The organism is Streptomyces sp. NPDC048671 (assembly GCF_055587045.1).
The window spans coordinates 1-57,671 of sequence record NZ_JBVJHB010000030.1; the positions used below are offsets into that span (position 1 = coordinate 1).

At 71.9% G+C, this 57,671-nt stretch carries 43 protein-coding genes and 1 riboswitch (1 of these 44 running past the window's edge); of the genes, 16 read left to right on the top strand and 27 right to left on the bottom strand.

Translation table 11 applies throughout. The annotated features are described in order from the left end of the window. Positions 1 to 160: 160 nt before the first annotated feature. From sucD to ACZ6S6_RS36905, 5 genes are all read right to left on the bottom strand, one after another. The gene (sucD, locus tag ACZ6S6_RS36885; RefSeq protein WP_362954121.1) at positions 161 to 1,045 is read right to left on the bottom strand and encodes a succinate--CoA ligase subunit alpha; all 885 of its coding nucleotides are present in this window, start codon (positions 1,043 to 1,045) and stop codon (positions 161 to 163) included. 21 nt (positions 1,046 to 1,066) lie between these two features. Further along, positions 1,067 to 2,248 carry an ADP-forming succinate--CoA ligase subunit beta gene (gene sucC, locus ACZ6S6_RS36890; protein WP_362954123.1) on the bottom strand — a complete coding sequence of 394 codons (1,182 nt, stop codon included), beginning with the start codon at positions 2,246 to 2,248 and terminating at the stop codon, positions 1,067 to 1,069. Positions 2,249 to 2,510: 262 nt separating this feature from the next. Next, complete coding sequence (locus ACZ6S6_RS36895) at positions 2,511 to 3,668, bottom strand: vWA domain-containing protein (RefSeq protein WP_362954219.1); 1,158 nt, start codon at positions 3,666 to 3,668, stop codon at positions 2,511 to 2,513. Between the two features lie 119 nt (positions 3,669 to 3,787). Further along, positions 3,788 to 6,199 (bottom strand): DUF5682 family protein, encoded by a 2,412-nt coding sequence (locus ACZ6S6_RS36900; protein ID WP_469709384.1) that lies wholly within the window; start codon positions 6,197 to 6,199, stop codon positions 3,788 to 3,790. Then, positions 6,196 to 7,308 carry an ATP-binding protein gene (locus ACZ6S6_RS36905; RefSeq protein WP_362954126.1) on the bottom strand — a complete coding sequence of 371 codons (1,113 nt, stop codon included), beginning with the start codon at positions 7,306 to 7,308 and terminating at the stop codon, positions 6,196 to 6,198. Before ACZ6S6_RS36905 ends, ACZ6S6_RS36900 begins: the two co-directional genes overlap by 4 nt. Positions 7,309 to 7,424: 116 nt before the next feature. On the opposite strand from ACZ6S6_RS36905, the gene ACZ6S6_RS36910 reads away from it, so the two are divergent. Together ACZ6S6_RS36910 and ACZ6S6_RS36915 are read left to right on the top strand one after the other, a co-directional pair. Next, positions 7,425 to 8,873 carry an SWIM zinc finger family protein gene (locus ACZ6S6_RS36910; RefSeq protein ID WP_469709387.1) on the top strand — a complete coding sequence of 483 codons (1,449 nt, stop codon included), beginning with the start codon at positions 7,425 to 7,427 and terminating at the stop codon, positions 8,871 to 8,873. 17 nt (positions 8,874 to 8,890) lie between these two features. Further along, positions 8,891 to 10,681 (top strand): DUF5691 domain-containing protein, encoded by a 1,791-nt coding sequence (locus tag ACZ6S6_RS36915; RefSeq protein WP_469709388.1) that lies wholly within the window; start codon positions 8,891 to 8,893, stop codon positions 10,679 to 10,681. A gap of 107 nt (positions 10,682 to 10,788) precedes the next feature. Here the strand turns inward: ACZ6S6_RS36915 and ACZ6S6_RS36920 are convergent, their stop codons facing one another. Beyond that, positions 10,789 to 11,202, bottom strand: a complete 414-nt coding sequence (locus ACZ6S6_RS36920; RefSeq protein WP_362954132.1) for a cobalamin B12-binding domain-containing protein — start codon at positions 11,200 to 11,202, stop codon at positions 10,789 to 10,791. A gap of 405 nt (positions 11,203 to 11,607) precedes the next feature. Here ACZ6S6_RS36920 and ACZ6S6_RS36925 point away from each other — a divergent pair, with 405 nt between their 5' ends. Beyond that, a complete protein-coding gene (locus ACZ6S6_RS36925; protein WP_469709390.1) occupies positions 11,608 to 12,555 on the top strand; it encodes an esterase/lipase family protein in 948 nt (315 codons plus the stop codon). 271 nt (positions 12,556 to 12,826) lie between these two features. Next, positions 12,827 to 14,374 carry a M23 family metallopeptidase gene (locus ACZ6S6_RS36930; RefSeq protein WP_469709392.1) on the top strand — a complete coding sequence of 516 codons (1,548 nt, stop codon included), beginning with the start codon at positions 12,827 to 12,829 and terminating at the stop codon, positions 14,372 to 14,374. 103 nt (positions 14,375 to 14,477) lie between these two features. Here the strand turns inward: ACZ6S6_RS36930 and pcrA are convergent, their stop codons facing one another. Beyond that, positions 14,478 to 16,916 carry a DNA helicase PcrA gene (gene pcrA / locus ACZ6S6_RS36935; protein WP_362954138.1) on the bottom strand — a complete coding sequence of 813 codons (2,439 nt, stop codon included), beginning with the start codon at positions 16,914 to 16,916 and terminating at the stop codon, positions 14,478 to 14,480. 269 nt (positions 16,917 to 17,185) lie between these two features. Further along, a riboswitch (cyclic di-AMP (ydaO/yuaA leader) is annotated at positions 17,186 to 17,351 on the top strand. Between pcrA and ACZ6S6_RS36940 the strand changes: the two genes are divergently transcribed. Next, complete coding sequence (locus tag ACZ6S6_RS36940; protein WP_469709394.1) at positions 17,350 to 18,519, top strand: C40 family peptidase; 1,170 nt, start codon at positions 17,350 to 17,352, stop codon at positions 18,517 to 18,519. Its footprint overlaps the riboswitch before it by 2 nt. 110 nt (positions 18,520 to 18,629) lie before the next feature. On the opposite strand, the gene ACZ6S6_RS36945 is transcribed toward ACZ6S6_RS36940, so the two are convergent. After that, positions 18,630 to 18,983 carry a hypothetical protein gene (locus tag ACZ6S6_RS36945; RefSeq protein ID WP_362954142.1) on the bottom strand — a complete coding sequence of 118 codons (354 nt, stop codon included), beginning with the start codon at positions 18,981 to 18,983 and terminating at the stop codon, positions 18,630 to 18,632. Positions 18,984 to 19,340: 357 nt separating this feature from the next. Between ACZ6S6_RS36945 and ACZ6S6_RS36950 the strand changes: the two genes are divergently transcribed. Then, positions 19,341 to 20,387, top strand: a complete 1,047-nt coding sequence (locus tag ACZ6S6_RS36950; RefSeq protein WP_362954144.1) for a C40 family peptidase — start codon at positions 19,341 to 19,343, stop codon at positions 20,385 to 20,387. Positions 20,388 to 20,521: 134 nt separating this feature from the next. Here the strand turns inward: ACZ6S6_RS36950 and ACZ6S6_RS36955 are convergent, their stop codons facing one another. Continuing rightward, positions 20,522 to 21,202 carry an HAD family hydrolase gene (locus ACZ6S6_RS36955; RefSeq protein WP_362954146.1) on the bottom strand — a complete coding sequence of 227 codons (681 nt, stop codon included), beginning with the start codon at positions 21,200 to 21,202 and terminating at the stop codon, positions 20,522 to 20,524. A 551-nt stretch (positions 21,203 to 21,753) separates the two neighbouring features. Here ACZ6S6_RS36955 and ACZ6S6_RS36960 point away from each other — a divergent pair. Beyond that, positions 21,754 to 22,389 (top strand): ScbR family autoregulator-binding transcription factor, encoded by a 636-nt coding sequence (locus tag ACZ6S6_RS36960; RefSeq protein WP_362954220.1) that lies wholly within the window; start codon positions 21,754 to 21,756, stop codon positions 22,387 to 22,389. 163 nt (positions 22,390 to 22,552) lie between these two features. Here the strand turns inward: ACZ6S6_RS36960 and ACZ6S6_RS36965 are convergent, their stop codons facing one another. Next, positions 22,553 to 23,257 (bottom strand): response regulator transcription factor, encoded by a 705-nt coding sequence (locus ACZ6S6_RS36965; protein ID WP_362954148.1) that lies wholly within the window; start codon positions 23,255 to 23,257, stop codon positions 22,553 to 22,555. Further along, on the bottom strand, positions 23,241 to 24,539 hold the full coding sequence (locus tag ACZ6S6_RS36970; RefSeq protein WP_362954150.1) for a PspC domain-containing protein: 1,299 nt from the start codon (positions 24,537 to 24,539) through the stop codon (positions 23,241 to 23,243). The genes ACZ6S6_RS36965 and ACZ6S6_RS36970 overlap by 17 nt, the downstream gene beginning before the upstream one ends. Before the next feature lie 195 nt (positions 24,540 to 24,734). On the opposite strand from ACZ6S6_RS36970, the gene ACZ6S6_RS36975 reads away from it, so the two are divergent. Both ACZ6S6_RS36975 and ACZ6S6_RS36980 read left to right on the top strand, forming a co-directional pair. Further along, complete coding sequence (locus ACZ6S6_RS36975; RefSeq protein WP_469709398.1) at positions 24,735 to 26,051, top strand: PspC domain-containing protein; 1,317 nt, start codon at positions 24,735 to 24,737, stop codon at positions 26,049 to 26,051. Beyond that, entirely contained in the window at positions 26,038 to 26,301 is a 264-nt protein-coding gene (locus tag ACZ6S6_RS36980) for a hypothetical protein (protein WP_362954153.1), read from the top strand. Before ACZ6S6_RS36975 ends, ACZ6S6_RS36980 begins: the two co-directional genes overlap by 14 nt. Here the strand turns inward: ACZ6S6_RS36980 and ACZ6S6_RS36985 are convergent. The 4 genes from ACZ6S6_RS36985 to guaA form a co-directional block, all read right to left on the bottom strand. Beyond that, positions 26,208 to 26,714, bottom strand: a complete 507-nt coding sequence (locus ACZ6S6_RS36985) for a DoxX family protein (RefSeq protein ID WP_469709399.1) — start codon at positions 26,712 to 26,714, stop codon at positions 26,208 to 26,210. The two genes, ACZ6S6_RS36980 and ACZ6S6_RS36985, sit on opposite strands and share 94 nt — an antisense overlap. A 195-nt stretch (positions 26,715 to 26,909) precedes the next feature. Continuing rightward, a complete protein-coding gene (locus ACZ6S6_RS36990; protein WP_362954157.1) occupies positions 26,910 to 28,175 on the bottom strand; it encodes a hypothetical protein in 1,266 nt (421 codons plus the stop codon). 126 nt (positions 28,176 to 28,301) lie between these two features. Beyond that, entirely contained in the window at positions 28,302 to 29,072 is a 771-nt protein-coding gene (locus ACZ6S6_RS36995) for a class II aldolase/adducin family protein (RefSeq protein WP_362954159.1), read from the bottom strand. Between the two features lie 241 nt (positions 29,073 to 29,313). Further along, positions 29,314 to 30,900, bottom strand: coding sequence for a glutamine-hydrolyzing GMP synthase (gene guaA, locus ACZ6S6_RS37000; protein ID WP_362954161.1), 1,587 nt, complete (start codon positions 30,898 to 30,900; stop codon positions 29,314 to 29,316). A gap of 410 nt (positions 30,901 to 31,310) precedes the next feature. On the opposite strand from guaA, the gene ACZ6S6_RS37005 reads away from it, so the two are divergent. Next, positions 31,311 to 31,646, top strand: coding sequence for a chorismate mutase (locus ACZ6S6_RS37005; RefSeq protein ID WP_469709402.1), 336 nt, complete (start codon positions 31,311 to 31,313; stop codon positions 31,644 to 31,646). A 359-nt stretch (positions 31,647 to 32,005) separates the two neighbouring features. On the opposite strand, the gene ACZ6S6_RS37010 is transcribed toward ACZ6S6_RS37005, so the two are convergent. The 6 genes from ACZ6S6_RS37010 to ACZ6S6_RS37035 form a co-directional block, all read right to left on the bottom strand. Further along, positions 32,006 to 33,736: a peptidase gene (locus ACZ6S6_RS37010; protein WP_469709404.1), complete on the bottom strand. Its 1,731-nt coding sequence runs from the start codon at positions 33,734 to 33,736 to the stop codon at positions 32,006 to 32,008. Positions 33,737 to 34,040: 304 nt separating this feature from the next. Further along, positions 34,041 to 35,936, bottom strand: coding sequence for a GMC family oxidoreductase N-terminal domain-containing protein (locus ACZ6S6_RS37015; RefSeq protein ID WP_469709406.1), 1,896 nt, complete (start codon positions 35,934 to 35,936; stop codon positions 34,041 to 34,043). 49 nt (positions 35,937 to 35,985) lie between these two features. After that, positions 35,986 to 37,614: a succinic semialdehyde dehydrogenase gene (locus tag ACZ6S6_RS37020; protein ID WP_362954167.1), complete on the bottom strand. Its 1,629-nt coding sequence runs from the start codon at positions 37,612 to 37,614 to the stop codon at positions 35,986 to 35,988. A 171-nt stretch (positions 37,615 to 37,785) separates the two neighbouring features. Next, positions 37,786 to 39,453 carry a protein kinase domain-containing protein gene (locus ACZ6S6_RS37025; protein WP_469709408.1) on the bottom strand — a complete coding sequence of 556 codons (1,668 nt, stop codon included), beginning with the start codon at positions 39,451 to 39,453 and terminating at the stop codon, positions 37,786 to 37,788. A gap of 130 nt (positions 39,454 to 39,583) precedes the next feature. Continuing rightward, on the bottom strand, positions 39,584 to 42,577 hold the full coding sequence (locus ACZ6S6_RS37030) for a protein kinase (RefSeq protein WP_469709410.1): 2,994 nt from the start codon (positions 42,575 to 42,577) through the stop codon (positions 39,584 to 39,586). 181 nt (positions 42,578 to 42,758) lie between these two features. Further along, on the bottom strand, positions 42,759 to 44,717 hold the full coding sequence (locus ACZ6S6_RS37035; protein WP_469709412.1) for a serine/threonine-protein kinase: 1,959 nt from the start codon (positions 44,715 to 44,717) through the stop codon (positions 42,759 to 42,761). A gap of 120 nt (positions 44,718 to 44,837) precedes the next feature. On the opposite strand from ACZ6S6_RS37035, the gene ACZ6S6_RS37040 reads away from it, so the two are divergent. Beyond that, positions 44,838 to 45,956, top strand: coding sequence for a serine hydrolase domain-containing protein (locus ACZ6S6_RS37040; RefSeq protein WP_469709414.1), 1,119 nt, complete (start codon positions 44,838 to 44,840; stop codon positions 45,954 to 45,956). Here ACZ6S6_RS37040 and ACZ6S6_RS37045 read toward each other — a convergent pair. Further along, complete coding sequence (locus ACZ6S6_RS37045; protein ID WP_362954175.1) at positions 45,953 to 47,659, bottom strand: glycerol-3-phosphate dehydrogenase/oxidase; 1,707 nt, start codon at positions 47,657 to 47,659, stop codon at positions 45,953 to 45,955. The two genes, ACZ6S6_RS37040 and ACZ6S6_RS37045, sit on opposite strands and share 4 nt — an antisense overlap. Positions 47,660 to 47,908: 249 nt before the next feature. Between ACZ6S6_RS37045 and ACZ6S6_RS37050 the strand changes: the two genes are divergently transcribed. Together ACZ6S6_RS37050 and ACZ6S6_RS37055 are read left to right on the top strand one after the other, a co-directional pair. Beyond that, entirely contained in the window at positions 47,909 to 49,171 is a 1,263-nt protein-coding gene (locus ACZ6S6_RS37050) for a nucleotide sugar dehydrogenase (RefSeq protein WP_362954176.1), read from the top strand. Positions 49,172 to 49,277: 106 nt separating this feature from the next. Continuing rightward, positions 49,278 to 49,931, top strand: coding sequence for a hypothetical protein (locus ACZ6S6_RS37055; protein WP_362954177.1), 654 nt, complete (start codon positions 49,278 to 49,280; stop codon positions 49,929 to 49,931). 67 nt (positions 49,932 to 49,998) lie between these two features. On the opposite strand, the gene ACZ6S6_RS37060 is transcribed toward ACZ6S6_RS37055, so the two are convergent. The 4 genes from ACZ6S6_RS37060 to ACZ6S6_RS37075 all read right to left on the bottom strand — a co-directional run bounded on the left by ACZ6S6_RS37060 (position 49,999) and on the right by ACZ6S6_RS37075 (position 54,373). After that, on the bottom strand, positions 49,999 to 51,123 hold the full coding sequence (locus tag ACZ6S6_RS37060) for a GuaB3 family IMP dehydrogenase-related protein (RefSeq protein ID WP_362954179.1): 1,125 nt from the start codon (positions 51,121 to 51,123) through the stop codon (positions 49,999 to 50,001). 105 nt (positions 51,124 to 51,228) lie between these two features. Continuing rightward, entirely contained in the window at positions 51,229 to 52,731 is a 1,503-nt protein-coding gene (gene guaB / locus ACZ6S6_RS37065; RefSeq protein ID WP_469709417.1) for an IMP dehydrogenase, read from the bottom strand. A 128-nt stretch (positions 52,732 to 52,859) separates the two neighbouring features. Next, the gene (locus tag ACZ6S6_RS37070) at positions 52,860 to 53,435 is read right to left on the bottom strand and encodes a sigma-70 family RNA polymerase sigma factor (protein ID WP_362954183.1); all 576 of its coding nucleotides are present in this window, start codon (positions 53,433 to 53,435) and stop codon (positions 52,860 to 52,862) included. Between the two features lie 326 nt (positions 53,436 to 53,761). After that, complete coding sequence (locus tag ACZ6S6_RS37075; RefSeq protein WP_003948568.1) at positions 53,762 to 54,373, bottom strand: response regulator transcription factor; 612 nt, start codon at positions 54,371 to 54,373, stop codon at positions 53,762 to 53,764. 412 nt (positions 54,374 to 54,785) lie between these two features. Here ACZ6S6_RS37075 and ACZ6S6_RS37080 point away from each other — a divergent pair, with 412 nt between their 5' ends. Next, positions 54,786 to 55,121, top strand: a complete 336-nt coding sequence (locus ACZ6S6_RS37080; RefSeq protein ID WP_362954185.1) for a WhiB family transcriptional regulator — start codon at positions 54,786 to 54,788, stop codon at positions 55,119 to 55,121. 132 nt (positions 55,122 to 55,253) lie between these two features. Here ACZ6S6_RS37080 and ACZ6S6_RS37085 read toward each other — a convergent pair whose 3' ends face one another. Further along, the gene (locus ACZ6S6_RS37085) at positions 55,254 to 56,144 is read right to left on the bottom strand and encodes a LysR family transcriptional regulator (protein ID WP_362954187.1); all 891 of its coding nucleotides are present in this window, start codon (positions 56,142 to 56,144) and stop codon (positions 55,254 to 55,256) included. An 89-nt stretch (positions 56,145 to 56,233) separates the two neighbouring features. On the opposite strand from ACZ6S6_RS37085, the gene ACZ6S6_RS37090 reads away from it, so the two are divergent. Both ACZ6S6_RS37090 and ACZ6S6_RS37095 read left to right on the top strand, forming a co-directional pair. Beyond that, complete coding sequence (locus ACZ6S6_RS37090) at positions 56,234 to 56,899, top strand: MOSC domain-containing protein (protein WP_469709424.1); 666 nt, start codon at positions 56,234 to 56,236, stop codon at positions 56,897 to 56,899. A gap of 57 nt (positions 56,900 to 56,956) precedes the next feature. Next, positions 56,957 to 57,671, top strand: the 5' portion of a protein-coding gene (locus ACZ6S6_RS37095) for an SDR family NAD(P)-dependent oxidoreductase (RefSeq protein WP_362954189.1). It continues 59 nt past the right edge of the window; the window shows 715 of its 774 coding nt (coding positions 1-715); the start codon lies at positions 56,957 to 56,959; its stop codon lies beyond the right edge, outside the window.

Consider the following 57,671-nt stretch of genomic DNA (forward strand, 5'->3'; position numbering starts at 1 on the left):
GGCCCCGGCGCGCCCGGGCCGGGCGGGTGGGCTGCGCTTGTGGGGCGGCCGGGGGGCCCGGGGGGGCCGGGCGCCCCCCCCCCGCGGGGGGGGGCCCCCCCCCCCGCTTCTCTGCTTACGGTGACGCGAACCTGCGGTGGTGCTCTGACGCGGTGAGGCGTCAGGCGCCGAGGATCTCGCGCGCCAGCTTGGCGGTCTCGGTCGGCGTCTTGCCGACCTTGACGCCGGCGGCCTCAAGGGCCTCCTTCTTCGCCTGCGCGGTGCCGGAGGAGCCGGAGACGATGGCGCCGGCGTGGCCCATGGTCTTGCCCTCGGGGGCGGTGAAGCCCGCGACGTAACCGACGACCGGCTTGGTGACGTTCTTCGCGATGAAGTCGGCCGCACGCTCCTCGGCGTCGCCGCCGATCTCGCCGATCATGACGATGAGGTCGGTCTCGGGGTCGGCCTCGAACGCCGCGAGGGCGTCGATGTGCGTCGTGCCGATGACCGGGTCGCCACCGATGCCGACGGCGGACGAGAAGCCGATGTCACGGAGCTCGTACATCATCTGGTAGGTCAGCGTGCCCGACTTCGACACGAGACCGATGCGGCCGGGCTTGGTGATGTCGCCCGGGATGATGCCGGCGTTGGACTGGCCGGGGGTGATCAGGCCGGGGCAGTTCGGACCGATGATCCGGGTCTTGTTGCCCTTCGCGCCGGCGTACGCCCAGAAGGCGGCCGAGTCGTGAACGGCGATGCCCTCGGTGATCACGACAGCGAGGGGGATCTCGGCGTCGATCGCCTCGATGACGGCGGCCTTCGAGAAGGCCGGCGGCACGAAGAGGACGGACACGTTCGCGCCGGTCTTCTCCATCGCTTCCTTGACGGAACCGAAGACCGGGATCTCGCTGCCGTCGAAGTCGACGGAGGTGCCGGCCTTGCGCGGGTTCACGCCGCCGACGATGTTGGTGCCGTCGGCGAGCATGAGCTTGGTGTGCTTCATGCCCGTCGCGCCGGTCATCCCCTGGACGATGACCTTGCTGTCCTTGGTGAGGAAGATAGCCATGGTGGTCTGAGTCCCTCTTCCTTACTTCGCAGCCGCGGCGAGCTCGGCGGCCTTGTCGGCCGCGCCGTCCATGGTGTCCACGCGCTGAACCAGCGGGTGGTTGGCGTCGGAAAGGATCTTGCGACCCAGCTCCGCGTTGTTGCCGTCGAGGCGCACGACGAGCGGCTTGGTGACCGCCTCGCCCTTGGTCTTGAGCAGCTCAAGCGCCTGGACGATGCCGTTGGCGACCTCGTCACAGGCGGTGATGCCGCCGAAGACGTTGACGAAGACGGACTTGACGTCCGGGTCGCCGAGGATGATCTCAAGGCCGTTCGCCATGACCTCTGCGGAGGCGCCGCCACCGATGTCGAGGAAGTTGGCGGGCTTCACGTTGCCGTGGTTCTCACCGGCGTACGCGACGACGTCCAGGGTCGACATGACCAGACCGGCACCGTTACCGATGATGCCGACCTCGCCGTCGAGCTTGACGTAGTTGAGGTTCTTGGCCTTGGCGGCAGCCTCGAGCGGGTTGGCTGCGTCCTTGTCCTCAAGTGCCTCGTGGCCGGGCTGGCGGAAGTCGGCGTTCTCGTCGAGAGACACCTTTCCGTCCAGGGCCAGGATGCGGCCGTCCTTGGTCTTCACCAGCGGGTTGACCTCGACGAGGAGGGCGTCCTCGGCGACGAAGGTGTCCCACAGGGTCACCAGGGCCTCGGCGACACCCTCGGCCACGTCGGCCGGGAACTTCGCCTGGGCCACGATCTCGCGGGCCTTGGCGATGTCGACCCCGTCGACGGCGTTGACCGGGACCTTCGCGAGGGCCTCGGGGGACTTCTCCGCGACCTCCTCGATGTCCATGCCGCCCTGCACCGAGGCCATGGCCAGGAAGGTGCGGTTGGTGCGGTCGAGGAGGTACGAGACGTAGTACTCCGCCTCGATCTCCGGGGACAGCTCGGCGATCATCACCTTGTGGACCGTGTGGCCCTTGATGTCCATGCCGAGGATGTCGGTCGCGCGAGCGACCGCCTCGTCGGGGTTGGCGGCCAGCTTGACGCCGCCGGCCTTGCCTCGGCCACCGACCTTCACCTGTGCCTTGACGACCGACTTGCCGCCCAGCCGCTCGGTCGCCTCGCGGGCTGCCTCAGGCGTGTCGATCACTTCACCGGCCAGCACCGGTACACCGTGCTTGGCGAAGAGGTCCCTCGCCTGGTACTCGAACAGGTCCACGCGCGTCCGTCCCTTATCAAATGGTCTCGCGGTTGGTTTTCTGCGTGGGCGTGCCGCGAGGGGCAACGTGACTGCTCTGTCACAAGGAAGGCGCACACGGTGACCGAATACGCGGCATGTCCATCTCGCAGGTTATCCCCGCGCCCCGCAGGACCCTAAATCGCAGATGACACCTGGGCGGTGATTACGGTCACAGATCGCCCTGGTGGCCGGGTCGCAGTGGACAAAACGGCGCGGGCACAGCGGCCTGGGCGGCGGCCCGTCACCCGTGGGCCTCCCGGTCCGGCACGGGCAGTGGCCGCTTCTCGATCGCCGCGGCCATCACCTCCGGAAAGAGGTCCGGCGTGCACGCGAAGGCCGGGGCGCCCAGCGCGGAGAGTGCCGTCGCGTGGTCGCGGTCGTAGGCGGGTGCGCCCTCGTCGGAGAGGGCGAGCAGGGTCACGAACTGCACCCCGGACGCCTTCATCGCGGCGACCCGCTTCAGCATCTCGTTGCGGATTCCGCCCTCGTACAGATCGCTGATGAGCACGACGACGGTGTCCGCGGGGCGGGTGATCCTGGACTGGCAGTAGGCGAGCGCCCGGTTGATGTCGGTGCCGCCGCCGAGCTGGGTGCCGAAGAGCACGTCCACCGGGTCGTCGAGCTGGTCGGTGAGGTCGACGACCGCCGTGTCGAAGACGACGAGTCTGGTCCGCAGGGCGCGCATGGAGGCGAGTACGGCGCCGAAGACCGAGGCGTACACCACGGAGGCCGCCATCGAACCGGACTGGTCGATGCAGAGGATGACGTCCTTCTTCACGGACTGCGCCGCGCGCCCGTAGCCGATGAGCCGCTCCGGCACGATCGTGCCGGCCCCGTCCCCGGCCCCGTCCTCGCCGGGGAGGGTCAGATAGTTCTTGAGGTTGGCCCGGATGGTCCGGTTCCAGTCGATGTCGTGGTGACGCGGCCGGCTGACCTTCGCCGAGCGGTCCAGCGCACCCGTGAGCGCCGCGCGGGTGCGGGTGGTGAGCCGGCTCTCCAGCTTCTCGACGACCTTGCGCACGACGGCTCTCGCGGTCTCCTTCGTCGTCTCCGGCATGACCTTGTTGAGCGAGAGCAGGGTGCCGACGAGATGGACGTCCGCCTCGACGGCCTCCAGCATCTCCGGTTCGAGCAGGAGCGCGGAGAGGCCGAGCCGGTCGATGGCGTCGCGCTGCATGACCTGGACGACGGAGCTGGGGAAGTACGTACGGATGTCCCCGAGCCAGCGGGCCACGGAGGGCGCGGAGGCGCCGAGGCCGGCCGAACGGCCGCTGCCACCCCGGCCGCCGGGCTGCCGGCGCCCGCCCTCGTACAGCGCGGTCAGCGCGCCGTCCATCGCGGCGTCGCGTCCGGTGAGGGTGTGGCCCGTGCTCTGCGCGCTGTCCGCGCCCAGCACCATGCGCCAGCGCCGCAGCCGTTCACTGTTGTCGGCGCCGTGCACCCGAGCGGTCTCGTCCGTCCCGGAGGGCTTGTCCGTCACCGTCGCCGTCCCTGTCGGGTTGGCAGCCCTGTCCGTCGTCATCCCGTTGCCCCCAGTGGTTCCTCGGTGTTGTCGTGTCTCTCTGCGGACGCGTCCGCGGATACATCCGCATCGGCATCCGCGTCCGCGTCCAGGCCCAGCAGCAGGCGCAGCACCGGCAGTACCGCGTCCGCCCGCGGCCCGTCGAGTACGGGGCCGAATCCGGGTGCCGTCGCCCCGGCGCCCGGTATCCCGCCCGTGCCCGCGGCCGTTCTCCCGGCGGCCGGGCCGCGCCGGACGAGCTCGCCCAGCGTGCGCCGCACGCCGGACTCGTACGCCGAGAAGGTGCGGCGCAGCAGCGGCAGCACGTCGGTGAAGGTGTCCGGGGGGACCCCGGTCAGCCAGGAGTCGACCAGGGCGAGCAGCCTCTCGTCGTGGACCAGGAGCATTCCGCCGCCGGCCGCCCCGCCGACGAAGCCCTCGATCCACGCGGCGGCGTCGGCGGGCGGCGTGCCGGGCGACAGGGCCAGGCCCATCAGCCGGGCCGCGTCATCCTGTTCGAGGTGGCCGTCGTCGAGCAGCAGCCGGGCGGCGCGGCCCCGGATGACGCCTGCGACCGTGTCCCGGGCGGCGAGCTTGTGCAGCACCGCTCTCCAGCGTTCGCGCAGCCCGTCCGCGGTCTCCGGTACGGCGCCGGCGAGCAGGCCGATCGCCGTGTGGACGCCGTCGACCTGGCGGCGCAGCGCGGCGGCCCCGTCGGCGTCGAGTCCGGTGCAGGCGGGGGGCAGTCCGACGCAGATCCGCTCCGCGAGCCCGGCCGCGACCTCCCCGAGCGCCGCGGTGTCCGTGGACCGGACGTCCCCGTAGCGCAGCGTCCGGGCCAGGGACGGCAGGGCGTCGGCGAGGTGGCCGACGTCCGTGTCGAGGGCGGCGCGGTCGGCGAGCACGCGCATCACGACGGGCAGCGCCTCGGGCAGTTCGGCCAGCAGGCACCGTTCCGCGAGCGCGGTGACCTCGGCGAGGGTGGTCGCCGCCAGGGCGTCCGACTCGGCGCGGGCCGTCGCGGCGGAGAGCACGGTGGTGCCCCATACGCCCGCCTCCGCGACGCGTACGTACAACTCCGGCTCCCAGCGCAGCCGCCAGCTCTCCCGGAAGGTGCCGGTGCTCCCCCTGCTGTGGGCGGGTTCGCCCCAGCCGACGCCGAGGATCCGCAGCCGGTGCAGCAGTCGGCTGCGCGCGGCGTCGGTGTCCTTGCGGAGGTCGAGCTCCATGTCCCGCTCGGATGCCTCCGGTTTGAGCCGCAGGGTGCGCTGCCGGCGGGTGAGGTCGCGCTGGAGCGGCACGGCGGGGGCGGTGTCGGGTACCTCGCCGAGTGTCCCGCCGACGATCAGCCGGTCCCGTACGAGGGCCAGCGGTACGTCGGAGCCCTCGCACATCACGGCCCGGACGGCGTCGGTCACCTCGCTCAGGCCGGCGAGCGGCCGGCCGCGCATGGCGGCGAGGGCCGCGGCGAGCCGGACGGCCTCGATGACATGGGCCGGGGAGACGAACCGGTCCTCGTCGCGCAGGAGTCCGGCGACCTTGGTCATCCACCGTTCGACCGGGCGGTCCGGGGAAGCGAAGAGGTGCGCGTACCAGCCGGGTGAGTCGATCCCGGCCCCGTATCCGCTGTGCCGGGCGAGCCGGTGGTGGGTCCAGGGCACCCAGGTCAGCTCGGCCCTGACCTTGGGCAGTCCCTTGAGGAGTGCCCGGTCGGCGGCGAGGGTGGTCCTCGCTTCGAGCGCGGGCACGTGCCAGGCACCGCAGACGACGGCGAAGTCGTCACCGAACTCCTTGCGCGCCGTGCGCAACCGGATCCGCATGTACGCCTCGCGGACCACGTCCCTGGGGTGGCCGCCGTCCCCGTACACCTCGCGCAACGCGGTCATCGCCTCGCCCAGCGCGGCGAAGGCCGCCAACGGGTCGCCGGGGCCGCCGTCGTGGGCGCGGTGTTCGACGACGTCCTCCCACCAGCGCTCGGGGTCGTCGTAGCCCGCGGTCTCGGCCAGCACCCCGATGGGGTCGACCGGGACGGGCGCGGGGTCCGCCTCCCCGGCCCGTTCCGCCGGGTCCCGGCGCTCCTCTTCCTCCGCCATGGCCAGCGAGTGGGCGGCCGGGAGGTCGATGAAGCGGACCGGGACGCCGTGCGCGAGGGCCCAGCGGATCGCGACCCACTCGGGCGAGAACTCCGCGAGCGGCCAGAACGCGGCCCGTCCGGGATCGCCCACCGCGTGGGCGAGGAGCGCGACGGGTGGCCGCATCTGCTCGTCGGCGGCGAGCGGCAGCAGCGCGTCGCCCTCGGGCGGGCCCTCGATGAGCACCGCCCGCGGACGGGCGGCCTCCAGCGCGGCGCCGACGGCGCGGGCCGAGCCGGGGCCGTGGTGCCGCACCCCCAGCAGCAGCGGCCCGCCGGGGCGCGGGGCGGCGGTCATACGGAGGCCTCACGGCAGGCGCGGTAGAAGTCCTTCCAGCCGTCCCGCTCGCGCACCACGGTCTCCAGATACTCCTGCCAGACCACCCGGTCGGCGGCCGGGTCCCGCACGACCGCGCCGAGGATGCCGGCCGCGACGTCGCCCGCGCGCAGCACCCCGTCGCCGAAGTGGGCGGCGAGTGCGAGGCCGTTGGTGACGACGGAGATGGCCTCGGCCGTGGACAGCGTCCCCGAGGGCGATTTGAGCTTGGTGCGGCCGTCAGTGGTGACCCCGTCGCGCAGTTCGCGGAAGACCGTGACCACGCGGCGGATCTCCGCGAGGCCGTCGGGCGCGGGAGGCAGGTCGAGCGAGCGGCCGACCTGATCGACGCGCCGGGAGACGATGTCGACCTCCGCCTCGGGGGTGGCCGGCAATGGCAGGACCACCGTGTTGAACCGGCGGCGCAGCGCGCTGGACAGCTCGTTGACCCCGCGGTCGCGGTCGTTGGCCGTGGCGATGACGTTGAAGCCGCGGACCGCCTGGACCTCCTGGCCCAGTTCGGGCAGCGGCAGGGTCTTCTCGGACAGGATGGTGATCAGCGAGTCCTGCACATCGGCGGGGATGCGGGTGAGCTCCTCGATCCGCGCGGTCATGCCCTCGGACATGGCGCGCATCAGCGGGCTGGGCACCAGCGCGGCGCGGCTGGGGCCGTGCGCCAGCAGCTCCGCGTAGTTCCACCCGTAGCGGACCGCCTCTTCGGGCGTGCCCGCCGTGCCCTGGACGAGGAGGGTCGAGTCGCCGCTGACGGCGGCCGCGAGATGTTCGGACACCCAGGTCTTGGCGGTGCCGGGCACGCCGAGCAGCAGCAGCGCCCGGTCGGTGGCGAGCGTGGTGACGGCGACCTCCACGAGGCGGCGCGGGCCCACGTACTTGGGTGTGATCACGGTGCCGTCGGGCAGGGCGCCACCGAGCAGGTACGTGGCGACGGCCCATGGCGACAGCCGCCAACGGGCGGGCCGCGGGCGGTCGTCGGCGGCCGCGAGCGCCTTCAGCTCGTCGGCGAAGGCGACCTCGGCGTGCGGGCGCAGCGCCTCGGCGCCCACGGCTGCGGTGGTTTCGGACACGGTCATGGATCCCCCTCCAGATCGGTCGACCCGATGTGGTTCCCACGGTGCACCATGGCACTGACAATCGGCGTCGCCGCAGGTCGGAGCCGTTGTCAGTGCTGCGGCCTACCGTCGTATCCATGCTGCTGACTGACGGGGGAGAACCCTTGAGCGCCGCCGCCGCCGCGGCGGTGCGCTGGACGGTGGAGCAGGTCCTGGCCCTGGCTCCTGACGACGCTTCACGCAAGGCGGGGAACAGGCTCGGTTCGGCCGGGCCGTGGTCGGACACCGGGTGGGACGGGCCGGGTACGGTGTGGGGGCTGTGCAGGGGGAGCGGGAGCAAGCCGTACCGAACGGTGGTCGACACCACCGGCCCCGCGTACAAGTGCAGTTGCCCCAGCCGGAAGTTCCCGTGCAAGCACGCGCTGGGCCTGTTGCTGCTCCGGGCGTCCGCCGAGGAGGCCCTGCCCGCGGCCGATCCGCCGGACTGGGCCGGTGAGTGGCTGGAGGGCCGGCGCCGGCGCGCGGAGGCGGCGGAGGTGAGGGAGCGGCCGGAGGGGGCTGAGGGCACTGCGGCCGGACCCGCCGATCCGGCGGCCGCCCGGCGGCGGGCCGAGCGCCGGGCGGGGCGGATCGGCGGCGGGGTGCAGGAGCTGGAACGGCGCCTGACCGATCTGGTGCGCGGCGGTCTGGCCGCGGCCGAGCAGTCGGGGTACGGGCTGTGGGAGGAGACGGCGGCCCGCATGGTCGATGCCCAGGCGCCCGGTCTCGCGGGCCGGGTCCGGGAGTTGGGCGCGATCCCGGCGTCCGGACCGGGCTGGCCGGTGCGGCTGCTGGAGGAGTGCGCACTGCTGCATCTGCTGGACAGGGGCTGGCTGGGCATCGACCGGCTGCCGCCGGCGCTGGCGGCCACGGTCCGTACCCGGGTCGGGCTGCCGGCCACCGCCGAGGATCTGCCGGTCCGCGACCACTGGCTGGTCCTCGCCCAGTACGACACCCCCGAGGGCAAGATCGTCGCCCGCCGCATCTGGCTGTACGGGAGGGAGTCGGGCCGGACCGCGCTGCTGCTGTCCTTCGGGGCCGCCGGCCGCTCCCCCGGCCAGGCCCTGCCGGTGGGTGTCACGCTGGATGCCGAGCTCACGCCCCATCGGGGCTCGGGACAGCTACGGGCCGAGCCCGGACCGCAGTTCGGGACGCCGGTGCCGACCGGCCCGCCGCCGCCGGGCGTCACGGTCGCCGGGGCGATCGCCGCGTACGGGCGGGCCCTGGGCGACGACCCGTGGCTGGAATCCTGGCCGGTGACGCTGCGCGACGTCATACCCGTGCCGTCCGAGGACGGCTGGCAGCTGGCGGACGCGGAAGGGGACTCGGCCCTGCCCGTCGCCCCGGCCGCGCTGTCCCGGCCCGCCCTGTGGAAGCTCGTCGCGCTCTCCGGCGGCGGTCCGCTCACCGTCTTCGGCGAGTGCGGCCACCGCGGTTTCGATCCGCTCGCGGCCTGGGCACCGGCCGTGCGCGAGGGCGGCGGCGACACGGTGGCGGACGACCCGCACGCCCTGCCGGCCAACGCCGAGACCGTTCCGCTCATCTAACTCCTGGAGGAGGGCCGATGCCCCGTACCACCGCACCCACCACGCCCACCACATCCGCCAAGAGCGCGACGACCACCACGCCCGTCCCCACCGCCGGCACCGCCTCCGCGACCGACGCCCCCGCCGGCCTGCTCACCGCGACGCCGTGGGAAGAGCTCGTCACCTCGGCGCTGCTCGGCACGGACCGCCGCCCCCTCGCGGCGGCATCCGGCACCGGCCCGCAAAACGGACCGGGCGAGGCACCGGGCGAGGCGCCGAGCGGAATGCCGGGCGAGGTTCCGGGCCGGACCGGTCCGGACGGCGCGGCGGCCGCGCTGCTGAACGCCGCCGCCCTGCACACCGTGCGGCGCCGGGCGGGTCTGCTGCCCGCTCCTGCGGCCCCCCGGCCCGATCCCGCGCCCACCGACCCTCGGCCGCCGCTGCCGGGGGCCGCCCGGAGCCGGCTGGAGCGGCTGCTCGCGGACCGGGCCGCACCGAGCGGTTCGGGCGGCAGACGCGGCACGGCTCCCGACCTCACGGAACTGATTCCGCAGTGGCTGGCCACCGCCAATCTGCACGGCTACCGCGCACCGGACCCGGCCCTGCCCGCCCTGCTGGACGCGGCCCGCGCGCGGACCGATCTGCGGCCGCAGGCCCTGGTGTTCGCCGGGCCGCGCGGCCGCTGGCTGGCCGGGCTGAACCCCGAGTGGAAGTTCGCGCTGCGCGGCTCGTCCGGCACCGCACTGTTGCCAGCCCTGACCGACCAGGAAGCGGTCCACCGGCTGTGGGAGGAAGGCCTGTTCGCCGAACGGGTCGCCCTGCTCACGGCGGTACGCGCGCACGAGGCGGGCGCCGCTCTCGCCCTGCTCGCCAGCACCTGGGCCACCGAGCGGGCCGAGGACCGGCTGATGTTCGTCGACTCCCTGCGTACCGGGCTCTCCGGCGCCGACGAGGCCTTCCTGGAGCAGGCCCTCGCCGACCGCAGCCGCAATGTCCGTGCGACGGCCGCCGAGCTGCTCTCGGCACTTCCCGAATCGGCGCTCGCCCGCCGGATGGCGGACCGCGCCCTGTCCTGCGTGAGCCCCGGTCTCACCGGCACCGGGCCGTCCGTGGCCGTGGAGGCCCCGCACGAATGCGATGCGGCGATGCAGCGTGACGGTGTGGTGGCGCTCCCGCCGTCCGGGCGGGGCGAACGGTCGTGGTGGCTCGGCCAGCTGGTGGAGTCGTCCCCGCTCGCGATCTGGCCGGCGCGGTTCGGCGGGCGCGAGGCGCGGGAGATCGTCGCGCTTCCCGTGGCCGACGGCTGGAGCGAGGAACTCCACGCGGCCTGGTGCCGGGCCGCCCTCCGGCAGCGGGACCCGGAGTGGGCGCGGGCGCTGCTCGGCTCCCCCTCGACACCCCCGTCGAACGGCCCCGGTACGGCGTCGCTCGCCGAGCGGTCGAAGCTCCTGATCGTGCTGCCCGCCGCCGAACGGGCCGGCTGGGTGGCCGAGTTCATCGCCGCGCACGGCCTGTCGGAGGCGTTCCAGCTGCTGGGGGTCTGCCCGACCCCCTGGGCGGAGCAGCTCGGCCGCTCCGTCGTCGACGCCCTCGACATCGCCCGGGACGCCGGCAGCTATCCGTGGAGCTTCAGCGGGGTGATGGGCCTCGCCGAACGCTGCCTGAATCCGGCCGAGGCGGACCGCCTGGAGGTCCTCACCACGACTCCCGACGAACCGGCGGACGCCTCCCCCGGCGCGAACGGCTACTGGTCGGAGGCGTTCCAGCGGCTGGTTTCCACCCTGCGGCTCCGCGCGGCGATGGACGCGGAGCTGGCACCGGCCCGGTGATTCCCCGGTGAACCGGCCCGGTGAGACGGACAGTGCGGGATCACGGCTCGGGAGGGGTCACGCCTCGGCGGGGTCAGGCGTCGGGCCGGATCAGGCGTCGGGCCGGGTCAGGCTTCCGCCGGCTGGCGGACGTTCGCGTTGACCCAGGCGACGATCTCGACCGTCGTCGCGCCCGGGGTGAAGATCTCCGCGACTCCCTGCTCCTTGAGCGGTGCGATGTCCGCCTCGGGGATGATGCCGCCGCCGAAGACCTTGATGTCCTCCGCCTCGCGCTCCTTCAACAGGGCGATCACCTTCGCGAAGAGCGTGTTGTGCGCACCGGAGAGGATCGAGAGGCCGATCGCGTCGGCATCCTCCTGGATCGCGGTGCCCACGATCTGCTCGGGCGTCTGGTGGAGCCCGGTGTAGATGACTTCCATACCGGCGTCGCGCAGTGCCCGCGCGATCACCTTGGCCCCGCGGTCATGGCCGTCGAGGCCAGGCTTGGCCACCACCACTCGGATCGGACCGGTCACACCCATCACTGCCTCCACATGCGTCTCCCGTCCCTGAAGAGCCGGGGATGTGAACGAACGTTATCCACAGCATCCCGCAAGCCGCTGTTTCGCGGTGGGCGGGGAGGGGGAAATCACACGTGGGACATGTTCACCGGGCGCCGTTTCCCGCAGCACGCGGCACACCTGCCGTGCGGGACCCGGCCGCCGGGGGAGCCGCACGAGGTCGTCGTACCACCGCGCCGTCAGCCGCACGGCACGGTGGTACGGCTCACCGACCGCCCGCAGGCCGGTCACCGAGGGTGATCCGGAAGGCACGGCGGGCGGCGGGTCCCGGACGGTGAGCTGCCGCCCGGACCTCCGATACGGCGCCCCATGAGGGCATACGGGCAGGAGCCGTCTCTCCCCGGGTGCCGGAGCAGGAGGTCGACCATGAAGGCCCTGCCCTTTCTTCCCCTACTTCTGCGTCAGCCCTGCCCGCGCAACACCTGGCTGTCGTCCGCACTGCTGAGAGCGACCGCACTGGAACTCGTGGTGCTCGCCGGACACGCACTGCTCTACCCCACCGGCATCACCGGCGAGCGGCGCACCCCGCCACGCCCGGCGGACGGTCCGGTCCCCGCACCGTCCGGGACCACCGCCCTGCCCACAGGACCCACCCGGAGCACCAAGAAAGCCGGCAACGGCAAGAACACCGGGAGTGCGGGGAGCACAGGAAGCGCAGGGAACACCGCGCACACAGACCGGCCGCCCGTCGTGCTCCTGCACGGATTCATCGACAACCGCTCCGTCTTCGTCCTGCTGCGCCGCTCCCTCGCCCGGCACGGCTGGCGTCATCTGGAGTCGCTCAACTACTCCCCGCTGACCTGCGACATCCGCACCGCCGCCGAGCTGCTCGGCCGCCACGTCGAGGAGATCTGCGCCCGCACCGGACACCGCGAGGTCGACATCGTCGGGCACAGCCTGGGCGGCCTGATAGCGCGCTACTACGTACAGCGGCTCGGCGGTGACCGGCGGGTCCGCACCCTGGTCACTCTCGGCACACCGCACGCGGGCACCGCTGTCGCCCCACTGGCCAGCGCTCACCCGATCGTGCGCCAGATGCGCAACGGATCGGCCCCCATCGAGGAGCTGCGGCTGCCGGCGCCCGGCTGCCGCACCCGGTTCGTCAGCTTCTGGAGCGAGCTGGACCAGGTGATCGTCCCCGCCGAGGCGGCCTGCATCGACCACCCCGACCTCGACGTGACGAACGTACGCGTCAGCGGCATCGGCCACCTCGCGCTGCCCGTGCACCCGGCCGTGGCCGCCGGGATCCGTCAGGCTCTCGACGACGCACACGAGCCGGCCCGGGAGGCCACCGGCGCCGCGTCAGTGGCCTGAGCCCCCGGATTCCGGAGGACGCACCCCGTCCGGCCGGTCGGGTCAACCGCGGTTTCCGCCCAAAAATAGAACGGGTTTCGAACACAGAGCCAAGGCTGTGTGAGCGGTCCGTCGAAAGACGGCCGATTGCCCGATTCCTGAGCACCCACCAGCCGTGGAAGATTGTCGGCGTCGCATACCGCCGGGTACAGTCGCGGCCACTGCTTTCCCCTCCGGAGTCCCCCCACGGACCCCGGAGACAGGTCCTGCTGCCGAGGCGAGAGAGAAGTTGGTGAACGACCAGCACCCCCACGCCGGGTACGTCGGATATGACAGCCACTCCACGGGCGGTTTCGACAACGACCCGCTCTTCGGCTCTCTCCCCGACGGCTACGACGGTTCGTACGACACCACGCCCGGTTACACCACCCCGTACGACAGCGGGCAGGCCGGTTACAGCGGCCAGTACGACACCACCCAGTGGGACACCGGCGCACACCGGACCGCCGAGTACGACCACGCCGCCGACTACGCGGCCTACACCCCCCACCCTCAGCAGTACCAGCAGTACCCCCCGTACGCTGCGGCCCCGCAGTACGACGCGGCCCCGCAGCAGTACGACACCACCACGACCTGGGCAGCGCCCGACGGCTACGGCGCGAACATCCCCGCTCAGGGCGGCGCCCCGGACTCGTCCGGCCAGTGGGACACCTCCGGGTGGTACGCGAACGGCCAGTGGTCAAGCACCGACACAGCGGCGTACGACTCCGGTGCGTATGACGCCACCGCCTGGAACATCGGCGCCACGCCCGACCACGGGCAGCAATCGCCGCAAGATGTGACGGCGTCGAACGAGCCCGAACAGCCAGCGCAGCATCCGTACGAGACGTACGAGACGTACGAGATGCACGAGCCGTACGAGATGCACGAGCCGTACGAAACGCACGAAACGCACGAAGCGCACGAGACGTACGAGGCGCACGAAGACCACTCCCGGGAACAGGACCAGGACCCGTCTCCGTCCCCTGCCCCTGCCCCCTCCCCTGCCGACTCCCATCACCCCGCGAGCCGTCCGGTCTCCCGAGGTGGCGGCAGCCGCAGCCGCAGGCGTTCGCCCGCAAGGCGTTCCGCTCTCCTCACCGTCGCCGTTCCCTCCGCCTGCGTGATGAGCGTGGCCGGTATCGCCGCCGCCTCCGTGGGCGGAATGGGCGGCGGCGAGGAGAAGAAGGACGACACGACGACGATGGCGGCCGCCGACCCCGGCACGGTCAAGCCGGTCGCCGCCAACAACAAGCTGGACACCCAGCTCGCCAACCTCAGCGCCGACGCGGAGAACTTCGCCGACCGCGCCAGCCGCACCCAGGAGCGCATCGACCTGAAGGAGCGGCAGGCCGCCGAGAAGAAGAAGCGCATCGCGGAGGCCGCCCGCAAGGAGGCCCTGCGACCCAAGTACGTCATGCCGGTCAAGGAGCACGGTCTCAGCGCGTACTTCGGCCAGGCGGGCGTCAACTGGATGTCCGTGCACACGGGCATCGACTTCCCCGTCCAGTACGGCACCCCGGTGATGGCCGCGACCGACGGCACCGTTCACACGCAGTACAACACCGCGTACGGGAACATGGCCATCGTCACGATGGCCGACGGCACCGAGACCTGGTACTGCCACCTCAGCAGCACCCGGATCCGCTCGGGCCCGGTCAAGGCCGGCGACGTCATCGCGTACTCCGGGAGCTCCGGCAACTCGACCGGCCCGCACATGCACTTCGAGGTGCGGCCCGGCGGCGGCGCGGCGATCGACCCGCTGCCCTGGCTCCGCAGCCACAACATCGACCCGACCTGAGCCGGGCTGAACCAGACTGAACCGGACTGAACCGGGCCTGAGCTGACCCGGTCCGGTCCGGACGGACGCGGCGTCCGCCGGACCGGACCGGGCCGGACGGGCGCTACAGCTTCTGGACCGGCGCGTACCGCAGCAGCAGCTTCTTCGGCCGCTCGTCACCGAAGTCGACCGTGGCCTTCGCCTGGTCGCCGAGGCCCTCGACGGCCGTCACCGTGCCCAGACCGAACTGGTCGTGGGTGACCCGGTCTCCGACCACCAGCGTGATCGTCGGCTTGTCCGAGGTCCGCCGGGTCGCGAAGCCCGAGGGCCCGGAGCGTGCACGGGACGCGGACAGCGAGGAGGTGATGCCCGACGTCGGCCCCGCCGGAGCCCCCATCGGGCCCTTCCGCTTCCACTCCAGGTGCTGCTCCGGGATCTCCTCCAGGAACCGCGACGGCGGGTTGTACGAGGGCTGGCCCCAGGCGCTGCGCATCGCCGCCCGGGTCAGATAGAGCCGCTCGCGGGCGCGGGTGATGCCGACGTAGGCGAGCCGGCGCTCCTCCTCCAGCTCCTTGACCTGGCCCAGCGCCCGCATGTGCGGGAAGACGCCGTCCTCCATGCCGGTCAGGAAGACCACCGGGAATTCGAGGCCCTTCGCCGTGTGCAGGGTCATCAGCGTGACGACTCCGGAGCCGTCGGTGTCCTCGTCGGGGATCTGGTCGGAGTCCGCGACGAGCGCGACCCTCTCCAGGAACTCGGAGAGGGTGCCCGCGCCCTCCTCCTCGCCGCGGTCCTGCTCGAATTCGAGCGCGACGGCGGCGAGCTCCTGGAGGTTCTCGATCCGGGTCTCGTCCTGCGGGTCGGTGGAGGCCTGGAGCTCGGCGAGGTAGCCGGTCCGCTCCATGACCGCCTCCAGCACCACCGCGGGGCCCGCGCCCGACTCGACGATCGTGCGCAGCTCCTCCATCAGCGTGTTGAACCGCTTGACGGCGTTGGCTGAGCGCGCGGCCATGCCGTACGCCTCGTCGACGCGGCGCAGCGCCTGCGGGAAGGTGATCTTCTCGCGCAGCGACAGGGCGTCGATCATCGCCTCGGCCCGGTCGCCGATGCCGCGCTTGGGCACGTTCAGGATGCGGCGCAGCGGAACCGTGTCCTCGGGGTTGGAGAGGACCCGGAGGTAGGCCAGGACGTCCCGGACCTCCTTGCGCTCGTAGAAGCGCACACCGCCGACGACCTTGTAGGGCAGGCCGACCCGGATGAAGATCTCCTCGAAGACACGGGACTGCGCGTTCGTCCGGTAGAAGATCGCGACGTCGCCGGCCTTGGCGTCGCCCGCGTCGGTCAGCCGGTCGATCTCGTCGGCGACGAACTGCGCCTCGTCGTGCTCGGTGTCCGCGACGTAGCCGGTGATCCGGGCGCCGGAGCCGGCGTTGGTCCAGAGGTTCTTCGGGCGGCGGCTCGCGTTGCGCTCGATGACGGCGTTGGCGGCGGACAGGATCGTCTGGGTGGAGCGGTAGTTCTGTTCCAGCAGGATCGTGGTCGCGTCCGGGTAGTCCTCCTCGAACTGGAGGATGTTGCGGATCGTGGCGCCTCGGAAGGCGTAGATCGACTGGTCCGCGTCACCGACGACGCACAGCTCGCCGGGGGCGTCGGCGGCACCGGCCGGGCCGACCAGTTCCCGTACGAGCGTGTACTGGGCGTGGTTGGTGTCCTGGTACTCGTCGACCAGGACGTGCCGGAACCGGCGGCGGTAGTGCTCGGCGACGTCGGGGAAGGCCTGGAGCAGGTGCACCGTCGTCATGATGATGTCGTCGAAGTCCAGCGCGTTGGCCTCGCGCAGCCGGGACTGGTACATCGCGTAGGCCTGGGCGAGCGTCTTCTCGAAACCGTCCGCGGCCTGGCCGGCGAAGGTCTCCTCGTCGATCAGCTCGTTCTTGAGGTTCGACACCTTCGCCGTGAACGACTTCGGCGGGAAGCGCTTCGGGTCGAGGTCGAGATCGCGGCAGACCAGGGCCATCAGCCGCTTGGAGTCCGCGGCATCGTAGATCGAGAACGAGGACGTGAAGCCGAGCTTCTTCGACTCGCGGCGCAGGATCCGTACGCACGCGCTGTGGAAGGTCATGACCCACATGGCGTTGGCGCGGGGGCCGACGAGCTGCTCGACGCGCTCCTTCATCTCACCGGCGGCCTTGTTGGTGAACGTGATCGCCAGGATCTGGCCGGGGTGCACCCCCCGCTCGGCGAGCAGGTGGGCGATGCGGTGGGTCAGTACCCGGGTCTTGCCCGAACCGGCCCCGGCGACGATGAGCAGCGGGGACCCCGCGTGCACGACGGCGGCGCGCTGCTCGGTGTTCAGCCCGTCGAGCAGCGCGGCGGCGTCGATCACCGGGCGGTGGGCCCCGTCGCGGTAGTACGCGTCGCGGGGCGGCGGGGGCCCGTCGAACACGCCCCCGAAGAGGTCCTCCGGCACCGCTTCGGGTGCGGAGTCCTCGGGGGGCGGCGGGGGCCCTTCCTCCGTGTGCTGGAGGCCGGCCAGGAAACTGTCGTCAAAGAGGCTGCTCATCGCTGTCCGAGTCTAGGCCGCCGCACTGACACCCTGGGCTCACATGGCGAACCGCACACCTCCGCACACCTCCGCGCGGCCACCCAGAGCGATGCCGGACCCACACTGTGTGGACCGATCCCGCGCCTGACCTGCCCGCACCTCGCCCACTTCGCCAAGGTCACGAAAATGTATCGGGCATATCGAACATCAACCTTCACAGCGGCACCATGAGTTGGCTAGCGTGCACGTTCGGGCGGCCCGTACCCCCAGAGGCGAACCACGCCGAGCGGGCGTCCACGCCGAATCCTGGGCTGCCCGTACGGAGTCCGGAACCGGGGACCCACACGCAGCACCGGGGTGAATCGGTCCGAATCCCCCACCAGGACCGTAGGGCAGCCTTCCGTTACGCCCGAACCCGACAGCTAACCCGGTAGGCGGTCCACGGAAGGAGATGCAGGCCTTGGCGTCGCATCGCAAACCGCGCCCCCGGGCGCGCAGCACCAGCCCGGCCATCGGGTTCACGACGGCCGCACTCGCCTCGGTGACCCTGCTGTCCACGCAGAGCGCGCTGGCGGCCCCGGCCCCGAAGCCCGGCATCGAGGACGTCCAGAAGAAGGTCGACGACCTCTACCGACAGGCGGGCACCGCGACCCAGCACTACGACCAGGCGAAAGAGGCGTCCGCCAAGCAGCGCACCAAGGTGGACACGCTGCTGGACGACATCGCCGAGCGCGCCGACAAGCTGAACGACGCCCGCCGGACGCTCGGGAACTACGCCGCCGCCCAATACCGTGACGGGGCGCTCGCGCCGACCGCCACCTTCTTCCTGGCGAACGACCCGCAGTCGTTCTTCGACCAGACCCACCTCATGAACCGGATGGCCGCGAACCAGCAGCAGGCCGTCACTGACTTCCGTACGAAGCAGGCCGAGGCGTCCAAGAAGCGCGCCGAGGCGGTGACGAGCCTGGAGACGCTCACCGCGTCCCAGACCCGGCTGCGCACCAGCAAGCGGAACGTCCAGGACAAGCTGACCGAGGCCCGCACGCTGCTGTCGAAGCTGACCGCCGAGGAGAAGGCACGCCTCGCCGAGCTGGAGCAGAAGAAGAAGGACGAGGCCGAGCGCAAGGCGGCGGAGCTGGCGAAGAAGCAGGCCGCCGCGAAGGCCGAGGCCGACCGCAAGGCCAAGGAGTCCGGGAGCGGGAGCGGGACCGGCACGGGCACCGGGAGCGGTTCGGGCGCCGGGACGGGTTCCGGTTCGGACAGCAGCGCCACGACGAAGGCCGAGAAGGTCCTCGCGTTCGCCAGGGCCCAGATCGGCAAGCCGTACGTCTGGGGAGCGACCGGCCCGTCCTCGTACGACTGCTCGGGGCTCACCCAGGCGGCCTGGAAGGCGGCGGGGGTCAGCATTCCGCGGACCACCTGGGACCAGGTGAACGTGGGCACCCGGATCGCGACGGCGGATCTGCGGCCCGGGGACCTGGTCTTCTTCTACGACGACATCAGCCACGTCGGCATCTACAAGGGCGACGGCATGATGATCCACGCGCCGAAGCCGGGGGCGAACGTGCGCGAGGAGTCGATCTACTACATGCCGATCTACGGGAGCGTGCGGCCCGGTTAGGGGCGTTGCGGTACGGCGGGTGGCCCCTGCGGCAGCGGCCACCGCCGGCCGCTGCCCGGCCGCTGCCCGGCCCGGCCCGGTCAGGTCAGGTCAGGTCAGGTCAGGTCAGGTCAGGTCCAGAGCGTGGCGATGAAGATGTTGACGACCGTCAGTCCGCCCACCGCCGCGAAGAGGCCCTTCTCGACCTTCTCCTCGTCCCGCTTGACGTAGACGAGCCCGAGGATGACGACCAGGATCAGCAGCTTGATGCCGATCTTGACGTTGTTCACGGGGTGGTCGTCGGCCTGGTCGAGCCCGACCAGGGCGATACCGGTGACCAGCATGGTCAGCGCGCCGTGCAGCATCCCCGGCACGAAGCGCGCGGTTCCCGCCCCCATCGCCTTCATCTGGGTGAGGAAGCCCCCCAGCAGGGCGGCGATTCCGATGATGTGCAGGGCGACGAAGACATCAATGAGTACACGCATGGTTCCGCACCTTAGCCCTGGCCGTATCAGCCTTCCGCAGCCAGGTGAGGCTTACTGGACGCTTGACTGACGAATGCACCAATTGCCTGACTCTGGTGCAATTTTTCCGGTCATCCAGCAACAACACCACGCCAAATTCGGGCAATAGGCGTCATTACGACTCCTGCCCGTGCCCCGGGTTTAGCGTCCCTACCAGGTGACCGGATCACCGCCGCTCCGCACCCGGACGGCACCGTCCGGTCGCCCCGCCGAGAGATCCGGCGGCGGGCCGCTCCCCCTGTTGGTGACCCGCCGCCGGACCGGGCGGGCCCGCCGGTAGGCCCCGACGGGCAGTCGACAGGAAGGACCCCCGCCCTCGTGGCCGCGCACCGGAAACCCAAGCAGCGCCCGTACACCGGCTCTGCTGCCCGCACCGCAGCGACCCTCGCCCTCGCCGGGGCCGCGACCGCTGCCGCGCTGCCGGGATCCGCGCACGCCGACCCGACGCCCACCCCCGCGCGGGTCAAGGCCGAGGTGGACCGGCTGTACCGGGAGGCGGAGGTCGCCACCGAGCAGTACAACGGCGCGAAGGTGAAGGCGGCCGCCACCGCCGAGTCCATCGACGCGATGCGCGACGAGGCCGCCCGCAAGACCGAGCGGCTCAACGCCTCGCGCGACGCGCTGGGCGCGTACGCCGCGGCGCAGTACCGCTCCGGCGGTCTCGACCCGTCCCTCCAGCTGGCGCTCTCCTCGGACCCCGACCAGTACCTGGAGCGCGCCTCCTACGTGGAGCGGGCCGCCGCCGGCCGGGCCGACGAGGTACGTGCCGTGCAGCGCCAGGTCGCGGACGTGGCCCAGCTGCGGTCCGAGGCGGCGGGGCAGCTGGCCGAGCTCACCGCCCGCCAGGCCGACCTGAAGAAGCACCGGGCGACGGTCCGGGCCAAGCTGACCGAGGCCCGCGAGCTGCTGGCCCGCCTCTCCCCCGCCCAGCGCGCCGCGTACGACGCCTCGGACGGCGGCCGCGGCGCGGGCCACGCCGACCGCAGCTCCCCGCGCGGCTCCGACCGGGCGCCGAACGCCCGCGCCGCTGCGGCCGTCGCCTTCGCGTACGGGGCCCTCGGCAAGCCGTACGTGTGGGGCGCCACCGGCCCCTCCTCGTTCGACTGCTCCGGCCTCACCCAGGCCGCCTGGCGCTCCGCGGGTGTCTCGCTCCCCCGGACCACGTACACCCAGATCAACGCCGGGCAGCGCGTCGCGAGGTCCGAACTCGCCCCCGGCGACCTGGTGTTCTTCTTCTCGGGCGTCAGCCATGTCGGCCTCTACATCGGCAACGGCCGGATGATCCACGCCCCGCGCCCCGGAGCCCCGGTCCGGATCGCGCCGGTCGACGAAATGCCGTTCGCCGGAGCGACCCGGGTGGCCTAGGACGGACCTGTCGTCAGACTGCCGTGCGGGCGACGACGGCAGTCTGACGACAGGCCCCATGGCCTCTCGTTCGGATCAGGCCTTGTTTCGATCAGGCCTCGTTGGGATCAGGCCTCGTTGGGATCAGGCCGGGTCTACTCGCCGATCCGGCTGCGGGCCCACCTCACCAGCTCGCGGTCGGCGAGGCTCGCGACCCACAGATCGGCCTGCTCGGCCTCCGGCCCCGGCGGGACGGTGCCGAGGCCGATGACGCGCAGGCCCGCCCGGCGGGCCGATTCCATGCCCGTGATCGAGTCCTCCACGGCCAGAGCCTCCTCGGGCGGAACGCCGCAGAGGCGGGCGGCCACCTCGTAGACGTCGGGTTCCGGCTTCGGCCGTACGTCGTCCCCGGCGACGACCACGTGTCTGAAGCAGCGAAGGAGCCCGGCCCGGCCGAGGCACGATTCCACCATCTCCCGGGGGCAGTTGCTCGCCACCGCGAGAGGGAGGTGGCGGGCGGCCAGCCCGACCAGCGCGGCAGCCCCCGGCATGGTGACGGGATCCTGGTCGACCAGCGCGGTGAAGGTGACGAGGAGCGTGTCGGCCAGGTCTTCCGCGAGATCCGGTTTCCCGGTCTCCTCGGCCATGAGCGCGCCGCACTCGGTGTAGTGCACGCCCTTGGCGCGGCCGGCGAATCCGGCCGGCGGCTTGAGGCCGAACGTCCGGAAGGTGCTGGTCCGGGCCTCCTGCCAATGTCGTTCCGTGTCCATCAGGGTCCCGTCGCAGTCGAAGACGATGGCGGACGGGGACCACGAAAGGATGTTACGAGCTGTCATGTCACTACCGTTCTCGGAGGCTGTGCCGACCGGTTCGGTGCACGGGTGCGGGTAAGCGCCGGAATTCGGTTGATCCACTCGCAGAAATGAGGGGGCCGAAAGATTTCACCGGCTGCTGCGAGCGTGTGCACGCCATTGAGCGCACCACGCCGGACGTAGATCGCCGTTTTCGGCCCGTGCCGAAAACATCGTAGCCATTACGTTATTTCCGTCCCTCTGATTTCCGCAATCACCAATTCGAGTGCATGAAAATTCCGCGACCGCGGGCGGCCGGGGCTCGCGCACGGGACGGAGAAGGGGTCGCTGCGCCCGGGATACGTTCATCGGGCCTGGTGAGCCGCGCTTCCGGTTGGCCGCGGTGTCGTTCGGGGCGGAGCCGACAGGCTCACGCGGACCGATTTCTCCCAGCAGGGCGACAGATTGTGTGAACACTCACCCGCATGCCCGCCGTGGCGAAATAATAAGATCTTCGCGCGCCGCGACCGGGCCCTCCCGAGGGAGGCCTGAATTCACCGTCGTGACGTCAGAACGTTTGAGCGAAGGTGGAACTGATGCAGGACAGGGCCCACGCAACCCGAAAAGCACTGCTGGAATCAGCAGCACATCTATTTGTCGAACGGGGATATGCGGGAACGAGCGTAAATGACATAAGCGATCACTCGGGAAAAACCAGTGGGGCGATCTATTTCCATTACTCCAGCAAGGAGCAGCTGGCACTGGCCGTGGTGCGGGAGCAGTTCTCCACCTGGCCGCAGCTCGCCGCCCCCTACGCCGCGCCCGACATGCCCCCGTTCGAGAAGCTGATCGTCCTCAGCTTCGGTGTCGCACGGTCCCTCAACGAGGATGTCGTGGCGCGCGCGGGCGCGCGGCTGTGGGCGGAACGCCGCGGCATCGAGTCCGTCGTGCCCACGCCGTTCGACGCCTGGGCCCTGTCCGTCACCCGGCTGCTCTCCGAGGCCCGCACGCGGGGTGAACTGGCGCCGGAGGTGGAGCCGTCGGCCGCGGCCGTGACGCTCGTGTGCGCGTTCTTCGGCCTCTGCACGCTGACCGACGACCTGCCGGGCGGGCGGAACTGGAGGGAGCAGCTGGACCACTGGTGGCTGCTGATACTGAAGTCCCTGCAAGCGGACCCGGACCCGGCTGCTCTGCTCGCGCGCGCACGGGCGCGGATTCCCGCGCAGCCGTAGGCCCCGGGGATGCACGCCCCGCGCCCCCCGGAGCCCCGGTCCGCATCGCGTCAGTCGACGAAATGCCCTTCGCCTGAGCGGCCCGGGAGGCACAGGCTCCCGTCCTGCCGGCTCACCGGACTTCCGACCCGGCCGGCCGGCCGGAGATCACCCGGCAGGGCGCTCAGACCAGGCGGCGGGCCGTCGCCCAGCGCGTCAGCTCGTGCCGGTTGGACAGCTGGAGCTTCCTCAGCACCGCCGAGACGTGCGACTCGACCGTCTTCACCGAGATGAACAGCTGCTTGGCGATCTCCTTGTAGGCGTAGCCGCGTGCGATCAGCCGCAGCACCTCGCGCTCGCGCTGGGTCAGCCGGTCGAGGTCCTCGTCGACCGGCGGCGCGTCCGTCGAGGCGAAGGCGTCGAGGACGAAGCCGGCCAGCCGGGGCGAGAACACCGCGTCGCCGTCCTGGACCCGGAAGACCGAGTCGACCAGGTCGGCGCCGGTGATGGTCTTGGTGACATAGCCGCGGGCGCCGCCGCGGATGACCCCGATGACGTCCTCGGCGGCGTCCGAGACGGACAGCGCCAGGAAGCGGACCGGGTTCTCCACCGCGCCCATGAACGGGGCGCAGCGGCGCAGCACCTCGACGCCGCCGCCGCCCGGGAGGTGGACGTCCAGGAGGACGACCTCGGGGCGGGTCGCCGTGATGACGGTGACCGCCTGGTCGACGTCCGCGGCCTCGCCGACGACCTCGACGCCGGTCTCCTCGGTGCGGCCGATCTCGGCCTGTACTCCGGTGCGGAACATCCGGTGGTCGTCGACGAGCACGACTCGTACCCGGCGCTCCGGACCCTCGTGGCTCCCGATCGCCTCAGTGGTCCCGTTCATCGCTCGTCCTCTCCATCTCCAGCTCGACTTCCGTGCCCCCGCCGGGCACCGAACGCAGCCGGGCGGTACCGCCGTTGCGCTGCATCCGGCCGATGATTGATTCTCGTACGCCCATTCTGTCCCCCGGTACGGAGTCCAGATCGAATCCGGGACCCCGGTCCCGCACCGAGACGAAGACCGTGCGGCCCTCGACCTCCGCGTAGACCTGGACGGCGCCGCCCTCGCCACCGTACTTGGCGGCGTTGACCATCGCCTCGCGTGCGGCCTGCATCTGTGCGGTCAGCTTCTCGTCGAGCGGGCAGTCGCCGACGACGACGACCTCCAGCGGGACGCCGTGCTTGTCCTCGACCTCGGCGGCGGCGCGTTTGACGGCCTCGGCCAGGGTCTCGGGCTCGTCGTCCTCGTCCTTGCCGGTGCCCTCGGGGTTGTAGAGCCAGTTGCGCAGCTCGCGTTCCTGGGCTCGGGCCAGTCTGCGCACCTCGCCCGCGTCCTCCGCGTTGCGCTGGATCAGCGTGAGGGTGTGCAGGACGGAGTCGTGCACATGGGCGGCGACCTCGGCCCGTTCCTGGGCCCTGATGCGCATCAGGCGTTCCTCGGAGAGGTCCTGGGTCATCCGCACGAGATAGGGCCCGGCCAGCAGGGCGATGCCGGTGAGCACGGCGATGGCCGCGGTGAGGACGTTGCCCAGCTGGGCGGCGGAGCCGCGTACCACCAGGAAGACCGTGAGGCCGAGGCCGACCAGGGCGACTCCGGCGAGCCCGCGGGCCAGGTGCAGGACCTGGCGGCGGCTGCCGACCTCCATCCAGCGGGCGCGGCGGGCGTTGTCGGCCTGCCGCCACACCAGGACGGAGCCGGCGCCGATCAGCAGCGTGGGCCAGATGTAGCGGTCGGCCTTGCTGCCCATGTCGACGTTGCCGACGAAGATCACGGCGCCGATGATCAGCGCGACGAGGGCGAAGACCTGGCCCCGGTCGGGCTTGCGGAGCCGGCGTCTGCCGTCGGGGGCGGTCTCGAAGAGGGAGCGCGGGCTGTCCACGCCGCCGACGCCGAGCGGGACGACGATCCAGAACACGGCGTACAGGAGCGCGCCGAGGCCGTTCGCGAAGAACAGTCCGAGGAAGACGAACCGCACCCAGGCGACCGGCAGTCCGAGGTGTCCGGCGAGACCGCGTGCGACTCCGCCGAGCAGCCGCCCGTCGGCGCTGCGGTACAGCTTGCGCAGCGGTGGCTCCTCCGGGTCGGGGTTGAGGGAGCTGGCGGCTCGGGCGGTGGCGGCTGGCATGACCCGATCGTCACACGTGCGTGCGGGTGGTGGCATCAGGGTCGGCCCCCACTTCGACCCTGAGAGCCGGCGCCCGGAACGGGAACGGGCCGGGGCGGCGGAACGGCCCCCTCAGGGTCGGGCGGGGCGGATCTCAGGGTTCGGCCAGGGTCGGGACGGGTGCCGGACGGGCCCGGCGCCCGTCACCATGGAGCCATGACCGTTCCCCAGGATGCGCCGCCCGGCGTCGTACCGCCCCCCGGTCCCGGCCCGCGGCTGCGGCGCAGCTCGCGGCAGAAGGTGGTGGCCGGGGTGTGCGGCGGCCTCGGCCGGTACTGCGACGTCGATCCGGTGATCTTCCGGATCGTGCTCGGTGTGCTGTCCGTGACCGGCGGTCTCGGACTGATCTTCTACGGCTTCGCGTGGCTGCTGGTCCCGCTGGAGGGCGAGGACGAGAACGAGGCGCGCCGGCTGCTGTCGGGCCGGGTCGAGGGGACGTCGCTGATCGCGGTGCTGCTCGCGCTGATCGGCTGCGGGCTGTTCCTGTCCGTGCTGGGCAACGGCGGCACGCTGGCGTTCGCCGCGATGCTGTCCCTCGCGGTGCTCGGCTTCTCCGTCTGGACGCAGCACCGCAGGACGGCCGATCCGCAGGGCCCGCTGCATCCGGCGGCCGCGCAGGCGGTGTCGGACGCGCCGCCCGAGGTGAAGGCGCCGCCGCGGCCGGGCAGCCCGTCCTGGTGGCGGGACCCGATCATCAAGGACGGCACCTCGGGGCCGGTGGGCTCCGGCTATCTGTGGGGTCCTTCGGACACGGTGATGGACGCCGGGGCGGCCCGGCCGCGCGGGGCGACGGCCGATGCCCCGTTCCGGGCGCCCAGGCAGTCGCGGGGGAACCCCGAGCCGACCTCGATCGCCGGGGCCGTCTTCCTGCTGGCGGTGGTGGCGGGCGTCGTGGGCGCGCAGGCGAACTGGGACTCCCAGCCGCTGGGCAGGAGTCTGCAGATCGGCCTGGCCGCCGCGCTCGCGGTGTTCGGGGCCGGGATGCTGGTCAGTGCCTTCGTCGGCCGGACCGGCTTCGGCACGGTGCTGCTCTCGGTGATCACCGCGGGTCTGCTGGCGGGGGCGTCCGCGCTCCCCGCCGAAATCACCGCGCACTGGGTGCGCGAGGAGTGGCGGCCCGCCTCGGTCTCCGCGGTGCAACCACGTTACGAAGTGGGCTCCGGGGTGGCGGACCTGGATCTCACCCGGGTCACCGTGCCGAAGGGCGACACCCTCAGGACCCAGGTGGAGGTCGGTGCCGGCCGGGTCGTCGTGCGGGTGCCGAAGGGAGTCACCGTGCTGTTGAGCGCGCGGGCCGGTCTCGGTGACATCACCTTGCCGGGCGAGTGGCGCAAGGGCGACGTGGACCTCAGGGTCTCGGAGAACGAGCACCGGACGCTGCGCCCCGCGTCGGGCGGCACGCCGGCCGGCACCGTGGAACTCGATCTGAAAGTCGGCATCGGACAGGTGGAGGTAGCCCGTGCTGCGTCATGAGATCCGGCCCGGACGGGCCGTGGCGGGCCTGGTGATGCTGGGCCTGGCGGCCGGTTACGCGGCGGATGCCGCGGGCGTCTGGCACGCTCCGTGGCCGTTCTTCGTCGCGCTCTTCACCGGCGGCCTCTGGCTGGCCGTCCTGACCACCTGGGTGGCCTACCGGATCCGGCGCCGTCGCGACGCGAAAAAGGCGTCCAGGGAGAAGGACGCGGCCCCGCCGAGCAGCAGCGGCAGCCAGGCCATGAGGTAGGCCAGATCGTTGCCCAGGTAGTAGGGCTCGACCTGCCAGCTGACGGTCAGCCACAGGCTCAGCGAGATCAGCGCACCGCCGAGCGCGGCGATCCTGGTCCACAGGCCGAGGAGCGTGCCGATCCCGACGGCGAGTTCACCGATCGCGATGGCGTAGCCGAAGCCGGACGGGCCCTTGAGGGCGAGGTCGACGAGGGCCGGGATCGCGGAGGAGTCCCGGACCGCGCTCATGGTCTCGCCGATGGAGCCGCTGCCGGTGGTGTTGAAGAACGCGCTGTCGGTCAGCTTGTCGAGCCCGGCGTAGACGAAGGTGACCCCGAGGAAGATCCGCAGCGGCAGCAGAGCGTGCTCCCGCGCCAGCTCCCGCAGGCTCCTGGCCTCGCCCAGACCTCGCCCGTTCATGCCGTAGTGCATGGTTCTCCCGCCTTCCGCCGCCCCGCGGCGGACCGCCGGGTCCCGCCCACAGAGCCATTCGACCCTCGCCGGACCGTTCGACCCGTCACCAGACCTTACGGCTTCCCCCGCGACAGGGAGCGGGAGACCGAGAGGCGCCGGACGGGACGTCACATGCGGTCGGATCCGTCCTGTTCCCCGGTTCCTCGGAAGGCCTCAGTCGGTCACGTCGATCTCGACCCGGTTCGACTCCGTCCCCGCGGCCGTGACCACCTGCACCTCGACCACCCCCGGCTCCACCTCCACCGGCACCGGCACGGTCAGCACCGTGTCGGTCGGGTTGGCGAAGCCGCCGGGGACCGGGATCAGCGGGACATGGACGTGGACCGTGCCGATCCGGACGACCATGCGGGCCAGCCGGTCGGGGGCCCCGGCGCCGGGCGGGACGAATCCCGCGCCGCGGATCTCGATGTCGTCGCCGGTCCGGATCGGGGCGTCCAGATCGCCGGCCTCCCGGGCCCTGACCACCGACAGCACCACCGGCCGGCCGGACTCGGTGTACTTCCCGGCGAAGTACGCCGCCGCTGAGACGGCCACCAGCAGGGCCAGCCCCCAGGGCAGATCGGGCAGTTGCTCGGGCCGCCGGGCCAGCCGGACCGCGGCGAAGAGCACGGCGACGGTGCTCACCAGCACGTACTGCACATCGGTGAAGCCGCCCCGCCCGGAATCGTCGGTCAGCAGATCGGCGGCGCGCGGCCGGTCGGCCCGCAGCTTCTGGAGCCGCCCGGACACCACCCGTACGCTCACCACCCGCCGCACCACCACGGCGATGGCGCACACCAGCGCCAGCACGGTCACCACCCCGGCGCCGCGCGCCAGGTCCAGGCCCTCGATCAGCTCGTCGCGCTGCGCGTGGCCGGAGGCGCCCGCCAGCTGGAGCGCGAGGACGAGTACGGAGAAGACCGCGAGCAGCACCCAGGACGCGGCGACCGCGCGGGAGGTGGAGAGCCGGTTGTCCTCACCGATCAGCGGGGCGAGGAGGCCGCCGCGCGCCCGGTGGACGTGGGCGGCCGTGGTCAGCAGCCCGGCGGTGACGAGTCCGGCGACCAGGCCGGCGGTGCGGGCGTGGGTCCAGCCCGCCCCGATCGCGGTGGCGGCCTCGGTGACCGCGAGTACGGCGACGGCGCCCCACACGATGACCAGGGTGCGCTGCCACACCCGGTACAGCCAGGCGTCGCCCGCCTCCCGGCCCCGGTCCGCGACGGCGCGCGCCGACTGGGTCAGCTCGTCCGAGACCCACTGCCGGGTCGCGGATGCGGACTGGGCGACCCCGCTGGGCAGCCCCTGGCCTGCGGCGAGTTCGTCCCGCTTGGTCAGGAAGGCGGCCACCGCGCGCCGGTGTCCCTCGCGCGCTCCGTGCGGGCAGTCGCCGCACGTACAGCCACCGCCGTGCGTGCCTTGTCGTGCCTCGTCCAACGCCACGGAGAACGCCGCCCTTTCCCGCCCCGGTACAGCTGTCGCTCAATCCAACTCAGCTGTGATTTCTGCGAATTGTGCCGTACCGGGAGGGCTGCTCCCGCATCGGGGCGGGGCGGGCGGCCGGGATCGTCAGAACGTTCGAGCGATGCGCTGCCACTGCGGCTGGAAGTTGATCCAGGCGACCAGGTCGCTGCCGAGCTGTTCGCGGGTGGTGACCGCGTCCCGGTGCTCGATCAGCACCGGCTTCCCGGCCGCCCGCGCGGCCAGCTGCACCTGGCAGGACCGCTCCATCGTGAGGAACCACCAGGCCGCCGCGTCCACCGAGTCGCCCACGGTCAGCAGCCCGTGGTTGCGCAGGATGACCGCCTTGCGGGCGCCGAGCGCGGCCGCGATCCGGCGCCCCTCCTCCTCGTCCACGACGACCCCCGTGTACGCGTCATAGAGGGCGTGGTCCTCGTAGAAGGCGCAGGACTCCTGGGTGATCGGCTCGATGAGCTCCCCCAGCGAGGCCAGTGCGCGGCCGTGCACGGAGTGGGTGTGCGCGACGGCGACGACGTCCGGGCGGGCCCGGTGCACCTGGGCGTGGACGGCGAACGCCGCCTGGTTGACGTGGTGGCGGCCCTCGACGACCTGGCCCTCCCCGTTGACCAGGATCAGCTCGTCCGGCAGCAGCCCCTCGAAGGGGGCGCCGAAGGGGTTGACCCAGAAGCAGTCGGGGAATTCCGGGTCGCGTGCCGTGATGTGCCCGGAGACGCCGTCCTCGTACCCGTACTCCCCGAACAGCCGCAGCGCCCCGGCCAGCCGCTCCTTGCGGTACGCGCGCTCGTCGCCGGCCGAGGCGTGCGCGGGCGGCATCGCGAAGTGCAGCTGCTCCACGGGTATGGGTGTGGGCTCGGGCATGACGGCTCCTCGGTGCTCCCAGGCGTATCGGATCAGACGCGTCGGATCAGGCGTACAAGGTCAGACGTACGGGTTCAGACGTACGGGTTCAGACGTACGGCATCGGAAGTACGGGATCGGAAGCTACCGCCGGTTGCCGCAGGTGACCAGAGGCACGGTGCATCGATTCGGGGCGGGAACGCGGCGATGCCGCCGCCCGTGGGAACGGACGGCGGCATCGGCGTGAGCACCGGGAAGGGGATTACTCCCACTCGATGGTGCCCGGCGGCTTGCTCGTCACGTCGAGGACCACGCGGTTGACGTCGGCGACCTCGTTGGTGATGCGGGTGGAGATCTTGGCGAGCGTCTCGTACGGCAGTCGCGACCAGTCCGCCGTCATGGCGTCCTCGGACGAGACCGGGCGCAGCACGATCGGGTGGCCGTAGGTGCGGCCGTCGCCCTGGACGCCGACACTGCGGACGTCCGCGAGCAGGACCACCGGGCACTGCCAGATGTCACGGTCCAGGCCGGCCGCGGTCAGCTCCTCGCGGGCGATGGCGTCGGCCTCGCGCAGCAGGTCGAGCCGCTCCTTGGTGACCTCGCCGACGATGCGGATACCGAGTCCGGGGCCGGGGAAGGGCTGGCGCTGGACGATCTCCTCCGGCAGGCCGAGCTCCTGGCCGACCATCCGGACCTCGTCCTTGAACAGCTGGCGCAGCGGCTCGACGAGCTGGAACTCGATGTCGTCGGGGAGCCCGCCCACGTTGTGGTGGGACTTGATGTTGGCGGTGCCGGTGCCGCCGCCGGACTCGACGACGTCCGGGTAGAGCGTGCCCTGGACGAGGAAGGCGACCTCCGGGCCGTCCTCCTGGAGGATCTCCAGCTGGGCCTGCTCGAATACGCGGATGAACTCGCGGCCGATGATCTTCCGCTTCTGCTCCGGGTCGGACACGCCGGCCAGGGCGTCGAGGAAGCGCTTCTCCGCGTCGACCACCTTCAGCTTCGCGCCGGTCGCGGCCACGAAGTCCTTCTCGACCTGCGCCGTCTCACCCTTGCGCATCAGACCGTGGTCGACGTACACACAGGTCAGCTGGGAGCCGATGGCCTTCTGCACGAGGGCCGCGGCGACCGCCGAGTCGACCCCGCCGGACAGCCCGCAGATGGCGCGCTTGGTGCCGACCTGCTCGCGGATGAGCGCGATCTGCTCCTCGACGACGTTGGTGGTCGTCCAGTTCGGCTCGATGCCGGCGCCTCGGTACAGGAAGTGCTCCAGCACCTGCTGGCCGTGCGTGGAGTGCAGGACCTCCGGGTGGTACTGGACGCCGTAGAGCTTCTTCTCGTCGTTCTCGAAGGCGGCGACCGGCACGACGTCGGTGGACGCGGTGACGGTGAAGCCCTCGGGGGCGGCGGAGCAGGCGTCGCCGTGCGACATCCACACCGACTGCTCGGCCGGGGTGCCCTCGAAGAGGGTCGAGCCGGTCTTGGAGACGGCGAGCGCGGTACGGCCGTACTCACGGGCACCGTTGTCGTCGACGGTGCCGCCGAGCGTGGTGGCCATCAGCTGGAAGCCGTAGCACATGCCGAAGACGGGGACCCCGGCCTCGAACAGCGCACGGTCGAGCGAGGGCGCGCCCTCGGCGTACACGGAGGACGGTCCGCCGGACAGGATGATCGCCCGGGGGTTCTTGGCCAGCATCTCGGCCACCGGCATCGTGGACGGCACGATCTCGCTGTAGACCCGGGCCTCACGGACGCGGCGGGCGATGAGCTGGGCGTACTGCGCGCCGAAGTCGACAACGAGGACCACGTCGGTGGTGGTGTCGGGGGCGGCGGGGGGTGCTGCTGGCACGGGGGCGGCCTTCCGGCGGTGGAGGGGGGTCGGTCCTCCCGATTCTACCGGCGGCCGTGGGCGCTCCTCGTCGCGCCGGGTACGGGGTGCGGGGCCCGGCGCCCGCGCACCGTCCGGGGCCGCACACGTGGCCGCCGGTCGCGCTGCGGCCGGGGGCACTGGCGTACGGCTGTCTCAGCATCCGGGCCGGGCGTTGGCTCCCGTCCGCCGCCCGGTCCATACTGTCTCCCATGCGTCAGCACACGACCTTCGTCTTTACCTATGGCAACCGGCCCGCCGGCTGCCATGGTCGTGCTGCTTGAGCAACTGACAAGCAACGTTCCAGGCGCCCCGGGCCGACAGGCCCGGGGCGTTCTGGCGTTCCGGGCCCGGTCGGCCCCGGGGAGCCGCACCTCACCGGGAGACCCGCCATGAGCAGCACCGCCACCGACCGGACCACCACCGCCACCCGCACCACAGCCGTCCGCACCGCCACCGAGGAGACCGGCGCGCACACCGACGAGGCCGCGTCCCTGATCGGCGACGCCCGGTCGCGCATCGACGCCCTCGACGACCGGATCATCGGTCTCGTCCAGGAACGGATGGCCGTCTCCTCGGTCATCCAGGAGGCCCGGATCACCTCCGGGGGCCGCCGGGTGAACCTCTCCCGGGAGATGGAGGTCCTCGGCCACTACCGGGACGCGCTCGGCAAGCCCGGCACCTCACTCGCGATGACGCTGCTGGAGCTGTGCCGCGGCCGCGTGTGACGGGCCGGCCGGACGGCCCGTATCGCCACAGGGCTGTAAGGGCGTATCCCAGTTCGGGCGGACTCTCACCCGTACGGCGCGTGACCGGGCCCGGCGCGGCTTCGTTGGTCCCGGTGTCCGTGCCAGCCAGGGGCGGCTGTGGAAGAAAACCACGCGTGGCTCCGCCGGGGCGTGTGGCGTACCGCAGGTACGCCGTGGGACCACGCACCGGCGTGCGTGACCGGTCGGCAGGGGACAGCAGCCCGGTCACCCGGAGGTCCGCCCCGAGGGGCTGGATCCTCGAAAGGACGGCCGGCTCCGGGGACGCCCGGGGCCGGCCGTTCTCCGCTGTCCGGCTTCGGTTCAGCGGGCCGTTCGGTTCAGCGGGCCGCGCGGCGGCGGGACACCGTGTAGAGGACGCCGCCCGCGACCAGGGCGGCCAGGGCCGCGGCGCCGGCCGTCAGGGCGACGGACCCGGTGGCGGCGAGGCCGCCGCCGGAGTCACCGCCGGTGGTGCCCGTGGCGGACGAGCCGGCCGTGCCTTCGGAGCTCCCCGACGCGCCGGCGCCGGAGTCGCCCGAGCCCCCGGCGGAACCGCCGGTGGCCGCCGATCCGCCCGATGCCGAGTCACCGTCGCCGGTGGTGGCTCCGGAGTCGCCCGAGCCGGAGTCCTTGGCGTTGAGCACCAGCGAGGCCGTGTTGTTGGCGGGCTCGGGGTCGAAGGGCAGCTTCGGCTCCGCGAGGTGGGTGTTGCGGACCACGACCTTGCCGGACGCCCCCTCGACCCTCTTGGCGATCTTCAGCTCGAAGGGCAGGGCGAAGTCGGCGGCCTCGCGGACGGACATCGGGGTGGAACAGAAGTAGCGCGGGGCCGCGGTCTGGTCCTCGCGGTACTCCCCGTCGGCCGTCACGCCGCGGCAGGTGTCGGGCTTGGTGACGACCGTGGCGCCCTCGGGCACGGTGACGTCGACGGTGGCGACGTCCTCGCCGGAGCGGATGTACCCGATCCACGCCGGCCCACGGTTGCGGAATCCGACGTTCACCTCGACCGAGTCGCCCGCGGCGCCCTTCGCCCGGTCACCGTAGGCCACGAAGTCGGCGCTGTTGGAGGTACGGAAGTCGACGTCCTGCTGGTTGTCGCTCGGGTCGAGGTCGGCCGTCAGGGCCGCCGGGGCCTTGCGCAGGGCCAGCGTGGCGCCCTTGCCGGGGCTGTACTTCGCACCGGCCCGCTGCGCCGCACGGGCGGTCGAGCCGTCCTCCGCGATGCGGTAGAGGAACGAGTCGTAGAACGCGCGCTTCGAGGCCCTGATCGCGGGCGGCTCGGCGAGCGTGTAGGCGACGCCGGGCTCGTAGCTGCCGTCGAAGGAGCACAGGGCGGTGGTCCAGGCACCGGGACTGCCCATGCCCAGGTCGGACTCGCTGTACTCGCAGTTCTGGTACCGCTCGGTGAACTCCATGCCGCGGGTGTACCGCAGGGTGAGCAGCACGCCGTCGGCCGCGCGCGTGCCGTTGTTCGTGAAGGTGACGGGCACCGGCTGGGTGTCGCCTGGCTTGAGCTCCGTCTTGAAGGGCAGCCGCTCCATCGACAGGTCGGGGCCGCCGATGCCGACCAGGGCGGTGAACGAGGTGAACGTGGCCCCGTCCGCCTCCGCGGTGACCTCGATGGCACCCGTGTCGCCGTCCTCGCTGCCCTTGGCCGCGGTGACGTCGAGCTCGGCGAGCGTGCTCAGGCCCGGGAAGATGCCCCAGTCGTGGCAGACGGCACTCGTCCCGGTGATGGTGCAGTCGGCACCGCCTTCGTTGTCGAAGGACACATCCGCGACGCCCTCGATCCCGCTGAGGTCGAAGCGGACGGTGTACTCGCCCTGGAAGGCGCCGTTCTCCTCGTCCTCGGACGGGTTGTTGACCGTGAAGTCGAGGGACGCCTTCTGCGGAGCGCCCGTCGCCGGGTACGGGTGCAGCGCGGTCTCGGCCGGGCCGCCGAGCGTGAACTCCGGGGCGGCGGCCTGCGCCGGAGCGGTCAGGGTGAGGGATCCTGCGGCCATCAGACCGGCGGCGGCGAATCCACCCACGGCGCGGCGCAGCGCTGCTCTCGGGGTCGTGCTTCTCATCGCGGGACCTTCTGGGGGGTCGGTGGGAACTGTGCGGCCGCTGTGGCAGCGGTACGAGTTCGACCCCGGGCCCGTACGAACAGTTGCGCGGGCGCAGGTCACGGATTGAGCACGGAAGTCAACGTGAGCGGCGTCACATAAGGATTTTGTGAATTCCGGGACAACCATCGGGACACCTTGCAGGTCATGCATGCGGAACCACCGGTCACATCCGTAACTCGGCTTCACCGGTAGAGCATGAGGGGCTGCACTCGGAGGGGGGTGCAGCCCCTTCTGCTGTCCTCTTCCGCTGTCCCGCTCCGGGTCAGGCCTGCCCGGTCTGCCCAGTCCTCCCGGCCTTCCCCGTCTTCCCTGTCTTCCCCGTCTTCCCTGTCTTCCCCGTCTTCTTCGGCGGTACCGCGGGTATCCCCAGGAACGGCAGCCTCAGCGCGCCGAACGCCTCCTCCGGGACGGCCGGCGCCTGCGGCTCGACCGCCGCCAGCCGCTCGTACGCCTCGCCCGCCGCCGGGCGGGGGTCCCGCTCGCCCTTGTTCGGCCAGAAGGACATGGCGCGTTCGGCCTGCGCGGTGATCGTCAGCGACGGGTTGACGCCGAGGTTGGCGGAGACCGCCGAACCGTCGACCACCGAGATGCCCGGGTGGCCGTACAGCCGGTGGTACGCGTCGATCACCCCGTCCTCGGCGCTCGCGCCGATCGGGCAGCCGCCGAGGAAGTGCGCGGTGAGCGGGGTGCCCATCAGCTCACCGATGTTGGAGCCCGGGAAACCGTTTATCTCTTCGGCGAGCAGCGTCGCGCTCCGGGTCGCCTCGGCTATCTGGGTCGGGTTGGGCGCGCCGTGCCCCTGCCGGGCGGTGAGCAGGCCCTTCCCGATGCCGCCGGGCTTGCGGTACGCGGTCAGGGAGTTGTCCAGCGACTGCATGACGAGCCCGATGATGGTCCGCTCCGACCAGCGCCGGTTGGAGAGCGAGCGCACGGCGAGCGTCGGGTGCTTGGCCATGCTGCCGAGCCAGCCGAGCACCCGGTGGGTGCTGTAGGGGACCTGGAGGATGGTCATCCCGCCCATCGCGTTGGACCCCTTGCCGTAGCGGACCGGCTCGATGTGGGTGTTCTCGTCGGGGTGGATCGACGAGGTGATGGCGACGCCCCTGGTGAAGTCGGCCTTGCGGCCGTGCTTCCTGCGGTACCGCCGGTCGGAGGTCTGCGCTCCCACGAGCCCCTCGGAGTTGGTCCGGGTCAGCTCGCCGAGCCGGGACGAGATACGGGGCAGCAGCCCCCGGTCCTTCATCGTGTGCAGCAGGGTCTGGGTGCCGTACGTGCCCGCCGCGACGACCACCTGGCGGGCGCGCAGCCGCGTCGGCCTGCCCTTCCTGCGGCGGTCGGTGGGGACGGTGGTGACGCGGTAACCGCCCTCCGGATGGTCGGTGACCGCGACGACGGAGGTCATCGGGTGGATGACCGCTCCGGCCTTCTCCGCGAGGTGGAGGTAGTTCTCGTTGAGGGTGTTCTTCGCGCCGTGCCGGCAGCCCGTCATGCATTCGCCGCACTCCGTGCAGGCCTTGCGGGCGGGGCCCGCACCGCCGAAGTACGGGTCGGCGACCGTGCCGCCGGGCTTCGCCCTCGCCGTGCCGTCGGCGTCCTTGCCGTCGCCGAAGAACACGCCGACCGGGGCGAGGTGGAAGGTGTCAGCGACCCCCATGGCCTCGGCGGCCGCCTTGAGGTGGACGTCCGAGGGGGTCGTCGTCGGGTTGAGCCGGACCCCGAGCATCCGGGTCGCCTGGTCGTAGTACGGCTTCAGCTCGTCCTGCCAGTCGGTGATGTGCGCCCACTGGCGGTCCTCGAAGAAGGGCGCCGGGGGCACGTACAGCGTGTTGGCGTAGTTCAGCGAGCCGCCGCCGACCCCCGCGCCGGCCAGCACCATCACCTTGCCGAGCAGGTGCACCCGCTGGATGCCGAAGAGGCCGAGGGCGGGGGCCCAGAGGTAGTTCTTCAGGTCCCAGGAGTTCTTGGGCAGCGTGCCGGGCGTGAACCGGCGGCCCGCCTCCAGGACGCCGACGCGGTACCCCTTCTCGCTCAGCCGCAGGGCCGACACCGCACCGCCGAAGCCCGAACCGACGACCAGTACGTCGTAGTCGTACGCGGCGTCGTCATCGGCCGCACCGGGCGGTCCGGCCTGATTCCGGGCAGGGCTGTCCTGGGACATGGCGCTCCTCCGTACGAAAAGGACATAAATGCTGCGGTGGTGCGGGGGGTCAGCGCAGGCGGAACGCCTTCATCGCCTTCAGGCTGCGGCTCATGAAGGCCGCGTACTTCTCGTCGTCCATCCCGAAGGACGGGGCGAGCGGGATCAGCCGCTGCTGGGCGACCGTCTGCGCCTCGGTGTACTTGAGGATGCCCTCGGAGCCGTGCCGGCGGCCGAGACCGGATTGCTTCATGCCGCCCATCGGGGACTGCACGCTGCCGTACGCGGGGGCGTAACCCTCGTTGATGTTGACCGTGCCGGTCCGCAGCCGGGCGGCGACCTGGTGGCCGCGCCTGCCGTCCTTGGTCCAGACACTGGAGTTGAGGCCGTACGGGGTGCCGTTGGCGAGGCCGATGACCTCGTCCTCGTCGCTGAAGCGGTAGAGGGAGACGACCGGTCCGAAGGTCTCCTCGGTGCAGACGGCCATCGGCGCCTCGACGCCGTCGAGGATGGTCGGCTCGTAGAAGAGCGGGCCGATGTCGGGGCGGGCGACCCCGCCCGCGACGAGCCTGGCGCCCTTCTCGACGGCCTCCGTGACATGCCGGCTGACCGTCTCCAGCTGGCGTTCACCGACCAGTGAGCCCATGTCGGCCCCGTAGGCGAGGGAGTTGCCGAGCCGCATGGCCTTCGTGCGGGCGGCGAACCGCGCCACGAAGTCGTCGGCGACCGACTCGTGGACGTACAGCCGCTCGATGGAGATGCAGAGCTGGCCGGCGGAGGAGAAGCAGGCCCGGACGGCGCCCGCGGCGGCCTTCTCCACGTCGGCGTCCTCCAGGACCAGCATGGCGTTCTTGCCGCCCAGCTCCAGCGAGACCCCGACGAGCCGGGCCGCGGCCCCCTGGGCGACCTCGCGGCCGGTGCGGGTGGAGCCGGTGAACGAGACGTAGTCGGCGTGCTTGACGACCTCGGGTCCGACCACGGGTCCGTCGCCGAGCACGACCTGGAACACCTCGGCGGGCAGTCCGGCCTCGATCAGCAGGTCACGGGCCCACAGCGCGGTCAGCGCGGTCTCCGTGTCGGGCTTCATCACCACGGCGTTGCCGGAGACGAACGCGGGCAGCGCGTCACCGACGGACAGTTCGAGGGGGTAGTTCCACGGCGCGATCTGGCCGACGACACCGCGCGGCTGGCGCAGCTCGGTGACCTTGGTGAGGGTCGGTACGACTCCGGTGTGCCGCCTGGGCCGCAGATACGAACCGGCCTTGCGGCCGTAGTGCCGGGCGGCGACGGCGACGGCCTGCACCTCCTCGTGGGCGTGCAGCCTGGCCTTGCCGGTCTCCAGCTGGATGAGGTCGAGGACCTCGGACTGCCGGCTGAGCACGAGGTCGTGGAAGCGCAGCAGCACGGCGGCCCTGGCCCGGACGGGCGTCGCGGCCCAGGCCGGCTGGGCGGCACGGGCCCGCTCGAAGGCGGCCGCCACGTCCTCGGGGGTGGACTCGGGCAGGTCGGCCAGCTTCTCCCCGGTGAAGGGGGTGTGGTTGGCGGTACGGCCGGAGCCGACGACGCCGCGGGTCAGCTGGGCGATCACCTCGGGGGTCACGACATCGGCGGCCGTGCGCACGCCCGCGGGCGCGGCGGCCACCGGGTTGGTGCCGACACCGGCGGCGGAGGTGGGCGTGGAGGCCTGCGAGTCCGTCATGAGGCCGAGAGTACGTCCAGCCGGATGCTTTGGGTACCCGTGGGTAACAGGTTTTCACACTCCCCGCCACGACCCGTCGCGGCACCCGCCGATCGAGCCAGTGACTACTGGCTACATAAGTGCTGATCAGGGGCTCACCCGTGGCAGACGGGACGTGAGTGCCTCACCGCGTCAGCCGATGTCCCCCGGCGCGCGCCAGCCGCGCAGCATGGTGTCGAACTGCTTCCGGGTGGTGTCCCAGTCCGCCGCCGGACCCGTCATGTACAGCGCGTACTCCGGTCCGCCGTCGTCCCCGTAGTACATCTGGTCCACGGCGTGCCTCTGCTCGCCGTTCTTCTCGGTCCAGGTGAACTCCCAGATCGATCCCGGGTGGTCACGGTAGAAGTTGCTGCGCAGGTCCAGGTTCCGGTAGGCCGGGAGCCGCTTCTGCAGGCTCGTCTCCAGGTTCTTCATGTGCTGGTACGAGCTCTCGAAGTCGGGATTCTCGTCGACGCTGATGCGCAGGTAGCGCCTGCCCCCGTCCGGGGTGTAGTCGATGTTCGTGCCGGTCTTCCGGCGCTGCCAGCCGTCGGGTACGAGGAGGCTGAACCCCTCCGGGTCGTTGACCCGCTGCCAGCCGTCGGGGACGCCCTTCAGCGTCGGGTCGGGCTTCGGGGAGGAGTCCGGCGAGGACTTCGGCGATGACTTGTGGGGGGCCGGTTCCGGCGACCGGTCACCCAGGGTTCCGGCGCCACCGCTCGCGGTGCTGTCGTCCGGGTGGCCCCGGTACTTCATCGCGGCGATCCCAGCGCCGCCGCCGAGCAGCGCCGCCAGGGCGACGACCAGCATCGCCGTGCGCCACCGGCCGCGGCTGCGCCGGGTCACCGGCGCGGACCCGGAAGCCGGTACGGCGGCGGGGTAGGGCAGCTGGGCCGTACCGCCGGACGTACCGCCGGGGCCCATCGCGCGAAGGGCCTCCTCCGGCAGCTGCTGCGTCGGGACGTACGCCTGGGCCGCCCGGGGCTCGCGCCCCTCCATGGCCTCCAGCAGCATCCGTTCCGTCTCCTCGGCCGACGGCCGGTCCGCGGGGTCCTTGCGGAGCAGCGCGGTGATGACGGGGGCGAGCGCCCCGGCCCGGACCGGCGGCGGCGGTTCATCGGCGACGACGGCCTGCATGGTGGATATCGGGGAGGTGCGGCGGAACGGCGACCGGCCCTCGACCGCGGTGTACAGCGTGGCGCCCAGCGACCACAGGTCGGACGCGGGTCCCGGGTCGCCCCCGCGTACCCGCTCGGGTGCCAGATAGTCGATGGAGCCGACCAGTTCACCGGTCCTGGTGATGGTCGAGTCGCCCTCTATCGCGGCGATCCCGAAGTCGGTGAGCAGCACCCGGCCGTCGCGGGCGAGCAGCACGTTGCCCGGCTTCACGTCGCGGTGCAGCACCCCGGCGCTGTGCGCGGCGCGCAGCGCGCCCAGCACGTGGAGTCCGATCCTGGCGGCCTCGCGCGGCTCCAGCTCGCCGGATTCCTTGGCGGCGTCGGCGAGTGACGGTCCGTCGACGTACTGCATGACGATCCACGGCCGGTTGTCGTACTCGATGACGTCGTGGACGGTGACCACGCCGGGGTGTGTGATGCGGGCGGCCGCGCGGGCCTCCTTCTGGGTGCGTGCGTGCAGCACCAGCCGGTCCGCCTCCGCGACGTACAGCCCGGCGGTCAGTTCCTTGACGGCGACGGTGCGGTGCAGCACTTCGTCGTGTGCCCGCCAGACCTTGCCCATGCCGCCGCGCCCGAGGACTTCGCCGAGCCGGTATCGCCCGGCCAGCACCAGTCCCGCGTCCGTGTTCTGTGATCGATCCACGTGTACCCGCCCCGTTCCTTCGAATGACAGGTTACGGAGGGGAGGTGCGGCCACGGAACCTCGCACCGCCCACGAGATCGCACTGTGATGCTTGTCGCGCCGGCCCGTCGCTCTGGGGTCCCGACACGTATCAGGGCGTCACACGGTAGGAAGCGATGGCTTGTTGGTAGATGTCCGTCACCTTGTCGCGCTGGTCCTCCGGACCGATGACCTGAAGGATGTGGTAGCGGCCCGCGACGACCATCGCGAGATTGCGTACGTACACCTCACGTCCGGAGCTGTCCTGCCAGGTGAACTGACCCTCCGCCATGGCCTGTCGCCCGACGTCGATCCGGCGCAGTCCGGTGGCCGACGACCAGCTGGAGTCCCGGAACGGCTTCAACTCGGGTTCCTTGTCCCGCTGGTAGGCGAGCGGGTCGGCGCCGTTCGTCTTGACCGTGTCGCGGCCGGGGACGATCAGCAGGGTGAAGCCGTCGCTGCCGTAGCGGATCTGGCGGTCCGTGTTGGCGGGGCTGCGCTGCCACCCCTTGGGCACCCCGACCTCGAAGCCCTCGTCGTCCTTGCGCAGGACGTAGCCGGACGCGAGTGCGACGGCGGAGCGGCTGGTCTGCGGCTTCTTCGCACCGCCCGACCCGGACGGTGAGGGTCCACCGGAGCTGCCGGAGTCACCGGAACCGCTGGGGCCGGGGTCGGGCGCCCCGGTCGCCGTACGGGACGGACTGGCGCCCGCGCCGGACTGCGCACCGGACTGGGGCATGAACTTCACGGCGTACACGATCGCCGCGACCAGCACCAGCAGTATCAGGACGAGCAGCAGCCGGCCGAGCCGTCGCGGCGCGCGCTGTCCGTCCTGCGGCGGGCGGGGCGGAGTGCGCAGCGCCTTGGGGCCCTTGGGCTCACGCGGCGGCTTGACGGCTCTGGGCTCGCGCGGCTCCGCGAGTACCGGCTCCGCCTCCGGCCGCCCCTTGCCCTGGCGGTGGCGGCCGTGCGCCGGGCCGTTGCGGCGGCCGCGGCGCTTGCGGACGAGCTCGCCCCGGCGGCGCACGACGGGCAGCCGGGTGGCGTCGGCGGACGGCAGCGGCACGACGTCGAAACCGGCCTCGGGCTCGGGCGCCGCCCGTACGAGGGAGCGCAGCCAGCCGCGCAGCTCCTCGAAGTCCGGGCGCTCGGTGGGGTCCTGCCGCAGCAGCGACTCGACGACGGGCCGCAGCGCGCCGCACTCCTCGGCGAAGGCGGGCGGCTCACCGCAGACCATCTGGACGAGCTCGGCGGCGTTCTCCTCGGGATACGGGGCATGGCCCTGGACGGCGCGGTAGAGCAGCGCGCCCAGCGCCCAGAGGTCGGTGGAGGGGCCGATGGGCGGTGCCAGCCGCCAGTTCTCGTGGACCGGCCCTGCCTGCTCGGGCGCCCAGCGCTCGGTGACCGCGCCGACAACGGCGATCCGGGCCTGCCGTGCGCGCTCGGCGGCGAGGGTGGTGGCGGGGCCCCGGTAGGCCGAGGTGTCGCGGTTCCCGGCGACGATCTCGTCCCAGCGGCCGGGGGCGGTCTCCGCGGGCAGCTGCGGGCGAGCGGCGGGCGGGGTGGCGCCCTGGCGCCGGGAGTCGGCCCGCAGGGCGTCCTCGCTGGAGCCGCCGGCGGGGACCGGGCGCCCGGAGCCGGGGCCGTCGTCCCACGAACCGGTCAGATGCAGCCGCCGGGGCGGAGCCTGACGACCGCCGTCGCCGCTGTCGCTCCCGCCGTCCTCGTCGTCGTACGGGTCGTCGTACGGGTCGTCCTCGTCGTCGTGGTCGTGGTCGTGGTCGTCGTCGTGGTCGTGGTCGTAGGAGTCCTGGGCGTCGGGCGTACGGCTCCAGCCCGCGGGCGGCAGCAGGCCGGCCGGACCGGCACCTTCGCGCTGGACCGGCAGGATGCCGGTGTCCCGCGCCTCGTCCGCACCGGCCCGGCGCTCCTCCTCGCTGATGCGCGCGGCGGCGCGGGCACCCGCGCGGTACGCGGCGATGGCGCCCGCGCGCGCGGCCCGCGTCTGGGCGGCGCTGCCGGACCCGGGGGCGGGCACGGGCGGCGGCGGACGGCGTACGGATTCCAGCTGACCGGCGCCGTACGGGCTCTCGGAACCGGCCCCGGACGACGCGGACTCGATCGCCGCGGGACCACGGGAACCGGGCATCCCGGCGGACGGCGGCTGCGCGGGCGGCGACTGCGCGGGCGGCCGGAAGAGCGCGTGCGGGTCGGACGGCTCGGACGGGTCGGCCTCGTAGTCGTATTCGGCGTCGGCCACGTCCGGCCCGGTCTCGTAGCCGTCGTCATATTCGGAGAAGGAGTCGGAGTCGGCGTCGGAGTCGGCGTCGGCGTCGGCCGACGGCAGCGCGTACGAGTCGTCGGACCCGGCCGCCGGCCCGGACTCGTAGCCGGCCATCGGCAGCGCGTAGGGATCGCCGGACCCCGTCTCGGCCATCGGCGGCACGTACGGGCCGGTGGGGCCCGTCTCCACCGCGGGGCGGCCGTACTCGCCGTCGTCCTCGGCGTCGTCGGTGCGCGGCACCGGCACGTACCCGCAGAGGGCCTCCTCCGCCGCCCCGGCCGCCAGGCCGGTCAGCACGACGCGTCCGTCGTCGCAGACCAGCACGGTGCGCACGGTGATGTTGCGGTGGGTCCAGCCGTGGGCGTGCAGGACGCGCAGCGCCGTCAGGACGTCGGAGCCGATCTCCGCGGCCCGGTACGGATTGAGCGGGCGCTCGGCGAGCAGGGCCGCCAGCGGGCGGGCCGCGACCAGTTCACTCACTATCCAGAGCGATCCCGCCTCGGCGAACACGTCGAAGACCTGGTCGAGCCGTGGATGGTCGGGCACCTGGGCCGCCGCCTGGGCGGCCTCGATGGCGCGCCGGACCGCCGGATCGGTGGACCGCCGCACCGTGCGCGCGCTGGTGCGCCGGGCCGGCGTGGGCAGACCGTCGGCGTCGAGCACCTCCGCGTCCACGACCTCGGGCAACGGCACCTGCCGGACCAGGACTTCCTGTCCGCTGTAGGTGTCGAACGCCCGGGTCTCGACCAGTTCGTAGGCATCGGACGGAGGCAGCGGAAGGCGGTAGCGGTCGGCAAGTACCCGACCCGCGTAGTCGTCCACGACGCCTCCCCAGAGCGCGCTGTCCCCCGGTCACGTAGACCGCACGAAACCCACCAATTGCGGTCACTTACCGTGCAATTGACTTACGGTTCCGGCTGCGTACGGTCTTCGAGCTCTCACAATACGTGGCAACCGGCGGCCGCGCGGAAGGTCGCCGCAACCCGGTCCGCCGGCCGCACCCTCAGTCGAGCGGCTTGAACGTGTCGAACGCCGTCTCGCGCAGCGTCTTGCACGCCTTGCCGTCCCACTCGTCGACCTTGCAGCTGATCATGATCGAGTAGCCGCGCTTGGCGTCGACCTTGAAGCCGCGGTTCAGGACGCGGCTGCGCTGGCCGTGCTCGTTGCGCTCGAACTGCCAGTCGGCGACGGTCGGGTACCCGTTGTACTCGACCGGATCAATACCGAGATGCTTGTACCCGTTGCTGCTGCCGGCAACCGCGCCCTTCAGCGCGTTCCAGGCGGAGGCCGCGTCATCGCCGGGCGAGCTGTTGTAGTCGACCTGGACGCGCGGGAAGCCCTTGTCGATGTTGTAGATGCCGCCGGAGTTGCTGCCGGCGATCGAATTGCGCTCGAAGCCCTCGGGCATCGCCATGGTGAAGTGGAACCGCTTGTCGGTGACCGACTTGTATCCGGCGGGCAGCGCGCCCTTGCCGTCCGCGTCGTCGTCGGAGTCGTCCGACCCCTTGCCGGAGTCGTCCTTGCCCTTGTCCTGGTCCTGGCCGTCGTTGCCGTCCTGGCCCTTGCCCTGGTCCTTGCCGGTGCCGCCCTGCTCCGTACCGGCGGTACCGGCGGAGCCGCCGTCCGCCGACGAGCCGGCCGAGGCGGAGGTGTCGCCCTTGCCCTTGCCCGCGTTGTCGGAGCCCTTGCCGTCCCCGCCCAGCGTGAGCGCGAGGACCGTGCCGAGCACGGCGAGCACGATGACGGCCGCGATGATCGCCAGGGTGCGGCGCGGCACCACGTCCGTGAGGGACGCCCGGGGCGGGGTGCTCGGAGAGGTGGCCGGACGCGGCGGCGGTACGGCCCCGGAGGCGGAGGCCGCGGCCGTCGTGGGGGCCGTGGCGGTCCGGGCCGGTGCGGACGGTGCCGCGGCGGCGGTGCCGGCCGCGACGACGGGCGCCGCCTTCGCGTTCCGTGCGGAGCGCAGTGCGCCCCGCAGCCGGTCGCGGGCGCCCTCGCCCGCTTCACCGGACTTCGACTTCGACGCCGGCTTGGCGGGGGCCGGCACCTTGGGCAGCGCCATCACCTGGGTGGCGTCGGCCGGCGGCGGCACCGGGACGTCCTCCTGCTCGGGGGCGTCGATCACGTCGTTGAGCAGGGCGCGCGCACCGGCGTCGTCGAGCCGCTGATCGGGGTCCCGGGCGAGCAGCCCGTAGATGACCTCTTCCAGCGGGCCCGCGTTCTTCGGCGGGTCGAGCGGTTCGGTCATCACCGCGGTCAGGGTGGCGATCGCGGAGCCCTTGTCGTACGGCGGGCAGCCCTCGACGCACGCGTACAGCAGTCCGCCGAGCGACCACAGGTCGGCCGGCGGTCCCGGCTTGTGCCCACGGGCCCGCTCCGGCGAGATGTACGAGGGGGCGCCGACGAGCATGCCCGTGGAGGTGACGGAGGGGTCGCCCTCGACCTGGGCGATCCCGAAGTCGGTCAGCACGACCCGGCCGTCCTCGGCGATCAGCACGTTGGACGGCTTCACGTCACGGTGCAGAATGCCCTCGCGGTGCGCCGAGCGCAGCACGTCGAGAATGGCCAGACCCACCTCGGCCGCCCGTCTCGGCGTCAGGACACCGTCCTCGCGCACCGCCTCGGCCAGCGACTTGCCCTCGATGAGTTCCATGACGATCCACGGCCGGTCGTCCTCGTCGACCACGTCGTAGACCGTGACCGCGCCGTTGTTGCGGATCCGGGCGATCGCCTTCGCCTCGCGCAGCGTACGCGTGATGAGACGGCGCTTCTCGTCGTCGTCGATGGCTGTCGGGAACCGCAGTTCCTTGACCGCGACCGTGCGGCCCAGCGTCTCGTCGACGGCGCGGTGGACCGTGCCCATACCGCCCCGGCCGAGCACCTCCCCGAGCCGGTACCGCCCCGCAAGGAGACGCCCGTCCTTGTCCCGTTGGGGCTCCCGTGCCTGCTCCGCCTCCGACATGCGTCCCCTCTGCGATCAACCCGCCCTGGCAGAGCGTTCATTGTCCCCTACCCCGGGACCGGTCCTGGTGCCGGGGCCCGGGTCCGCCATGATGTGGCCGGAGGAAAGGACTCCCCCGCCATGCCGATTCCGAGGGCACCGCTCGTCACTCTGTTGGTGACGGCGCTGCTCGGCCTCGGAACAGCGAACCTGCCCAGCGAACCACACCTCACTCCCGCAGCCTCCTACCTGCCACGCCTCGCCGTCCAGGGCGAAGCCCCCACCGCCGCACTCCTGACCCGCACTTCCTCCTCCGCCCGCCCCGGCGTCTACCGGTCAACGGGTCCCGGTATCCGGTACGCGGACCGCTTCCGGGCGGGCAGCATCACCAAGACCTTCGTCGCCACCGTCGTCCTCCAACTCGCCCATGAGGGTGGACTGCGGCTGTCGGACCCGCTCGAGCGCTTCCTGCCCGGACTGATCCGCGGTCACGGGAACGACGGCCGGCGCCTCACCCTGCGCGCCCTGCTCAGCCACACCAGCGGGCTCTACGACTACACCGACGACGGGTCGGCGCACCCGCTCTCCGCCACCGCCGCGATCCGTACGGCGACGAGCCACCGCCCCACGTCCCGCCCCGGCACATTCGCCTACTCCAATACCGATTACGCCGCACTGGGACTGGTCGTTCAGCGCGTCACCGGACACACCTACGCCACCGAGATCCGGCGCCGCATCATCGTTCCCCTCCGTCTCACCGGCACCTCCCTGCCCGGGGCCCGCACCACACTGCCCGCACCGCACGGCCGCGGCTACACCCGCGATCCGGCGGGCGACGGCCTGACCGATGCCACCGACCTCGACCCGCGCACCGCGGGCGCCGCCGGTGAGCTGATCTCCACGCTCGCCGATCTGAACCGCTTCTACGCGGCCCTGCTGGGCGGACGGCTGCTCCCGCCCGCCCAGCTCGCCGCGCTGCTGAACACCGCTGCGGCGCAAGGGAACTACGGCCTGGGGATCTACCCGGAGCGGCTCTCCTGCGGGGTCACCGTCTGGGGCCACAACGGACGCATTGCGGGCAGTTACGTCCGTACCGCCGCAAGTCGCGACGGCGGCCACATCCTGACGTACCGCATCGACACGGACATCCTGGACCGCGCTGACACCGTCGAACCCGCGCTCCTGGAAGCGGAGTTCTGCCCGGCCCGAGCCGAGGGCCCGCGCGGCACGGGCCCCGGACCGGAGCCACCCCGCTCCTAGTCGGGCACGATGTCCGGCACCCCGAGCCGTGCCGCGTCCGCCGTCAGGTCGTCGGGCTGGCGCTGCGACTCGCGCTCCGCCTCCACCCGCTTCTCGTAGTGCGCGACCTCCCGCCCGATCTGGCTCTTGTCCCAGCCGAGCACCGGAGCCATCAGTTCCGCGCAGAGCTGCGCGGAGCGCGTGCCCCGGTCGAAGGTCTCGATGGAGATCCGGGTCCGCCGGGTCAGCACGTCGTCGAGGTGGCGGGCCCCCTCGTGCGAGGCGGCGTAGACGATCTCGGCCTTCAGGTAGTCGTCGGCGGACGGCAGCGGTTCGCCCATCACCGGATCGGCGACGATCAGCTCCAGGATCTCCTCGGTCATGGCGCCGTACCGGTTCAGCAGATGCTCCACCCGGGCGACGTGCAGTCCGGTCCGGGCGGCGATCCTGGCCCGCGCGTTCCACAGGGCGCGGTAGCCCTCGGCGCCCAGCAGCGGGATGTCCTCGGTGACGCATTCGGCCACCCGCTGGTCGAGGCCGTGCACCGCCTCGTCGACGGCGTCCTTGGCCATCACCCGGTACGTGGTGTACTTCCCGCCCGCGACGACGACGAGGCCCGGCAGCGGATGCGCCACGGTGTGCTCGCGCGAGAGCTTGCTGGTCGCGTCCGACTCGCCGGCCAGCAGCGGCCGCAGCCCCGCGTAGACACCCTGGACGTCGTCCCTGGTCAGCGGGGTGGCCAGCACCGAATTGACGTGTTCGAGCAGATAGTCGATATCCGCGCTGGACGCGGCCGGATGCGCCTTGTCCAGATCCCAGTCGGTGTCCGTCGTGCCGACGATCCAGTGCCGCCCCCACGGGATGACGAAGAGCACGGACTTCTCGGTGCGCAGGATCAGGCCGGTGGAGGAGTGGATGCGGTCCTTCGGGACGACCAGGTGGATGCCCTTGGACGCCCGGACGTGGAACTGGCCGCGCTCGCCGATCAGCGCCTGGGTGTCATCCGTCCAGACGCCGGTGGCGTTGACCACCTGTTTGGCCCTGACCTCGTACTCACCGCCCGCCTCGACGTCCTCCACCCGGACGCCGACGACCCGCTCGCCCTCCCGGAGGAAACCGGTCACCCGGGCCCGGTTCGCCACATGCGCGCCGTAGCCGGCGGCGGTGCGCACCAGCGTCGCCACATAGCGGGCGTCGTCCATCTGGGCGTCGTAGTACTGCAGGGCCCCCACCAGGGCGTCCCGCTTGAGTGCGGGCGCGACCCGCAGGGCCTGGCGGCGGGAGAGGTGCCGGTGCACGGGCAGCCCGCGGCCGTGCCCGGACGACACCGACATCGCGTCGTACAGCGCGACGCCCGAGCCCGCGTACAGCCGCTCCCAGCCCTTGTGCTGCAACGGGTAGAGGAACGGCACCGGTTTCACCAGATGCGGGGCCAGCCGCCCCAGCAGCAGCCCGCGCTCCTTCAGCGCCTCCCGGACGAGCGCGAAGTCGAGCATCTCCAGATAGCGCAGCCCGCCGTGGATCAGCTTGCTCGACCGGCTCGATGTGCCGGACGCCCAGTCGCGCGCCTCGACCAGGCCGGTCGCGAGCCCTCTTGTGGCCGCGTCGAGTGCCGTCCCGGCGCCGACCACGCCCGCCCCCACGACCAGCACGTCCAGTTCGCGCTCGGCCATCGCTGCGAGCGCCTCGCCGCGCTCCGCGGGTCCCAGTGTCGCTGTCCTCACTGCTGCCTCCCGGTAGATCGGGGTGGTCCGGGCACGGGAGTGCGGTCCGACCGTGGGGTCGGGCGCCCGTGCCCACCCCTCGATTCTGTCCGGGCTCCGCCACTTCAGCCACCGGCTGTGGACAACACCCGGACAACCGGGGCAGCACAATGCGACATATAGGTCATATTTACGCCTAGTCTGACATTGCGCTGTCCCCAGCAGTTGCACTTTCTGCCCTCATGGTCTTAGGGAAGGACGGCCACCCACGTGCCTGCAGACCTCGCCGTCATCGGACTCGGTCACCTCGGCCTGCCCCTCGCCCAAGCCGCCGTCGCAGCCGGCATCCAGACCGTCGGCTACGACACCGACCCCCGGGCCTTCGCGGAGCTCTCCGCGGGCCGCACCCCCGTCGAGGGTCCGCTCACCGCGTCCGACGTCCGCCGCATGCTCTCCGGGGGCTTCCGCCCCACCACCAACGAGGCCGAGCTGGGCCGGGTCCGTACCGCCGTGATCTGCGCGCCCACCCCGCTCGGCCCCGACCGCACCCTGGACCTCGGCGCCGTCGGCGACGCGGCCCGCGCCCTGGCCGCCCGGCTGCGACCGCACACCACGGTGCTGCTGGAATCGGCCGTGCCGCCCGGCACCACCGAGAACTTCCTGCTCCCCCTCCTCGAAAACGGCTCGGGGCTGCGCGGCGGACGCGACTTCCACCTCGCCTACTCCCCGACCCGGCTCGACCCGGGCAACCGCACCCACGTCTACGCCAACACCCCCAAGGTCATCGGCGGCCTCACCCCCGCCTGCACCGAATCGGCCGCGGCCTTCTACGGCAGGCTCACCGACAAGGTCGTACGAGCCCGCGGCCCGCGCGAGGCCGAGATGACGAAGGTCCTGGAGACCAACTTCCGGCACGTCAACATCGCCCTGGTCAACGAGATGGCCGTGCTCTGCCACGACATCGGCGTCGACCTGTGGGACGTCATCAGGTGCGCCGAGACCAAGCCCTTCGGCTTCCAGCCATTCCGCCCCGGCCCCGGCGTCGGCGGCCACGGAGCCCCGGTCGACCCGGGCTACCTCCCGTACAGCAGCCGCACCCCCGGCCACCCGCTGCGGATGGTCTCGCTCGCCCAGGAGATCAACGACCGGATGCCGCAGTACGTGATCCAGCGCTGCGCCACCCTCCTCAACGAGCACGGGAAATCCGTGCGCGGCGCCCGGGTGCTGCTGCTCGGCGTCACCTACAAGCCGGACCTCGCCGACCAGGAGGCCTCCCCCGCCCGCGAGATCGCCACCCGGCTGATGGACATGGGGGCCCAGATCGGCTACCACGATCCGCACGTCCTGGACTGGCGTGTACGTGAACTCCCGGTCCCCCGCGCCGATTCGCTCTACGAAGCGGCCTCCAGCGCCGACCTCACGGTGCTGCTCCAGCACCACCGCACGTACGACCTGCAAGGTCTCGCCGTGAAGGCGCAGCTGCTCCTCGACACCCGGGGCGCGACTCCTGCCGGAGCCGCTCACCGGCTCTGATCGCAGTCCCCCCAAGGAATTTTCTGGGCCGATGTCCGAGGCGGCTGCTAGCCTGCGGCGTCACTTCTCGCACATTCGTGCGTACGCGTCCCAGGGGGATCCCGCCATGAGCCAGCCCGTACCACCGCCGAACCAGCCGCAGCAGCCGTACGGCGGCCCGCCCCAGGACGGCAACCCGTACGCCGGCCAGCAGCCGGGCCAGCCCCAGCCCGGCGCCCCGACCGGCAACCCGTTCGCCGAGCAGCCGGGCCCGTACGGCCAGCCGGGCCAGCCGGGCCAGCCCGGCCCGTACGGCCAGCCCGGCCAGCCCGGCCAGCAGTTCGGCGGCGGTACACCGTTCGCGCCGGCGGCGCCGGCACGGGACAACGTCGGGCTCGGCATCCTCACCGCCGTCGTCGCGGCCGTGGTCGCGGGAGCGGTCTACGGTGCGATCATCGGCACCACCAGGCACGAGATCGGCTACGCGGCCGTGGGTGTCGGCTTCCTCGTCGGCTTCGCCTCCGGCAAGGTCGGCGGCCGGAACCCCGCGCTGCCGGTCCTCAGCGCCGTTTTCGCGCTGATCGCCGTCTACTTCGGCCAACTCCTCGGCGAGGCGATGATGGCGGCCAAGGACTTCCCCGTCACGGTCTCCGAGATGTTCTTCGACCACTTCGGCCTGCTGAACGATGCGTGGAAGGCCGACTCGGACTTCATCTCGTACCTCTTCTTCGCCGTCGCGGCGGTCGCCGCGTTCTCCGGCGCCAAGAAGGCCGCGGCCTAGAGCCGCACACACGGGAGCGCCCGGACCGCGATCGCGGTCCGGGCGCTCCCGTCGTAACTGCGCGTACTCAGCGGCGGTGCTGCGAGTCCGCCACCGTGACCTCGACGCGCTGGAACTCCTTCAGGTCGCTGTAGCCCGTGGTCGCCATCGCCCGGCGCAGTGCGCCGAAGATGTTCATCGAGCCGTCGGGGGTGTGCGAGGGGCCGGTGAGGACCTCCTCCGTCGTCCCGACCGAGCCGAGGTCGACCAGCTTGCCGCGCGGCACGTCCTCGTGGACGGCCTCCATGCCCCAGTGCCGGCCGCGGCCGGGCGCGTCCGTCGCGCGGGCGAGCGGGGAGCCCATCATCACGGCGTCCGCACCGCAGGCGATGGCCTTCGGCAGGTCGCCGGACCAGCCGACGCCGCCGTCCGCGATCACGTGCACGTACCGGCCGCCGGACTCGTCCATGTAGTCGCGGCGGGCACCGGCCACGTCCGCGACCGCGGTCGCCATCGGGACCTGGATGCCGAAGACGTTGCGCGTGGTGTGCGCGGCGCCGCCGCCGAAGCCGACGAGGACACCGGCCGCGCCGGTACGCATCAGGTGCAGGGCGGCGGTGTACGTGGCGCAGCCGCCGACGATCACCGGGACGTCCAGCTCGTAGATGAACTGCTTCAGGTTGAGCGGCTCGGCCGCGCCCGAGACGTGCTCGGCGGAGACCGTCGTACCGCGGATGACGAAGATGTCCACACCCGCGTCGACGACGGCCTTGGAGAACTGGGCGGTGCGCTGCGGGGAGAGCGCGGCGGCGGTGACGACACCGGAGTCGCGCACCTCCTTGATGCGCTGCCCGATCAGCTCCTCCTGGATGGGGGCGGAGTAGATCTCCTGGAGCCGGCGGGTGGCCGACTCGACGGGCATCTGGGCGATCTCGTCGAGCAGCGGCTGCGGGTCGGCGTGCCGGGTCCACAGGCCTTCCAGGTTGAGCACGCCGAGGCCGCCGAGCTCACCGATGCGGATGGCGTGCTGCGGGGAGACGACGGAGTCCATGGGAGCGGCCAGGAACGGCAGCTCGAAGCGGTAGGCGTCGATCTGCCAGGCGATCGAGACCTCCTTCGGGTCGCGGGTCCGGCGGCTCGGGACGACGGCGATGTCGTCGAATGCGAATGCCCGGCGGCCGCGCTTGCCGCGCCCGATCTCGATCTCAGTCACGATGGTGTGGCCTTTCCCTCTACGTCTGCGCTGTCCAGTATCCCCGACACGCACATGAGGGGCGGTCCCGGGAACCCCGGTCCGCCCCTCACCTGCGTCGTTGCGTTACTTCCTGCTGTAGTTCGGTGCCTCGACCGTCATCTGGATGTCGTGCGGGTGGCTCTCCTTGAGACCCGCCGAGGTGATCCGCACGAAGCGGCCCTTGCTCTCCATCTCGTCGACCGAGGCCGCGCCCACGTACCCCATCGTCTGGCGGAGACCGCCGACGAGCTGGTGCAGCACGTTGCCCAGCGGGCCGCGATAGGGCACCTGGCCCTCGATGCCCTCGGGGACGAGCTTCTCGTCGGAGGACACCTCGGCCTGGAAGTAGCGGTCCTTCGAGTACGAGCGGCCCTGCCCGCGGGACTGCATCGCGCCCAGCGAACCCATGCCGCGGTACGACTTGAACTGCTTGCCGTTGATGAAGAGCAGCTCGCCCGGGGACTCCTCGCAGCCCGCGAGCAGCGAGCCGAGCATCACCGCGTCCGCGCCGGCCACCAGGGCCTTGCCGATGTCGCCGGAGTACTGCAGGCCGCCGTCACCGATGACCGGGACGCCCGCCGCACGGGCGGCCAGCGCGGCCTCGTAGATCGCGGTGACCTGCGGGACGCCGATGCCGGCGACCACGCGGGTGGTGCAGATCGAGCCGGGTCCGACGCCCACCTTGACGCCGTCCATGCCCGCGTCGACCAGGGCCTGGGCGCCGTCGCGGGTCGCGACGTTGCCGCCGATGACGTCCACGTTCACGGCCGACTTGATCTTGGCCATCCAGTTGAGGGCGTTGCTGTTGTGGCCGTGCGAGGTGTCGACGATGAGGAAGTCCACCCCGGCCCCGGCCAGCGCCTGGGCGCGGTCCAGCGCCTCCGGGCTGGCGCCGACGGCCGCGCCGACGAGCAGCCGGCCCTCGGCGTCCTTGGCCGCGTTCGGGTACTGCTCGGCCTTCTTGAAGTCCTTGACCGTGATGAGGCCCTTGAGGATGCCCGCCTCGTCGACCAGCGGAAGCTTCTCGATCTTGTGGCGGCGCAGCAGCTCCATGGCGTCCACGCCGGAGATGCCGACCCGGCCGGTGACCAGCGGCATCGGCGTCATGACCTCGCGCACCTGGCGCGAGCGGTCCGACTCGAAGGCCATGTCGCGGTTGGTGACGATGCCGAGCAGCTTGCCCGCCGGGTCGGTGACCGGGACGCCGCTGATGCGGAACTTGGCGCACAGTGCGTCGGCCTCGCCGAGCGTGGCGTCCGGGCTGACCGTGATCGGGTCGGTGACCATGCCGGACTCGGACCGCTTCACCAGGTCCACCTGGTTGACCTGGTCCTCGATCGAGAGATTGCGGTGCAGTACGCCGACGCCGCCCTGACGGGCCATGGCGATCGCCATACGGGCCTCGGTCACCTTGTCCATGGCGGCGGAGAGCAGCGGGATGTTGACCCGGACGTTGCGCGAGATGAGCGACGAGGTGTCGACCGCGTTGGGCAGCACGTCAGATGCGCCCGGCAGCAGCAGCACGTCGTCGTATGTCAGCCCGAGCGTCGCGAATTTCTCGGGCACTCCGTCGACGTTTGCAGTCATGACACCTTCCCCAAATGGCCTTGATCGGTGCGGATGTCCATGCTAACGGCCTCCGTGGGCGTCTCATTCCACGAGCAAGATCACCTGGAGGTTCTGTAGCTTCGTACGGGACCGCGGCGATCCCCGGCTCACTGCTCGGCGAGGGCTCGCAGCCGGCTCAGCGCACGGTGCTGGGCGACCCGGACCGCACCCGGGGACATGCCGAGCAGCTGTCCGGTCTCCTCGGCGGTCAGCCCGACCGCGACGCGCAGAACCAGCAGCTCACGCTGGTTGTCCGGAAGGTTGGCGAGGAGCCTCTTGGCCCAGGCCGCATCGCTGCTGAGCAGCGCGCGCTCCTCGGGCCCGAGTGAATCGTCCGGCCGCTCCGGCATCTCGTCGGAGGGCACCGCGGTCGATCCCGGGTACCGCATCGCGGCCCGCTGGAGATCGGCCACCTTGTGGCCGGCGATGGCGAAAACGAAGGCCTCGAAGGGCCTGCCGGTGTCCTTGTACCGCGGCAGCGCCATCAGCACCGCGACGCAGACCTCCTGCGCCAGGTCCTCCACGAAGTGGCGGGCATCACCGGGCAGCCGGTTCAGCCGGGACCTGCAGTAGCGCAGCGCGAGGGGGTGGACATGGGCCAGCAGATCATGAGTGGCCTGCGCGTCGCCCTCGACGGCGCGGTGCACCAGGGCACCGATCACCGTCGTTCCGTCGTCGCGCATCGGACCATGGTGCCCCGGTGCCGCGTCATCCGTGGCACCGCGTCCGTAGTTGTGCACCGAAGCGTTATGAGCGGGTGCGCCGGAAGTCATGTCCTGCGCCCTCCCCTTCCGCTCGACCGAATCGTTCCCGAGGAACTCCACATCTCAAGGATGCGTCATCCGCCGGGAAGCGTCACATACCGGGAAGGGCCCACCGGAAATTCGACGACTCCGCGGGCGTGCGCCCCGGCCCCCGCACGGTGGGCGGGGCTCGGAACAGACCCTGGGTGCACCCCTGGCCCGGACCGCCCCGCCCGCCGCGAGGCAGACGGGACTTCGACTCCGACCTAGCGGACCAGGCCCCACCGGAAGCCGAGTGCGACGGCGTGCGCCCGGTCCGATGCGCCGAGCTTCTTGAACAGACGCCTGGCGTGTGTCTTCACCGTGTCCTCGGAGAGGAACAGCTCACGGCCGATCTCCGCGTTGGAGCGGCCGTGGCTCATCCCTTCGAGCACCTGGATCTCACGCGCCGTGAGCGTGGGCGCCGCGCCCATCTCGGCCGACCGCAGCCGGCGCGGGGCCAACCGCCACGTCGGATCGGCCAGCGCCTGGGTGACGGTCGCCCGGAGCTCCGCCCGGGAGGCGTCCTTGTGCAGATACCCGCGTGCCCCGGCGGCGACCGCGAGCGCGACGCCGTCCAGATCCTCGGCGACGGTCAGCATGATGATCCTCGCCCCGGGGTCGGCGGAGAGCAGCCGACGGACGGTCTCCACACCCCCCAGGCCGGGCATGCGTACATCCATCAGAATCAGATCCGAACGGTCGGCACCCCAGCGGCGGAGGACTTCCTCGCCGTTGGCCGCCGTCGTCACACGCTCGACGCCGGGCACGGTCGCGACCGCGCGGCGGAGCGCCTCTCGGGCAAGCGGGGAGTCGTCGCAGACGAGGACGGATGTCATGACCGCCCTCCGAAGCTGATGCGCGTCACCTTGAGCCTCCAGGCTGTTACAAGTCGTCACCTGTGCGGTTGACGCTCTCGGACATCTGCCCGATCGCTTTCTCTGCCAACCGCCTCCGCACTCTCAACGATGGTCACTCGAAAGAGTTACGGGTCGGACAACCGAGTTCGGCACTCTACGTGAGGAGGCGGACACGGAGCAGAGCGCCACGGGTCGTCCAGCCGTCAACTGAACCTTCACAGGTACCTATGCCCCATTTAGCGGGTTTTCTTCCCTTTTGCTGGTGTCTGAGACTAGATTCGCAATCAGTCATATTTACATCTACTAACACCGTAGATGTACGGTCATGAACACGGACAAAGTCTGACGACCACGACGTTTCCGACTCAGTACGGTTTCGAGGGGACAAGCAATGGCAGATTTCTCCCGCCTTCCCGGACCCAACGCCGATCTGTGGGACTGGCAGCTGCTGGCGGCCTGCCGCGGGGTCGACAGCTCGCTGTTCTTCCACCCCGAGGGAGAACGGGGCGCCGCCCGGAGCGCCCGCGAGAACTCCGCGAAAGAGGTCTGCATGCGGTGCCCGGTACGTGCCGAGTGCGCGGCCCACGCACTGGCGGTACGAGAGCCCTACGGAGTGTGGGGCGGCCTGACCGAGGACGAGCGCGAGGAGCTCATGGGACGCGCCCGCAACCGGCTCATCGCGGCGACGGCACCCTCGGGCCCCGCGTCACCCCCTGGGCACGGCTGACGCCTGCCGTGCGGCAGAAACGTTTCTGCGCACGCGACGCACGCCCCGCGACGCACACCTCGCGGACCGCGGACCATGCCCGCGGACCCCGCCGCGAACGACTACGCCCGCGCACCCCGTACCCCGCACCGCTCAGCGGGCGGCCGCCAGCGCCAGCTGGTCCAGAGTGGCAGCCACCGCCGGGACCCGCGCCAGATCGGGCAGGGTCAGGGCGACGATCTCGCGCTCGATGGCCGGTTCCACCGTGACGGTCCGGGCGCCCCGAGGGCGTACCGACTCGATCGCCAGCGCCGGCAGCACGGCCACTCCGAGGCCGGCGCCGACCAGGCCGATCACCGCCGGGTAGTCGTCGGTGGCGAAGTCGATCCGGGGGGTGAAGCCGGACTCCTCGCAGACCTCCACCAGCTGCCGGCGGCAGCGCGGGCAGCCGGCGATCCACGGTTCGCCGGCGAGTTCGTCGATGCCCACCACCGGCCGGCCCGCCAGAGGGTGACCGTCGGGCAGCAGGCCGATCAGGCGGTCGGTGAGCAGCGGGCGCACCACCAGGTCGTCCCACTCGGCGCCCTGCGTGCCGTACCGGAAGGCCAGGGCGATGTCGCAGTCCCCGTCGCGCAGCATCTCCACGGAGCGGGGCGGCTCGGCCTCGACCAGGGAGACCCGGGTGCCGGGGTGCGCGGCCCGCAGCGCCGCGAGGGCGCCGGGGACCAGGGTGGAACTGCCGCTCGGGAAGGACACCAGCCGGACCCGGCCGGCCCGCAGACCGGCGATCGCGGCGACCTCCTCCTCGGCGGCGGTGAGCCCGGCGAGGATGCCCGAGGCGTGCCGTACGAGCGCCTCGCCCGCCTGCGTCAGCCGCATCTCGCGTCCGGTCCGGATGAGCAGCGTGGTGCCGGCGGAGGACTCCAGGGCCTTCATCTGCTGGCTGACCGCGGGCTGTGTGCAGCCCAGCTCGCGGGCGGCGGCGGAGAAGGAGCCGGTGGTGGACACGGCTCGCAGGACGCGGAGATGACGGGCTTCGATCACCCTTCGAATATAAGCGACTCTTGGAGAAGGTGCGAATTATTCGTGTGCGACTTTGAGCCAGTAGTCGTTAGCGTGCGGGTATGAACGCGATGAGAGTGCTCACCGTGAACGCGGGCCGCCCCGTGGCGGTGCCGTACACCGATTCCCCCGGCGGCGTGACCGGGATCGACAAGCGCCCGGTCGAGGGTCCCGTACAGGTCAGCGACCCCGGTCCCGAGGGTTCCGGCGGCAGCGGTCTGGCCGGGGACGCGGTCTGCGACCTGCGTTTTCACGGCGGCTCGAACCAGGCGGTGTACGCCTTCGCCCGCGAGGAACTGGACCGGTGGGAGGAGGCGCTGGGACGCCCGCTGCCCAATGGCTGCTTCGGCGAGAACCTGACCACGGGCGGGGTGGACGTCAGGGGCGCGCTGATCGGCGAGCGCTGGCGGATCGGGCCCGATCTGGTCCTGGAGATCACGTCGGGCCGTATCCCGTGCCGTACGTTCGCGGGCCACCTCGACGAGAAGCAGTGGGTCAGGCGGTACACGCGGGCGGCCACCCCCGGCGCGTACCTGCGGGTGATCACGCCGGGTGCGGTCCGGGCCGGTGACCCGGTGGAGATCGTCCACCGGCCGGACCACGACGTCACGGTGGAGCTCCAGTTCCGGGCCGTGACGACCCGGAAGGAGCTGCTGCCGCTCCTGCTCGCGGCCGGGGACGCGCTGCACCCCGAGCCGCTGCGGAGGGCGCGGGAGTACGCGGCGCGGCAGCGGTGAGCGGGGAGCGCCGGGCGGGTCGGCCGGGGGCACGGGCGGGGCACTAACGTGCCGCGTATGACGACTGCACTGATTACGGGCGCGACCGCGGGCATCGGGGCCGCCTTCGCGCGGCGGCTCGCGGCCGAGGGGCACAACCTGGTCCTGGTGGCCCGCGACACCGAGCGGCTGCGGGAGCAGGCCACCGAGCTGCACGACCGGCACGGCATCGAGGCCGAGGTGCTGTCCGCGGACCTGTCCACGGACGACGGGATCGCCGCGGTCGAGGCGCGGCTGGGTGACCGCCTGCAGTCCGTCGATCTGCTGGTCAACAACGCCGGGTTCGGCAACAGGGGGCGTTATCTGGACGTCCCCATGGCCGATGAGCTGGCCATGCTGAAGGTGCACTGCGAGGCGGTTCTGCGGCTGACCTCGGCGGCCGCGGCCGGGATGAAGGAGCGCGGCAGGGGCGGTGTCGTGAACGTGGCCTCGGTGGCGGCGTTCGTGCCGCGCGGCACGTACGGGGCGTCCAAGGCGTGGATCGTGCAGTTCACCCAGGGCGCGGCCAAGGACCTGGCGGGGTCGGGCGTGCGGCTGATGGCGCTCTGCCCCGGCTTCGTCCGCACGGAGTTCCACGAGCGGGCCGGCATGGGCACCGGCAACATCCCGGGCTGGATGTGGCTCGACGCCGACAAGCTGGTGACGGCGGCTCTGGCGGATCTGGCGCGCGGCAAGTCGGTCTCGGTCCCGGACCCGCGCTACAAGGCGCTGATGGGGCTGGTCAAGGTGACGC

What these genes read in the sequence shown, in the direction of transcription:
- ACZ6S6_RS37040 (WP_469709414.1), top strand. Translation starts at nt 44,838, where the DNA reads ATGCCGATTCCGAGGGCACCGCTCGTCACTCTGTTGGTGACGGCGCTG.
- guaB (WP_469709417.1), bottom strand. Translation starts at nt 52,731, where the DNA reads ATGACTGCAAACGTCGACGGAGTGCCCGAGAAATTCGCGACGCTCGGG.
- ACZ6S6_RS36960 (WP_362954220.1), top strand. Translation starts at nt 21,754, where the DNA reads ATGCAGGACAGGGCCCACGCAACCCGAAAAGCACTGCTGGAATCAGCA.
- ACZ6S6_RS37005 (WP_469709402.1), top strand. Translation starts at nt 31,311, where the DNA reads ATGAGCAGCACCGCCACCGACCGGACCACCACCGCCACCCGCACCACA.
- ACZ6S6_RS36900 (WP_469709384.1), bottom strand. Translation starts at nt 6,199, where the DNA reads ATGACCGCCGCCCCGCGCCCCGGCGGGCCGCTGCTGCTGGGGGTGCGG.
- sucD (WP_362954121.1), bottom strand. Translation starts at nt 1,045, where the DNA reads ATGGCTATCTTCCTCACCAAGGACAGCAAGGTCATCGTCCAGGGGATG.
- ACZ6S6_RS36970 (WP_362954150.1), bottom strand. Translation starts at nt 24,539, where the DNA reads ATGCCAGCCGCCACCGCCCGAGCCGCCAGCTCCCTCAACCCCGACCCG.
- ACZ6S6_RS37070 (WP_362954183.1), bottom strand. Translation starts at nt 53,435, where the DNA reads ATGCGCGACGACGGAACGACGGTGATCGGTGCCCTGGTGCACCGCGCC.
- ACZ6S6_RS37075 (WP_003948568.1), bottom strand. Translation starts at nt 54,373, where the DNA reads ATGACATCCGTCCTCGTCTGCGACGACTCCCCGCTTGCCCGAGAGGCG.
- ACZ6S6_RS36920 (WP_362954132.1), bottom strand. Translation starts at nt 11,202, where the DNA reads ATGGGTGTGACCGGTCCGATCCGAGTGGTGGTGGCCAAGCCTGGCCTC.
- ACZ6S6_RS36945 (WP_362954142.1), bottom strand. Translation starts at nt 18,983, where the DNA reads ATGCGTGTACTCATTGATGTCTTCGTCGCCCTGCACATCATCGGAATC.
- ACZ6S6_RS36925 (WP_469709390.1), top strand. Translation starts at nt 11,608, where the DNA reads ATGAAGGCCCTGCCCTTTCTTCCCCTACTTCTGCGTCAGCCCTGCCCG.
- ACZ6S6_RS36910 (WP_469709387.1), top strand. Translation starts at nt 7,425, where the DNA reads ATGCTGCTGACTGACGGGGGAGAACCCTTGAGCGCCGCCGCCGCCGCG.
- ACZ6S6_RS37020 (WP_362954167.1), bottom strand. Translation starts at nt 37,614, where the DNA reads ATGACGGACTCGCAGGCCTCCACGCCCACCTCCGCCGCCGGTGTCGGC.
- ACZ6S6_RS37080 (WP_362954185.1), top strand. Translation starts at nt 54,786, where the DNA reads ATGGCAGATTTCTCCCGCCTTCCCGGACCCAACGCCGATCTGTGGGAC.
- ACZ6S6_RS36975 (WP_469709398.1), top strand. Translation starts at nt 24,735, where the DNA reads ATGACCGTTCCCCAGGATGCGCCGCCCGGCGTCGTACCGCCCCCCGGT.
- ACZ6S6_RS37055 (WP_362954177.1), top strand. Translation starts at nt 49,278, where the DNA reads ATGAGCCAGCCCGTACCACCGCCGAACCAGCCGCAGCAGCCGTACGGC.
- ACZ6S6_RS37010 (WP_469709404.1), bottom strand. Translation starts at nt 33,736, where the DNA reads ATGAGAAGCACGACCCCGAGAGCAGCGCTGCGCCGCGCCGTGGGTGGA.
- ACZ6S6_RS36915 (WP_469709388.1), top strand. Translation starts at nt 8,891, where the DNA reads ATGCCCCGTACCACCGCACCCACCACGCCCACCACATCCGCCAAGAGC.
- ACZ6S6_RS36985 (WP_469709399.1), bottom strand. Translation starts at nt 26,714, where the DNA reads ATGCACTACGGCATGAACGGGCGAGGTCTGGGCGAGGCCAGGAGCCTG.
- ACZ6S6_RS36955 (WP_362954146.1), bottom strand. Translation starts at nt 21,202, where the DNA reads ATGACAGCTCGTAACATCCTTTCGTGGTCCCCGTCCGCCATCGTCTTC.
- ACZ6S6_RS36995 (WP_362954159.1), bottom strand. Translation starts at nt 29,072, where the DNA reads ATGCCCGAGCCCACACCCATACCCGTGGAGCAGCTGCACTTCGCGATG.
- ACZ6S6_RS37035 (WP_469709412.1), bottom strand. Translation starts at nt 44,717, where the DNA reads ATGTCGGAGGCGGAGCAGGCACGGGAGCCCCAACGGGACAAGGACGGG.
- ACZ6S6_RS36895 (WP_362954219.1), bottom strand. Translation starts at nt 3,668, where the DNA reads ATGGTGCTGGGCGCGGACAGCGCGCAGAGCACGGGCCACACCCTCACC.
- ACZ6S6_RS37015 (WP_469709406.1), bottom strand. Translation starts at nt 35,936, where the DNA reads ATGTCCCAGGACAGCCCTGCCCGGAATCAGGCCGGACCGCCCGGTGCG.
- pcrA (WP_362954138.1), bottom strand. Translation starts at nt 16,916, where the DNA reads ATGAGCAGCCTCTTTGACGACAGTTTCCTGGCCGGCCTCCAGCACACG.
- ACZ6S6_RS36965 (WP_362954148.1), bottom strand. Translation starts at nt 23,257, where the DNA reads ATGAACGGGACCACTGAGGCGATCGGGAGCCACGAGGGTCCGGAGCGC.
- ACZ6S6_RS36905 (WP_362954126.1), bottom strand. Translation starts at nt 7,308, where the DNA reads ATGACCGTGTCCGAAACCACCGCAGCCGTGGGCGCCGAGGCGCTGCGC.
- ACZ6S6_RS37090 (WP_469709424.1), top strand. Translation starts at nt 56,234, where the DNA reads ATGAGAGTGCTCACCGTGAACGCGGGCCGCCCCGTGGCGGTGCCGTAC.
- ACZ6S6_RS36940 (WP_469709394.1), top strand. Translation starts at nt 17,350, where the DNA reads ATGCAGGCCTTGGCGTCGCATCGCAAACCGCGCCCCCGGGCGCGCAGC.